The sequence below is a fragment of the Achromobacter sp. genome (assembly GCF_050285565.1).
Lineage (GTDB): Bacteria > Pseudomonadota > Gammaproteobacteria > Burkholderiales > Burkholderiaceae_B > Achromobacter.
This window is the reverse complement of record NZ_JBLZXG010000009.1, coordinates 112,012-169,253: the sequence shown is the minus strand read 5'-3', so window position 1 is coordinate 169,253 and position 57,242 is coordinate 112,012. Positions and strand designations below refer to the sequence as shown.

The following is a 57,242-nucleotide window of genomic DNA, read 5'->3' as shown; positions in this document are numbered from 1 at the left end:
CGGCGACGTCACCCTGACCGCCGACACCGCCAGCAGCGGCCGCAACCTGACCGTGGGCACCATCACGTCCACCGATGGCGCGGTCACCCTGTCGACCGCGCGCGGCAGCATCGTCGGCGCCAACAACAGCAACCTGGTCAGCGGCAAGAGTGTCAACCTGACGGCCAACTACGGCACCTCGGCCACGATCGGCGCGTCCGGCTCGGCCCGCCTGCACCTGAACACCGGCAAGCTGACGGTGGCCACGCCCGGCAGTATCTACGTCGACAACGTGGCCGATCTCTCCGACCTGACCCTCATCCGCAACAACGCGCAGGGCTCGAACTACGGCAGCGCGGGCGCGCTGATGATCAGCGCGCAGAACCTGACGTTCAACGGCACCGATAGCGGCAACGTCACCACGCTGAACACGGTGCGCGACACCACGGGCCTGAACTTCAATTACCAGGCCATCGGCGCCATCAACGTCAATGACGTCGATGTGACGCAGAACGGCTCGGTGTCGCTGTCGACCAATCCGTATTACTACACGGGCGGCTCGATCCAGGGCGTGAACGGTTCGTCCAAGATCGTCGCGGGCGACCTGACCCTGTCCACCGGCACGGGCGACACGCCCAACACCATCGGTTCGGCCGGCCTGGCGCTGAACACCCAGGTCAACAACATCGCCGCCACCGCCTCGGGCGGCATCTGGCTCAAGCAGAACGGCTCGATCAACCTGGGCAACCTGCGGGCCGGCGGCGACCTGTCGGTCACCACCACCACCGGCGACATCCTGGTCGGCACGGTCAGCTACGGCACCAACAATGCCCTGACCCTGAACGCCCAGACCGGCAGCATCCTGTACGGCGGCGGCACGCTGTCGGGCGCGGGCACCGGCGCCATCACGCTGACGGCCCAGAACGGCATCGGCACCCGCGACGCGGCCATCAAGATCGCCGCGCCCAACAGCCCGGTGTCGGCCACCGTTACCGGCAACGGCTCGCTCTACCTGGAAGGCAGCGGCAACCTGCTCGGCGGCCTGACCACCGCCGTCAACAACGGCGAAACGCGCGTCACCGGCAACGGCAACCTGGTGCTGACCAGCATGACCTCGGCCACTGACGCCACCGGCAACGACATCTCGGTCAAGACCACCGCCGGCAACGTCACCGTCAAGAACGTGCAAGCCGGCGCCGACCATGGCCAGATCACGATCAGCGCCGACAATGGTTCGATCCTGGCCGACAGCACCGGCGCCACCGTCAAGGCCTACGGCGTCGCCCTGAACGGCGCCAACGGCATCGGCGCCGCCAACGGCCGCATCAACGCCACCGGCCAGCGCGTCGAAGTCACCAGCAACGGCGCCATGTACCTGGCGGCGGACAACAACTCCGTCTACTCGTACCTGTCTGGCAACACCATCGACATCGCCGCCGCCGGCAACCTGCAGATCGCCAACGCGATCGCCGCCAACGGCACCATCAAGGTCACCGGCAACGGCAGCAACAGCCAGTTGGTGGCGGGCAACATCGACGCCGGCGCCGGCAGCGTCAACATCGACTTCAGCAAGGCCGGCAGCACCATCGTCGACGACCGCGAGGAGTCCACCCGCATCATCGGCGGCAACGTCACGCTCAAGGCCGGCGCCGGTATCGGCGGCGCCGCCGGCTCGCCCGACAATCTGCAGACCACCGCCGCCAACATCACGGCGGAAGTCACCGGCGCGGGCTCGATCTACCTGAACGACAACCGCGCGGCCGGCACCACGCTGACGTCGATCATCGCGCAGAACGGCGCCATCGGCATCACCACCGCCGGCCCGACGCTGGTCACCAGCGCGATCGGCAGGACCAACGCGGCCGGCAACGACATTGCGATCACCACCACCAGCGGCGACCTGTCCATCAACACCATCGACGCCACCCGCGGCGGCAACGTCAGCCTGACGGCGGCCGGTTCGATCAAGGGCGCGCTGGCCGGCAATCTGGTCTTCGGCAACACGCTGACGGCCAACGCCGGCGGCAGCATCGGCTCGGCCACCAACCTGAGCAATGGCACCGGCGGCATCGCCCTGCGCACCAACGTGGCGTCGCTGGGCTCGCTGTCGACCGCCGCCGACGGCGCGGTGATTGTCGTCAACAACGTTGGCACGCTGGCCCTGAGCGCCAATAGCGGCAACGTCAGCCAGAGCGGCGCGAACAGCTCCGTCTACCTGACCACCGCCGGCGACCTGGACGCCAGCGGCGGCATGTCGACCACGGCCGACAACCTGCTGCTGGCCTCGGGCGGCAAGCTGACGGTGGCCGCGGCCGGCGTCCAGGCCAATGACGCCGTCACCCTGCGCGGCACGCAGGATGTGGTTGCCGCCGGCGCCACGCCGCGCAGCATCGGCGTCAAGTCCGGCGCGCTGACCTTCAGCAGCGGCGCGGCGGGCGGCGACACCGCCCTGGTGACCGAAGTGGCCAGCGCCAACGCCAGCCTGACCGGCGTCTCGGTGCCGGCCAACCTGACGCTGACCAACACCGGCGACCTGGATGCCGCGCTGAGCAGCGCCAACGGCAACATCGCCGCGACCGCCAGCGGCGCCTTGAGCGCGTCGGCCACGGCCAGCGGCGCCAACCGCAGCATCGCCCTGACCTCGCAGCATGGCGACGTGACGGTCGGCAGCGTCAACGCCGGCGCCGCTAGCGGCACCATCGTCCTGAACGCCGCCGAAGGCTCGCTGCTGGGCCTGGACGGCATGACCGCCAACAGCCTGGATCTGACCAGCAAGAACGGCATCGGCGCGCAAGACGCGCACGTCACCACCTCGGCCCGCAACCTCAAGGCCAACGTCATCGGCGGCGGCGACATCTATGTGGACGCCACCGGCGCGCTGACGCTGGGCCGCGTGGCCACGGCCGACGGCAATATTGGCATCGTCGCCGCCGGCAACCTGGCCAGCACCGTCGGCCTGGCGGCGGGCAATAGCGGCGCCAACGGCAACGTCAGCCTGCAATCCGGCGCGGGCAACGTCACGGTGAGCCACGCCATCGCCAGCGGCGAGATCAACAATCTGAGCGTGAGCGGCGTGGCCATCGCCATGGCCGACACCGCCACCGCCGGCAGCCAGACCTACAACGGCAACGTAACGCTCAACGGCGACCTGACCGGCGCGGCCATCGGCCTCGGCGGCAACGCCACGCTGGCCGGCGGCAACCGCACGCTGACGGCCAATGGCGCCAACGGCGGCGTGAATCTGGCGGGTACGCTCAACGGCGGCGGCCAGCAGGCGACGATCGTCGCCGAGCACGGCAACGTCACGCTGAGCGGCAACGCCAGCAACCTGGCCGGCCTGACCATCACCGGCGAGGCCATCGACCTGCAACAGGTCGCGACCAGCGGCGCCCAGCAGTACAACGGCGCCACCACCCTGCGCGGCGCCTACACCACGGCCAACGGCGCGTTCGGCGTCGATGGCGCCACGACCCTGGCGGATGCCGTCAATGTGGCCGCCGGCAGCGGCGCGGTCACCTTCACCGGCGCCGTGTCCGGCGCCAAGGCGCTGACCGTCACCAGCAGCGGCACCACCACCTACGGCGGCGCCGTCGACATCGCCACCCTGAACCAGGCGGGCAGCGGCGCCACCGCCATCAACGGCGGCAGCGTCACCACCAGCGGCGCGCAGACCTACGCCGGCCATGTGACGCTGGGCGACGATGCGGTTCTGGCCGGCAGCACGGTCACCCTGGCCAACGGCGTCGATGGCGCCCACGCGCTGGAAATCGACGGCGTGGCCGCGCTGACCGGCGCCATCGGCGCCGTTACCAAGCTGGCCAGCCTGACCCTGGACGGCGCCGCCACGCTCAACGCGGGCAGCATCGCCACCCGCGGCAACCAGCACTACAAGGGCGCGGTGACGCTGGGCGGCGACCACTCGCTGTCCACCACCACCGGCGGCGTCACCTTCGACGGCGCGCTGGATGGCACGCATGACCTGCACGTGGTCTCGACCGCGGCGGGTGGCGTCAGCTTTGCTGGCGTGGGCGACGGCGCCCAGCGCTTTGGCAACCTGACGGTCGACACCGCCGGCACCACCGCTTTCAACGGCACGGTCTACGCCGCTTCGGTGCAAACCGACGACCCGGGCGCGGTCGCCATCAACGCTGACCGCATCGACACCACCGGCGTCATGCGGTTCGGCGAACTCGTCACGCTGGGCGCCAACGTCACGCTCAAGGGCGCCAGCGTCACTCTGGCCGGCGGCGCGAACGCGACCGACGAACGGCAGGGCCTGACCATCGAGGGCCCGGCCGTGATCAGCGGCCCGGTCGGCAACGGCACCAACGGCCGCCTGGCCTACCTGACGCTGGCGGGCGACGCGCAATTGTCCGGCGGCCCGATCAAGACCGTGGGTCAGCAGTCCTACCAGGGCACGGTGCAGTTGGCCGGCGCCACGCAGATCAGCACCGCCAACGGCGATGTGACCTTCAACCAGACCGTCACCAGCAGCAACGGCAGCGGCCTGACGGTCAGCAGCGGCAACGGCGGCGTGCACTTTGCCGACACGGTGGGCGATGCCGCCACGGGCCGCCTGGGCGCCCTGGTCGTCGACAGCAGCGGCGCCACCACCTTTGACAAGGCCGTGTACGCCGCCTCGGTGGCCACCAACGCCGGCGGCACCGTAGCGATCAATGGCGGCCTGGTGGACACCACCGGCACGCAGTCCTACGGCGAACGCGCCGTGTTCGGCACCGACACCGTGCTCAAGGGCAGCACCGTGAGCCTGCTGGGCGGCGGCGACGGCAGGCACGACCTGACCATCGACGGCGACGCCGTGCTCAAGGGCCCGTTCGGCGCCAATGACCCGCTGGCCAGCCTGACGGTCAAGGGCAACGCCACGCTGGGCGCGGGCAGCATCGACAGCGTCGGCGGGCAGTCGTACCAGGGCAATGTGACCGTGGGCGGCGACGTCTCGGTGACCAGCCGCCAGGGCGACATCGGTTTTGACCGCGCGGTCGACGGCGGCCACGGCCTGACGGTCGCCGCCAACCAGGGCGAAGTGACCTTCTCCGGCCCGGTCGGCCAGGGCTCGCGCCTGGGCGACCTGAAGGTCAGCGCGGCCGGCGATATCGTGCTGGACGGCCCGGTGCGCGCCGCCTCGGTGCAGACCGGCGGCAAGGGCGACGTGCTGATCAACGGCGGCTCGGTCGATACCACCGGGACACAGCAATATGGCCAACACGCGATCCTGAGCGGCGGGGACACCACGCTCAGCGGCAGCAACGTGCGGCTGATGGCCGGCGTGGACGGCACCGATCCGGGCAAGCAAGGCCTGATCATCGCCGGCAACGCCGACATCCGCGGCGACGTGGGCACCACCACGCCGCTGCGCGGCCTGGCCGTCAGCGGCGCCACCACCATGGGCCCCGGCAAGGTCGTGACCACGGGCGACCAGGTCTACACCGGCGCCGTGACTCTGACGGGCAACCGCGAGCTGACCAGCAACACCGGCTCGGTGATCCTGGGCAGCAAGCTGGACGGCGGCAACGGCAACAACCTGACCGTCAACGCCGGCAAGAACATCCAGGTCGCCGGCGATGCCACCGGCCTGGGCGAGCTGACCCTGCGCGCGGTCGACACCATCGTCTTCAACGGCGATGTCAGCGCCTACCGCGTGCAACAACTGGAAGCCAAAAACGCCCGCTACAACGGCGCGGTGCGCGCCTCCGGTCCGGACGGCATCGACATCGCCGGCGACAGCGTGGCGTTCGGCAAGGACGTCACCGCCGACAGCGGCGCGATCCGCATCGCCAACACCAGCCCGACCGGCACCACGACGTTCGGCGCCGGCAGCACGGTCAAGGCCGCCACCGGCTTCACCCAGACCGGCGGCGCCGGCCTGACCCTGCCGGCCCAGTTGCTGGTGACCCGCGGCCCCATCAACCTGGGCGTGCCGGCCAGATTGCAGGGTTCGAACGCGGTCATCCAGACCAATGGCGATATCACCGCCGTCGGCCTGACCGGACCGCAGACCTCGCTGACGCTGGCTTCCGGCGTGGGCGCCCTGCGCATCGGCCTGAACGACGCCGACCCGAGCCACAAGCTGGAGGTGGCCGCGCTCAACGTGCCGAATGCCGGCTCGGCCGACATGTGGGGCTCGATCGGCGGCAAGACGGGTTCCATGGCCGCGACCATGATCCGCAGCTCGCTGGTCGGCGCGCCGTACTATATGAACGGCGCCACCTGGGGCCCGACCGACGTGATCGACCGCCTGGCGGCCGCGACCGCGCCGCGCACGGTGATTCCGACCACGCCCAACGCCAACCCGCTGTTCCAGGGCACCGTCCCGTCCAAGGGCTTCGGCCCCGATGCGCTGGGCGCGTACGCGGATCCGCAGGTGCTGACGGTGGCCTCGGCCTTTTCCTGGCAGCTGCCGTCGGGCGACAATACGGTCTTGACCGTCCCGACCGGCAACAATCCGGTGCTGCACACGACCGGCGGCAACTCGCAGCGCCCCGCCGTCGAAGGCGTTCCGTCATCCGATGACGCGCGCCGCGACACCGATACCCAATCCCATACTCTCTGATCCGAACACCATGACTACGCAGACTTCGCTTCCCCTGTTCTACGAGCAACCGCGTCCGCTGGCCGCCGCCGTGCACGCCAACCTGTCGCTGGCCGGCAACACCGGTTTCGGCTATGCCGCCAAGACCAACGCCGTGCCGCTGGTGGCCACCGAGCTGCCGACCGCGTGCCGCCACTTCCCCATCGTCTTCGCCGATGGCGAGCAGCCCACGCCGGTCGCGGTGCTGGGCGTGCGCGGCCAGGAAAACCTGTTCGTCGACGCGCAGGGCCAATGGCGCGCCGGCACCTATATCCCGGCCTACGTGCGCCGCTATCCCTTCATCTTCATGGAGAACGAAGACCGCAGCCAATTCACGCTGTGCGTCGACGAGAAGGCGGCCGCGGTGGTCGAGGGCCGCGACAATCCGTTCTTCGACGAAGCCGGCGAACCGACCGCGCTGGCCCGCAGCGCGCTCGAGTTCTGCCGCGACTACCAGAACCAGCACGCCTATACGCTGGAATTCGCGCGCGCCCTGGCCGAGGCCGACCTGCTGATCGAGAACCGCGCCGACATCACCCTGGCCGACGGCCAGCGCCTGGCCATGTCCGGCTTCAAGGTGATCGACGAGGCCAAATTCAACCAGCTGCCGGAAGCGGAATTCCTGCGCTGGCGCGCCAATGGCTGGCTGCCGCTGGTCTATTGCCACCTGCTGTCGATCAACACCTGGCCCGCCCTGATCGACCAGGTGCAACCGGCGGTTGCGGCCGAGGAAACCGCCGAGGCGTGATTTGCCTGAAGGGGCGCCGGCCCGCCGGCGCCAGCACGGCCCCGCCGGTCTCGCCGGTCGGGGCCGCTTGCATTACTGACCCAGCCGTTATCGCCCCTGCCCGGCTGCGCGCGCCAGGAACTCCAGCACCGCGCGGTAAGACCCTTCATTGCCGGCCGCATTGGCCGCCGGCGTGCCGCCCGCGTCCAGCAGCAGACCCGACATGGCGTGCGGCTTGCTGATCAGCGTGGCCGGCAAATACGGGTAGTGCACGTGGTGCCCGGCGCCCTTGCACACGTAGTGCGATGTCGGCAGGCCGTGCGCCTGGCGCTGGCGCATGACGATCTCGGAATACGCGGTGCTGGGCCAGAAGCCGTCGTCCGACGCGCTGACCAGCATCACCGGCCCGCGATAGCGTTCCACCGGAATGCGCGCCCGCTCGAACGCGGCGGCGTCGCGGCTGGCGCTGAGGAAGGCGTGGGTCTGGCGGTACGGCGGATCCGAGGCATAGGCCGCCTCCCAATCGGCGCCGGCGTTGTCCTGCCACAGGTGCGGCAGGGGTTCGCCGCCCTTGCGCCAGACCTGGGCGTTGCGGCCCGTGCCCGGCTCGCCAGCGCTGACCACGCCGTGCGTCACCGGCGACGGCACGTAGGCCACCACCGCGCTGACCAGCTCGGGATAATGCGCGGCCACCAGCAATGAGGTCTCGCCGCCGCGGCTGATGCCGGACAGCGCCACGAAACCATCGCGCGGCTTGAGTTCCGCGCGGATCCAGCGCAGCGCTTGCTCGAAGTACTCCAGCGGCATGTCGTTCAGGTACTTGGGCCGGCCGTCGTAGTTGAAGATGGCCAGCGCCAGGCACTGGTAGCCGCGGGCGGCGAACAGCGCGGCCCGCGGCGCATTGACGCCGCCGGACGAGCCGTTCATGTAGATCACCAGCGGATGCGGGCCGGGGCCGGCGGGTGTATAGAGCTCGCCCGACAGCGTCATGCCGCCGACCTGCTCGCGCACGGCGCGGTGCGTGACGCCTGCGGCCACGAAAGTCTGCGTCAGCCGCGCGCGCGCCTCGTGCCGGCCGTCGCTGGCGTGCAGGTCGATCAGCAGCGGCTCGGCGCGGTCGGGCGGAAACACCACCCGATCCATGTCCTCGCAGGTCATCGACCACACCAGGCCCATGGCGGACGGCTCGGCGTAGCTGCCGGACACGGGGCAGTCGCGCGCCAGGTCGAGGCTGCCGTCATGGCCGGCCATGAACACCGCCTGCGAGCGCCACGGCACGCCGCACATGCGCATGCGGGCGGTAACGGTGATGAAAGCGTAGGCGGGAAAGCCGTCCAGGCGGATGTCGCGCGGCACATCGATCAACGCGGACTCGGGCGTGACGGTGATGCGGGCTTGCTCGATCATGGCGGGTCCTCAGCCTTTCAGGTCGGTCTTGGGCACGTTGTTGGCGCGGATCACCCCGGCCCACATGGCGGACTCTTCAGCGATCACCCGATCCAGGTCCGCCGACGAGGTGAACTCCACGGTCACGCCCTGCTCGGCGAACTGGCGCACCAGGCTCGGGTCGCGGGCGCCTTCGCGCACCGCGTTTTCCAGCTTGGCCGCCACCGGCGCCGGCATCGCCGCCGGGCCCGAGATCATCATGCGGGTATACAACTCGAAGCCGTCGACGCCGGCCTCCTTCATGGTCGGCACGTCGGGCAGGCTCGACAGGCGCTTGTCGGCCGTCACCGCCAGCACTTGCAGCTTGCCGGACTGGATGTTGGGCAGCGCCGAGGTCGGGAAATCGAAGGTGCTCTGCACCGTGCCCGCCATCAGATCCAGCAGCGCCGGACCGCTGCCCTTGTACGGCACGTCCTGGAACTGCGTGCCGGTCTTGGACTGGAAGTGCAGCAAGGCCAGGTGGTTGATGACGCCGCGCCCAGCATGGGCGCAGGTGATGTCGCCAGGCTTCTTTTTCGCCAGCGCGATGAATTCCTGCACGTTCTTCACGCCCAGCGCCGGATGCACGATCAGCAGCATCGGCGACTTGCCCATCGACCCCAACTGCTTGAAGTCCGACAGCCGGTACGGCAGGTTGTTGTAGAGCAAGGGATTCAGGATCATGCCATTGGTGCCGGCAAAGCCCAGCGTGTAGCCGTCGGGTTCGGCCCGCGCCACCGCCACGGTGGCGATGATGGCCTGCCCGCCCGGACGGTTCTCGACCACCACGCTGCCGTTGAGCACCTTGCCCATGCGCTCGGCCAGGGCGCGCGCGGCGATATCGGTCAGGCCGCCGGGCGCGAAGCCGACCAGCAGGCGCACGGGGCGGGCCGGGAAATTGGCCTGGGCCTGGGCATGGCCCAGGCGAGGCATCAACGGCAGCGCGGCAAGCGCGCCCAGGGCGTGGCGGCGGGTAAACGGCATAAAGCGCTCTCCAGACAGGCGCGCACGACGTCCGCGCGACGACCGGCCGCGCGTGCCATGCGATGAACAAGGGGGAAGGAAGCACAGGCCGCCCGCCGAACGGCGGGGGGTCTCAATGGCGGTATCTTGTATGCAATATGGCGTTCGGGCTATCTAGGGATATCCCGGATCGGCGGGCAGGTCCACCGCGCGCGCCTGCGCCAGCCGCCACAACTGTTCGGCCACCGCCGCCATCTCGCTGGGCTGACGCATCAGGCAGATCTCCAACGGCACGTCCCACTCCCGGCCCCCCGCGCGCACCAGCCTGCCCTGCGCCAGATCGTCGCGCACCAGCATGCCGGGCAGCCAGGCCACGCCGCGCCCTTGCAGCGCCATGGTGCGCAGCAAGGTGGCGTGCGGGCCGACGAAGGTGGCGCGGATGCGCTCCTCGCCAATGTCCTTTTTGCGCAATTGGCTCGCCACGATACGGCCCAGGCCCGAGGCCGGCCCATAAGCCAGGAAGTCCACCGCGCCGCCACCGGCCAGCCGGTGCGCCGGTGCGCCCGCGCCGTCCGGCGCGCTGACCGGCACCAGCGTATCCGTGCCCAGCCGCGCCATCGGATAGACGCTGTCGTCCAGGCGGCTGGCCACCCGCGGGTGCCGGTGGCATAGCAGGAACTGCACACGGCGCTGCGTCATCAGGTCTTCGCAGGCCTGGAAGCTGTCGGACATCATCTGGATCGCGCCGACCTCCATGTCGGTTTCCAGGCCGGCCAGCCATTTGGGAAAGAAGGTCAACGACAGCAGGTGGGTGGCCGCGAAACGCAGGCTGGCGGCATCCTGGGCGTGGGCGGCCACCGCCTTGATGCGCGCGGCCTCCAGGTCGGCCAGCACCTGCTTGAGCAGCGGCAGGAAGCGGCGGCCGGCGGCGGTCAGTTCGGTGGGGTGCGAGCTGCGGTCGCACAGGTCGGCGCCGACCCATTCTTCCAGCGCGCGGATGTGGCGGCTGAACGCCGGCTGGGCGATGGCGCGCGCTTCCGCGGCGCGCGAGAAACTGCCGCTTTCGGCCAGCGACAGAAAATCCTCCAGCCAGTTCATGTCCAGAGGTCGGTTTCCAGGTCCCATGATGGTTTGCAGCGCAGCATAGATAATTCTATGCAATTCGAGTATTGGACGGCCCCGAGGGGATGCCGCAATCATAGCGGCCATTCCCCCACTGACAGGACCTGGAAAACACCCATGCCTTCCATCTCGAACTACCGCGGCATCATCCCCGCCATCGCCTGCCCGTTCACCGCCGACCGCCGCATCGACGAGCCCGCGCTGCGCCGCCTGGCCAGTTGGCTGGCGGGCCACGACGGCGTGGTCGCCGTCATGACCAACGGCCATACCGGCGAGGTGTTTTCGCTGACGCCGGCCGAGCGCGCCGAGGTCACCCGCATCGTGGCCGACGAACTGCGCGGCAGGCTGCCGGTGATTTCGTCGATCGTGTGCGAAGGCATCGCCGAGGCCGCCGAGCATGCGCGCGCCGCGCGCGCCGCCGGCGCCGCCGCGCTGGACGTCATGCCGCCGCATCACTGGCTGCGCTTCGGCTTCACGTCGGGCCACGCGCTGGAATACTTCCAGGCCATCCACGAGGCCGCGCCCGATCTCGACCTGGTGTGCCACGTCTACCCCGCCTGGACCCGCGCCTCGTATTCGTCGGCCCTGCTGGCCGACCTGGCGCGGCTGCCCTACGTGCAGGCCTTCAAGGTCGGCCAGCGCGACATGAACAAGTATGCGCGCGACATCCAGGCGCTGCGCCAGGCCGATGCCTCCAAGGCCATCCTCACCTGCCACGACGAATACCTGCTGGCCTCGATGGTGCAGGACGTGGACGGCGCGCTGGTGGGCTTTGCCACCTTCATTCCGCAGCTCATCATCGACCTGTGGGACGCCGTCAAGGCCGGCGACCTCAAGCGGGCGCAGGCGGTGCAGGCGCGCATCACCCCGCTCAAGGACGCGGTCTATGGCGCCGGCGAGCCCACCGGCGAGGCGCACGCCCGCATGAAGGCCGGCATGTACCTGGCCGGCGTATTGGAAAACGCCACGGTGCGCCCGCCCACCGAGGCCCCGGGCGCGGCCGACATGCAGGCGCTGCGCGCCGCGCTGGCCAAGGCGGAACTGCTGGCGCGCTGAGGCGCCGACGCGCGGCGGGCCAGGGGCGCAACCGCCCCGCGCCGCGACGACATCAAAAAAAACGAGGAGACAAATCATGCGCAAGACCCTTCTATTGCACGCCGCGCTGGCGCTGTGCGCGGCGCTTGGCGGCGGCGCGGCGCAGGCCGAGGCGGCCTACCCCGCGCGCCAGGTGCGCTTCGTGATTCCCTTTCCGCCGGGCGGCACGCTCGACATGCTGGGCCGCGACGTGGCGCAAAAGCTCAGCGAGCAGACCGGCCAGAGCTTCGTGGTGGAGAACCGCTCGGGCGGCAACGGCATCATCGGCGCCGATGTCGTGGCGCGCGCGCCGGCCGACGGCTACACCCTGCTGTTCAACGCCTCGACCTTCACCACCGCGCCCATGACCATGAAGTCCGTGCCCTTCGACGTGGACAGGAACTTCGTGCCCGTCGCCATGGCCGGCAAGGCGCCGCTGTCGGTCTCGGTCAAGAAGGACCTGCCGGTGTCCGACCTGGCCGGCCTGCTGGCCTACGCCCGGCAGAACCCGGGCCGGCTGACCTTCGCCGTGGGTTCGATCGGATCGGCGGGCCACCTGGCCACCGAACTGCTCAAGCGCCAGGGCGGCCTGGACTACATGGTCATCCCGTATCGCGGCACCTCGCCGGCGCTGCAGGACCTGGTGGGTGGCCGCATCGACGGCTTCATCGATCCGGTGCTGGGCGCGCTGTCGTACTACAAGGGCGGCCTGCTCAAGATCCTTGCCGTCACGTCGGAAGCGCGCCTGCCCAACCTGCCCGACGTGCCCACGGTGGGCGAAGTGCTGCCCGGCTACCAGTTCTACAGCTGGTACGGCCTGTGGGCGCCGGCCGGCACGCCCGCGCCGATCATCCAGAAACTGAACGCCGCGGTCAACCAGGCCCTGTCCTCGGGCATGGCGGCCAAGTACGAGCCGTTGGGCGTGACGATCACGCCGATCACCACGGCCGAATTCGCGCGCTTCCAGCAGGACGACATGGCGCGCTCGCGCAAGATCATCGATGAGGGCCACATCCATGCCGACTGATCCCACGCCGGGCCACGCCGTGGTCACCGGCGCCACCGGCGGCATCGGCCAGGCGATCGTGCAACGGCTGCTGGACGGCGGCTGGCGCGTGACCGGGCTGGACCTCGGGCCGGCCGTGGCGCGGCATGCCGCCTACCGCCACGTCGCGGTCGACCTGTGCGATGACGCCGCCACCGGCCAGGCCGTGCAGGCCCTGGACGACGCCACGGCCCTGGTGCATGCGGCGGGACTGTTGCGGGTGGCGCCGCTGACGCAATCGGACCCCGCCGACGGCGAACGCATGTGGAAGCTGCATGTGGACGCCGCCGTGCGCCTGACCCGGGATCTGGCGCCGGCGATGGTGGCGCGCGGCGGCGGTCGCGTGGTGCTGATCGGCAGCCGCGTCGCGCAGGGCATGCCGGGGCGTGGCCAATATGCCGCGTCCAAGGCGGCGCTGGTGGCGCTGGCGCGCAGTTGGGGCGCGGAACTGGCGGGCCAGGGCGTCACGGTGAACGTGGTGTCCCCGGCCGCCACGCAGACGGGCATGCTGGACGATCCGGCGCGCGCCGCCAGCCCCGCCCGCCTGCCACCCCTCGGCCGGCTGATACAGCCGGGCGAGATCGCAGCCCTGGTGGCGTTCCTGCTGTCGGCCGAGGCGGCCGCCATCACCGGCCAGGACATCGCCATCTGCGGCGGGGCCTCGCTGCCGCGTTGATCACCGGCCGGCGCCGGCCGCGCCCGCCATCAGGCGGGTTTGCGCATCAACCGCTTCCAGCCTTCCAGGCCCAGCCGCTGCATCGTTTCGATGTTCTTCTCGTAGATCTCGGCGGCATCCGGAAACGACTCGACCGCGCGGTCGATGCTGTCTTCGCGCAGCAAGTGCAGGATGGGGTACGGCGAGCGGTTGGTGTAGTTCTCGATGTCGTCCGGCTGCGTGTCGGCGAACTGGAATCGTGGATGGAAGGTGGCCACCTGCAGCTCGCCCACCAGCCGCATGCGCTTGAGCAGGCGGTCGGACAGATCCTCGAAGTCGTTGAACTCCAGGAAATCGTCGAGCGCATCGGGGATGATCAGCAGGGTGGTGTCGATCTTTTCCGGATCGGCCTCGGCCAGCAGCGCCAGCTCGTCCTGCAGGTCGGTCAACACGCCTTCGGCGTCGGTCGCATCGCTGACGGCAAAGCGGATCTGGTCCTTGACCTGAACCGCCTTGGCGAACGGACAGAGGTTCAGGCCGATCACGGCCTGGGTGAGCCAATGGCGGGTTTCGGCAACCACGTTGGCGTAGGCGTCTGAAGTGGAAATCATGGCGGGTCATCCTGGCAAAACGCGAGTATAGGCGACCGCTTCGCGCTAAAATGACGCGCAAATGGGAATGGAGCTTCCCAAAACCGCCGATCCCTCGGCTGATGGCTCCTGCTGATCCGGGCAACATGCCCGCAGCGGGAGTCGTCCGGACAAAACCCGCCGCGGCGGGTTTCTTGTTTTCGGGCCGCGTCGCTTGCGTCGACCGGCCAGGGACAACACCCCGTGCAGTTGCTCTCCGTGATTGTTCTCTGGAGAGACATCTTGAATCTATTGCTGGTATTCGTCGGCGGCGGCCTGGGTTCGGCCGCCCGCTACGGCATGAGCGTGGCGGCGCTGCGCCTGGGCTGGGTCGCGTTTCCCTACGCGACGCTGGCCACCAACATCATCGGCTGCTTCGCCATGGGGCTGATCACCGAATTGCTGGCGCTCAAGTTCTCGGTCTCGCAACCGACGCGGTTGTTCCTGACCACCGGCATCGTCGGCGGCTTCACCACGTTTTCGACCTTCGCATTGGAAACCGCGCTGCATGTCGAGCAGGGCCGAATGGGCACGGCGGTGCTGTACGCGGCCCTGTCACTGGGATTGGGGCTGGCGGCGCTATTCGGCGCGATGGCGCTGGTGCGGGCGCTGTGATGGCGGCGGCCGGGGCGCCCTTGACGGTCGCGCTAGCCATCCACCTTCCGTCCGACATTGCCGGCGCCTGTGGCGCCGCGCGACCGGGCCGCGCTAACGTGGCGCCACGCCCCCAAAGAGAGGAAAGGATGGCCATCGCGCTCACCTATTTCGCCGACACCTGTCCGACGAAGCCCTGGCGGCGCTGCTGCGTTTCACGCCGCCCCCGCGCGGACGTGATCCTGCGCGTGACCTCCAACGCTGCGCTCCACGTGGTCTTCCACCGCTCGGCGCGCCGCGCCGCCGCGACGCCATGAAAAAAAGCCCGGCCAGGCCGGGCTTTTTTTCATCCGCCAACGCCGATCAGGCCGCCGGCATCGCCGCCATCGTCTGCGCCACCGCGGCGGTCAGCTTCTTGCCGTAGGGCACGTGCAGGAATTCGTTGGGGCCGTGGGCGTTGGACTTGGGGCCCAGCACGCCGCAGACCATGAACTGCGCCTGGGGGAAGCCCTTCTGCAGGATGCTCATCAGCGGAATGGTGCCGCCCTGCCCGATGTAGCCGCAGGGGGCGCCGTAGTATTGCTGCGAGGCGGCGTCCAGGGCCTGGGTCAGCCACGGCACCGAGGCCGGCGCGTTCCAGCCGGTGGCGGCGCCTTCGTTGGCCTTGAAGATGACCTTGGCGTTGTAGGGCGCGTCGGCTTCCAGCAGGGCCTTGATTTCCTCGGAGGCGGCGACGGCGTCGACCAGCGGCGGCAGGCGCAGCGACAGCTTGAACGCCGTGCGCGGCCGCAGCACGTTGCCGGCGCTGGACAGCGGCGGCAGGCCTTCGGCGCCGGTCACCGACAGGGTCGGACGCCAGGTGCGGTTCAGCAGGGCCTGTTCCGGCTCGGTGGTCATGGGCAGCACGAAGCCGCCCTCGGCGCCGCAGCTCCAGGGGAACCGGCGCCACACCTCGTCGCCCAGGATGCGGGCGGTGGCGTGCACCTGTTCGATGCGGTCGGCGGGGATTTCGCAGTGCAGGCTTTGCGGCAGCAGGCGGCCGGTGGCGCTGTCTTCCAGGCGGTCCAGCAGGTGGCGCAGGATGCGGAACGACGACGGCACCACGCCGCTGGAGTCGCCCGAGTGCACGCCTTCGTCCAGCACCTGCACTTCCAGCGTGCCCGAGACCATGCCGCGCAGCGAGGTGGTCATCCACAGTTGGTCGTAGTTGCCGGCGCCCGAATCCAGGCACACCACCAGGGCCACGTTGCCGAGGCGGTCGCGCAGCGCGTCGACATAGGGCAGCAGGTCGTAGCTGCCGGACTCTTCACAGGTCTCGACGATGCCGACGCAGCGCGGGCGCGGCACACCCTGCTTGTCCAGCGCCATGATGGCGGTCAGCGACGCATACACGGCATAGCCGTCGTCGGCGCCGCCGCGGCCGTAGAGCTTGCCGTCTTCGTACTTGGGGGTCCAGGGGCCCAGGCCGGCGCGCCAGCCCGAGAATTCCGGCTGCTTGTCCAGGTGGCCGTACAGCAGCACGGTATCGCCGTTGTCGCTGCGGGTGGCGGGCGCGTCGAAGAAGATCACCGGGGTGCGGCCGGGCAGGCGCACCACCTCCAGCTTCAGGCCCGAGACCTTCTGCGCTTCGACCCACTGCGCCGCGTCGCGCACCACGCGCTCGATGAACGCGTTCTTTTCCCAGTCGGCATCGAACGCCGGGCTCTTGGCCGGGATGGCGATGTAGTCGGTCAGCGCGGGGATGATCTCGTTGTCCCACTTGTCGTCCACAAAAGCCTGCAGAGCCTTCGGATCGAGGGTAGGAGGAAGTGCGTCGTCGGGGATGCGTGCGTTCATGGCGCGGGATCCTGTGGTCGGAAAGCGGAAGAATCCATCATTTTATGCCTACCGCGCCGCGTACGCCTCGATCCGCCCCCAGACCTGGCGCGCCAGCGGCTTGGCGTTGGTCACCGCCTGGTACAGCCGGATCTCCATATGGATATCGTTGCGCGCGCTATCGGCCCGCGCCAGGGCGCCGGCGCGCAGGTCCGCCTCGATCAGCGTGTACGGCAGCCAGGCCAGGCCGAAACCCTGGCGCGCCATCGCGTGCAGCGCGTCGGCCAGGTCCGACTCGTACAGGGTCTGCAACTGCGCGGTCACGCACAGGCCGCGCAGGCGGTCGCGCAGGATGCGGCCCAGCGACATGCTGTCGGCGTACGCCAGGAACGGCACCGCCGGATCCGAGGCCAGCTTGGGCACGGCGTGGCGCGGATGGCGGCTGCCCGGCGCCAGCGGCGCGCTGACCGCCACCAGCTTGTCGGCGCCGACCCGCCTACAGCGGTAGTCGGGATTGTCGATCTGCGCGTACAGCGGCTCGTGCGCGTGGCATAGCAGGAAGTCGACCTCGCCGTCGGCCAGCATGTCGATGCCGTAGTTGAGCGTGGTGGTCACCACCTTCAACTGGAACGGCGGCATGCCCTGTTGCACCTTGGCCATCAACCCCGGCAGCACCGAATGCGCCAGCGTCTTGCCCGAGGCGATGACGATGCGGCGGCTGCGTTCCAGTTCGGGCTTCTGCAGGCCCTGGCGCGTCTCGCGCAGGATGTCGAGCACGTCGATGGCGGCCGCCAGCATGCTGCGTCCGGCCGCGTTCAGCGTCGACACCTGATGGCCGCGCTCGACCAGCGGCACGCCGGCCCAGTCCTCCAGCGCCTTGATGCGGCGCCCGAAGGCCGGATGCGTGACGTTGCGCGCCTCGGCCGCCTGGAACAGGTTGCGCGACTTCGACAGCGCCACGAAGTCCTCCAGCCACTTGATGTCCATGCCGTCTCCCGTTCTTCTTGCGCGGCTGTGCCGTATCGGCACAAGTGCTGCGCATTTTGCACAAACCCCGCGCTTGTTACAACTAGTATTACAGCGTCCCCTGGAGATGCCGATGCCCGACGCCCCCGTCCTGCTGAAATCCCTGCGCAGCCACTTCCTGGGCGGCCGCGACGCCGTGGTCCACGGACTGCCGGTGCTGCGCAGGCAGGTGGTGGGCAACGGCGCCGCGCGCGCCGTCGACATGAACGGCAGCTACTGCGCCGGCCAGCTCTATGTGCAGGAGTACCGCCTGGCCGAACCGCGCCATCCGCATCCGGTGCTGCTATGGCACGGCGGCGGCATGAGCGGCGCGCAGTGGGAAAGCACGCCCGATGGACGCCAGGGCTGGCTCTGGCGGCTGCTGCAATCCGGCTACGACGTGTTCGTGGCCGACGCGCCCGAGCGCGGCCGCGCCTCGTGGGCGATGTACCCGCAGATCTACGACACGGCGCCAATCTTCCGTTCCAAGGAAGAGGCCTGGCACCTGTTCCGTATCGGCCCGGCCGGCGGCTACGCGCCCGCCGGCCAGCCGCGCCGGGTTCATCCCGCGCAGCAATTCCCGGCCGAGGCCTTCGACACCTTCGCCAAGCAGTTCGTGCCGCGCTGGCTGGCGCACGACGCCATGGCGCTGGACGCCTATCGCGAACTGCTGGACCTGGCCGGCCCCTGCATCGTCGTCGGTCACAGCCAGGGCGGCGGCTACGCCACGCAACTGGCGCGCGCGTGCCCCGGCCCGATCCGCGCGCTGGTGGCGGTGGAGCCCACCGGCACGCCCGAGCGGGTCGACGGCCCCCTGCCCCCGCACCTGCTGGTCTGGGGCGACCACTTCGACCACCACGACACCTGGCGGCGCTACCGCGCCCAGACCGACGCCTACTGGGACGCCCTGCGGCGCGCCGGCCGGCGCGCCGACGTGCTGGATCTGCCCGCCGCCGGCATCGCCGGCAATTCCCACTTCTGCATGCTGGACCGCAACAGCGACCGCATCGCCGAACTGATCGTCGACTGGCTCAACGGCCTCGACTAACCTTTGCCTGGAGACCCCATGAAACTGACCAAAACCGCAATCGCCGTGGCGTTGCTGAGCGGCGCCTCGCTGATGGCCGGCGCGGCCTCGGCGCAGCAGGCCGGCTATCCCAACAAGCCCGTGCGCCTGATCGTGCCGTTCGCCCCCGGCGGCACCGCCGACATCATCGGCCGCGTGTTCGCCGCGCAACTGGGCACCGAACTGGGCGCCACCGTGGTGGTCGAGAACAAGGCCGGCGCCGGCGGCTCGATCGGCACCCGCTTCGTCGCCGACGCGGCGCCGGACGGCTACGTGCTGCTGCTGGCCTCCTCCAGCACCCACGGCACCAACCCGGCGGTCTACAAGACGCTGACCTACGACGCGGTGCAGGACTTCACCGCCATCACCCAACTGGTGACCGTGCCGGGCGTGCTGAGCGTGACCAAGGACTTTCCCGCCACCGACCTGAACGGCCTGGTCGCCGCCGCCAAGGCCCATCCGGACAAGTACACCTACGCCTCCTCGGGCGCGGGTGGCCTGGGCAATCTGGCAATGGAACTGATGAAGTCGATGACCGGCGCCAAGCTCATGCACATCGCCTACCGTGGCGCGGGCCCGGCCTTCACCGACGTCATCAGCGGTCAGGTGTCGATGATCTGGGAACCGGTGCCGGCCTCGCTGCCGTACATCAAGGGCGGCCAGATCCGGCCCATCGCCATCGCCGCCGACGTCCGGTCGCCGGAGCTGCCGGACACGCCGACCTTCAAGGAAGCCGGCCTGCCGCGCTATGAGGCCAACGCCTGGAACGGCCTGCTGGCGCCCAAGGGCCTGCCGGCCGACGTGACCCAGACGCTGCACGACGCCTCGGTCAAGGCGCTCAACAACCCCGAGGTCAAGGCCAAGCTGGCCAGCCTGGGCGGCACGGTGGTGGCGGGCACGCCGGACGCGTTCAGGAACGTGATCGCCAGCGACGTGAAAAAGTGGAAGAACGTGGCGGCCGACGCCAGGATCCAGTTGGATCAGTAAGCGCCGCCCGCCGTAGGCGCCGCGCATCGTAAGCGCCGCCCGTCCAGCCCGCCACGCGGCTCGCCCGGACGGGCGCGCGCCTCAGGCGCCGAGCAGCGCCGGTTCGCCCGCGCGGCCCAGGGCCGGCGCATCGGCCTCGATCACGCGGCCGGTCTGCAGCTTGAACACCGCCACCGCCTCGCGCAGGCGTTGCGCCTGCGTTTCCAGCGAGGCCGCCGAAGCGGCCGCCTGCTCGACCAGCGCGGCGTTCTGCTGCGTCACGCTGTCCATCTGCGACACCGCCTGGTTGACCTGCTCGATGCCCTGCGATTGCTCGTCCGAGGCGCTGGAGATCTCGTTGATGATGTCCGCCACGCGGCGCACCGAGACCACGATTTCCTGCATGGTGGCGCCAGCGGCTTCCACCTGGTCGGAACCGATCGAGACCTTCTGCACCGAATCGTCGATCAGGCCCTTGATTTCCTTGGCAGCCTGGCCGCTGCGCTGCGCCAGCGCGCGCACTTCGCTGGCGACCACGGCGAACCCCTTGCCCTGCTCGCCAGCGCGGGCCGCTTCCACCGCCGCGTTCAGCGCCAGGATGTTGGTCTGGAAGGCGATGCCGTCGATCACGCCGACGATATCGGCGATGCGGTTGGAGCTGTCGGCGATGCCGCGCATGGTGCCCACCACATCGCCCACCGCCTGGCCGCCGCGCGTGGCCACGTCGGACGCCGCCGTGGCCAGTTGCGAGGCGCTGCGCGAGCTGTCGGCGTTGTTCTTCACGGTGGACGACAGTTCATCCATGCTGGCGGCGGTTTGCTCCAGCGAGGCGGCCTGCTGCTCGGTGCGCGAGGACAAGTCGATGTTGCCGGCCGCGATCTCGCGCGCGCCGTTGTGGATCTCTTCGACCCCCTGGCGCACGGCGGCCACGGTGCGGGCCAGACTGTCCTGCATGCGCTTGACGGCGGCGTACAACACGCCGATTTCATTGTTGCCGCGCTGCTCGATACGGTTGGTCAGGTCGCCGCCGGCGATGCGGTCGAACAGGCGGCCGGCCTCGTGCAGCGGCTGGAACACCGAGCGGGCGAACACCACGTACAGGCCCACCACCAGCGCCGCGACCACGCCCATCAGGCCGACCAGGAAGGCGATGGCGCCATTGATGCGGGTGTTGGCGTCGTGCGCGACGCGCTGACCGACCTCATCGGCGTAATCGACGTACTTCTGGATCGCCTGGGTGAAGGCAATTCCCAGCGGCGTGACCTTCTCCAGGTTCAGACGGCCGGCATCCTGGGCCTTGCCGGCCCGGATCGCGGCGATCATCGGCGTGATGGCATCGCGCTGGTAGACGTCATAGGCGGCCAGCGCCTCATCGAACAATGGCTTGCCGACCGGCGACTTCTCCGGATTCTGGCGCGCCGTCTGGATCAGGTCGGCGGCCCTCTTGGTGTAGCCGTCCAGCCGCTGCATGCTGGCCAGGTTGTCGATGCTCTTGCCTTCCAGCAAGGCGGTCTGCGCGGCCAGCAGCACCAGACGCGCGCGCAGCAGTTCGGCGCCGGCGGAATCCACGGCGCTGGCGCGCACCAGGTTGGTGTCCAGCATCACCTCGATGGAGCTGCGGTTGGAGGTCAATTGTTGGTACACGGCGATGCCGGTGACCAGGAAAAGGGCGAAGAAAATACAGAGCGCGGTCGTCAGAACGGCGCGGATACTCAGATTCTTGAACATGGAGAGGGGACCACTCGGGGTTTGCGGAGGGCAGCCGTCGACGGCTGTCGAGGTGTTTACGGCTTATTGCAACGAAAAGTTAAATATCTCATTGAGTTACATCACCCTTACCGCAAGCGACACGCACGCGCCCTTGAGACCTCCGCGAACAAAAAAACCCCGTCGGGCACCCGACGGGGTTTATCGCATCTTGCGGCGGGCGCCAGGCGCACCGCCGCAGGGCCTGCGGATCGCCTTTACTTCAGCCAGACGCGCGCATTGCGGAAGATGCGCATCCAGGGGCTGAACTGGCCGCCGCTGTCGGCGTTGCCCCACTTCTGGGGCGCCCACGACATCATGACGTTGCGGGTCACGCGTTCCGGGTGCGGCATCATCACGGTGAAGCGGCCGTCGGCGGTGGTGACGGACGTCAGGCCGCCCGGGCTGCCGTTGGGGTTGAACGGATAGGCCTCGGTGGGGTTGCCGCGGTTGTCGATGTAGCGCGCCGCCGCCAGCACGCGGCCGGCATCGCCCTGCTGCGAGAAGTCGGCATAGCCCTCGCCGTGCGCCACCGCGACCGGGATGCGCGCGCCTTCCATGCCGGCAAAGAAGATCGACGGCGACTTGGCCAGCTCGACCATCGACAGGCGCGCCTCGTACTTCTCGGACAGGTTGCGGGTGAAGCGCGGCCAATGCTCGGCGCCCGGGATCATCGGGGCCAGCGCGGCCATCATCTGGCAGCCGTTGCACACGCCCAGCGCGAAGGTGTCGGGACGGGCGAAGTACGCCGCGAACTGATCCGACAGCTTGCTGTTGAAGCGGATGGTGCGGGCCCAGCCCTCGCCGGCGCCCAGCACGTCGCCGTAGCTGAAGCCGCCCACGGCCACCAGGCCCTGCACCTGCGCCAGGTCCACACGGCCGGACAGCAGGTCGGTCATGTGCACGTCGACCGCGTCAAAGCCCGCGGTATCGAAGGCCCAGCCCATTTCCACCTGGCTGTTGCAGCCCTGCTCGCGCAGGATCGCCACGCGCGGGCGCTTGCCGCTGTTGATGAACGGCGCGGCCACGTCCTCCTGCGGATCGAAGGCCACGCTGGGGCTCATGCCCGGGTCCTGCGTGTCGTTCCAGACGTCCAGCTCGGCCTGGGCGCAGGCGGGGTTGTCGCGGCGCGCCATGATGCGGTAGGACACTTCGCTCCAGGCGCGGCCGAGGTCGGCGCGCGGCTGGCCCCAGACCTTCTTGCCGTCGCGGTAGAACTCGATCTCGTCGCCGCCGTTCAGGCCGCCGATGACGTGCGAGTGGGCCGACAGGCCGGCGCCGCGCAGCACCTGCATGACGGCGTCGCGCTGGGCCGCCGGCACCTGGATGACGGCGCCGGCTTCTTCCGCGAACAGCGCCTTGAGCGTCAGCTCGTCGCGCTGCACCGCCACCTGTTCGGGGCGGATCTTGTAGTCGCCCCAATCGGCCGATTGCGGATCGAAGGTCAGCATGTCCAGGTTGACCGAGATGCCGGTGCGGCCGGCGAAGGCCATTTCGACCAGCGTGGCGAACAGGCCGCCGTCGGAACGGTCGTGGTAGGCCAGGATGGTGCCGGCCTCGGCCAGGGTGCGGATGGTGACGAAGAAGGCGCGCAGGGCTTGCGGCGAATCGATGTCCGGCACGGTCTCGCCGACCTGGTTGTAGGTCTGCGCCAGGATCGAGCCGCCCATGCGGTGCAGGCCGCGGCCCAGATCGATCAGGATCAGCACGCTGTCGCCGGCGTCGGTGCGCAGTTGCGGCGTGAGGCTGGCACGCACGTCGCCGACCGGCGCGAAGGCCGTGACGATCAGCGACACCGGCGCCACCACCTGGCGCTGCTCGCCGTCCTGTTCCCAGGACGTCTTCATGGACAGCGAATCCTTGCCCACCGGGATCGACAGGCCGGCGGCCTGGCACAGCTCGCTGACGGCCGACACGGTGTCGTACAGCGCCGCGTCCTGGCCGTCGACGCCGCAGGCGGCCATCCAGTTGGCCGACAGCTTGATGTCCTCCAGGCGCGCCACGTCGGCCGCGGCCAGGTTGGTCAGGGCCTCGGCCACGGCCATGCGGCCGGAGGCCGGCGCATTCAGCATGGCGATGGGGGTGCGTTCGCCCATGGCCATGGCTTCGCCCCGGAAGCCTTCGTAGTCGGCCAGGGTGACGGCGCAGTCGGCCACCGGCACCTGCCACGGGCCGACCATCTGGTCGCGGCTGGAGAGGCCGCCGACGGTGCGGTCGCCGATGGTGATCAGGAACGACTTGTTGGCCACGGTGGGGTGGCGCAGCACGCGGTAGGCGGCTTCGGTCAGGTCGATGCCGGCCAGGTCGAGCGGCTCGGACACGCCCGGCAGGCGGCGCACGTCGCGCGTCATGCGCGGCGGCTTGCCCAGGATGACGTCGATCGGCACGTCGACGGGACGCACTTCGGCCTCGCCCTGCGGGCGGATCGTGTCCAGGCCGGGCAGGCCCTCGCCGTCGACCACGCGCAACTGGCGCTCTTCGGTGGCCACGCCCACCACCGCGTAGGGGCAGCGTTCGCGGCGGGCGATGGCGTCGAAACGCTCCAGATCCTTGGGCAGGATCGACAGAACATAGCGTTCCTGCGATTCATTGCTCCAGATCTCGGCGGGCGACAGGCCGGATTCTTCCAGCGGCACGCGCTTCAGATCGAAGATGGCGCCACGGCCGGCGTCGTTGACCAGTTCCGGGAAGGCGTTGGACAGGCCGCCCGCGCCGACATCGTGGATGGCGATGATGGGGTTGTTCTCGGCCTGCTGCCAGCAGCGGTCGATCACTTCCTGGGCGCGGCGCTCCAGTTCGGGGTTGCCGCGCTGGACCGAGTCGAAATCGAGTTCGGCCGAGTTGCTGCCCATGCTGATGCTGGAGGCGGCGCCGCCGCCCATGCCGATGCGGAACCCCGGGCCGCCCAACTGGATCAGCAGCGCGCCGGGGGGAATCACGTCCTTGTGGGTCAGGCCGGCGTCGATGCTGCCCAGGCCGCCCGCGATCATGATGGGCTTGTGGTAGCCCCAGCGCGTGCCGCCGGCGGTCTGCTCGAACGAACGGAAATAGCCCAGCAGGTTGGGACGGCCGAATTCGTTGTTGAAGGCGGCGCCGCCGATGGGGCCGTCGATCATGATGGACAGCGGCGAGGCGATGCGGTCCGGCAGGCCGTGGTGGTCGGCTTCCCAGGGCTGCGTGGCGTCGTCAAAGCGCAGGTGCGAGACGGTGAAGCCGGTCAGGCCGGCCTTGGGCTTGGAGCCGCGGCCGGTGGCGCCCTCGTCGCGGATTTCGCCGCCCGCGCCGGTCGAGGCGCCGGGGAACGGCGCGATCGCGGTCGGGTGGTTGTGCGTCTCGACCTTCATCAGGGTGTGCACGGTGGTGTCGCGGCGGATGTACCTGGCGCCGTCGACCCCTTCGCCCGTGACACCCGGCACGCCGGCCTGGAAGCGTTGCGCCGGGCCGCCGGCCATGATGGCGGCGTTGTCCGAATAGGCGACCACGGTGCCTTCCGGCTGCGCCTTGTGGGTGGCGCGGATCATGCCGAACAACGTGTTGGGCTGCTCCTGGCCGTCGATCACCCACTGGGCGTTGAAGATCTTGTGGCGGCAGTGCTCGCTGTTGGCCTGCGCGAACATCATCAGTTCGACGTCGGTGGGATCGCGGCCCAGGTCGCTGAACGACTTGGCCAGGTATTCGATCTCGTCATCGGACAGGGCCAGGCCCAGCGTGCTGTTGGCCTCGACCAGCGCGGCGGCGCCGCGCGCCTGCACATCGACGGTGCGCATCGGCTTGCCGGCCAGCGGCTGGAACAGCGCCTGGCCGTCGAAGCTGGCGTCGACCACGGTTTCGGTCATGCGGTCGTGCAGGCAGTCGGCCGCGCGCGCCAGCATGTCGGCGTCGAACGACTTGGCGCCCAGCAGGCCGCGTTCCGGGGTGATGACGTAGCGCACGCCACGTTCGATGCGGTGCACGGCCGACAGACCACAGTTGTGGGCGATGTCGGTGGCCTTGCTGGCCCACGGCGAAATCGTGCCCAGGCGCGGGATCACCAGCAGCGCCAGGCTCTTGGCCGGCGCCTCGCCGCTGGCGGGGGTGCCGTAGTCCAGCAGTTGGGTCAGTTGCTGCTGCTGCTCGGCCGTCAGGGCGGCGTCGGTGCTGACGAAGTGCTCGTAGCGGGCGGAAATGTCGGCCACCGGCAGGCCGGCTTCCTTCAGTTGCGCCAACAGGCGGTCACGACGAAAGGAAGACAGAACGGAGGAACCAGGCAGATGCTGAACAAGGGACACGATGCGGGCGCCGTATAAGGAGGGAAGCAAAACCGGGATTTTACCCCGCTTGGCGGGTTTTCCCGGACGGAAGTACCCCCACCTCCCGATCCGGCCCGAATTCGTCCGGCTTGGGTTGTTGTTACAAAAGAATTCCGCGCCTGGGCGACCCGCCTGCCGCACTGCAATATGACGCGCGCCCGCCCGCCGCCCTGGCGGATCGCGGCCCGTTAAAACCGCCGTCGGGCGGCCGGCCTATTGCGATGCACCATGTTGCGGCCATACCGCAGCGCGGGAAAACACGAACACCCCTGCCCTCGCCCCGACGGTAGGATGCAGCGACCCGATACCAAGAAAGCGCCCCGCCGCGCTGGCCGTTGCCTCACATGTCACGCCCCGAAGCCCCCGCCGAGCCCGTCGAACCGATCATCCCCGCCGAAGCAGACCCCGCCGTGAAAGTGCCGCTGGCCATCGAGGACTGGCTGGCCGTGATCCTGCTGGCGGCGCTGGCCATCATCACCTTCCTGAACGTGCTGGTGCGCTACTTCACCGACCAGTCGTTCGCCTGGACCGAGGAAATCTCGGTGTTCCTGCTGATCGTGCTGACCATGGCCGGCGGCTCCGTGGCCTTCGTGCGCAACCACCACATCCGCATCGAGATCCTGGCCGACAACGGCTCGCCGCGGCGCCAGCGCATCATGGCGCTGATCGCCAACTTCTGCGTGCTGGCGTTCTTCGTGCTGCTGACGGTGCTGTCGGTCAAGCTGGTGGCCGACGAGTTCATCTACGAAGAAACCTCGCCCGCCATCGGCGTGCCGACCTGGTGGTATTCGATCTGGCTGCCGGTGATGGCCGCCGCCATCTCGCTGCGCACGCTGGGCATCCTGCGGCGCTTGTGGCAGGCGCCGGCGGCCAAGGCCGACGGGGGCCAGGCATGATCGCCGGCATCCTGTTCGCGGTCTTCATCGCGTTGATGCTGATCGGCGTGCCGGTCGGCGTGGCGCTGGGCATCGGCGGCACCGTGGCCATCGTACTGTCCAACCTGGACACGCCCTGGTATGGCCTGCTGACCGTGCCGCAGAACTTCTACGCCGGGCTGGCCAAGTACCCGCTGCTGGCGATCCCCATGTTCGTGCTGGTCGGCTCCATCTTCGACCGCTCCGGCGTGGCCAAGCGGCTGGTGGACTTCGCCATCGCCATCGTCGGGCGCGGCCCGGGCATGCTGCCGCTGGTGTCGATCGCGGTGGCCATGTTCCTGGGCGGCATCTCGGGCTCCGGCCCGGCCTGCGCGGCGGCGGTCGGCGCGGTGATGATCGCGGCCATGTCGCGCGCCGGCTACCCGGGCTCGTTCTCGGCCTCGGTGGTGGCGGCCGGCGCGGCCACCGACATCCTGATCCCGCCGTCGGTGGCCTTCATCATCTATTCGGTGCTGGTGCCCGAGGCCTCGGTGCCGGCGCTGTTCGCCGCCGGCATGGTGCCCGGCATCCTGGCCGGCCTGGCGCTGATCGTGCCGGCGGTGTGGCTGTCGCGCAAGCACAAGATGGGCATGCTGGAAGCGCACCTGCCGCGCCCGCCGTTCTGGAAGAGCCTGCGCGAGGCCTCGTGGGGCCTGGCCGCGCCGGTACTGATCCTGGGCGGCATGCGCATGGGCTGGTTCACGCCCACCGAGGCGGCGGTGGTGGCGGTGTTCTACGGCCTGTTCGTGGGCATGTGCATCCACCGCACCATCAAGCCGCGCGACCTCTACACCATTTTGCGCGAGGCCGCCGAGCTGTCGGCCGTGATCATGCTGGTGGTGACGCTGGCCGGCATCTTCGCCTGGGCCCTGTCCACCCTCAGCGTGATCGACCCGATCACCCACGCCATCGTCAATTCGGGGCTGGGCGAATGGGGCGTGCTGGCGCTCTTGATTCTGCTGCTGATGACGGTCGGCATGTTCCTGGACGGCATTTCCATCTTCCTGATCTTCGTGCCGCTGCTGATGCCGATCGCCAAGGCCTACGGCTGGGACCCGGTGTGGTTCGGCGTGATCCTGACGCTCAAGGTGGCGCTGGGCCAGTTCACCCCGCCGCTGGCGGTCAACCTGATGGTGTCGTGCCGCATCGCGCGCGTGCCGATGGAATCGACCGTGCGCTGGGTGGTGTGGCTGCTGGGCGCGATGTTCCTGGTGCTGGTGGCGGTGCTGGTGTTCCCGCAGCTGGCGCTGTGGCTGCCGCACAAGCTGGGCTATTGAGGGAACCGGACGAGGCAACGGAACGCAACCCGCCGGCATGCATTCATGACAACAACAGACAGACCCGCAAAGAGAGGAGACGCAACATGAATTTCCGCAAGCTGATCGGCGCCGCGCTGTGCGCCGCCACCGTCGCCGCCATTCCCGCGGCGGCGCAGGCGCAGAACTACAAGTCCGAATACAAGCTCTCGATTGTCGTGGGCACCACCTTCCCGTGGGGCCAGGGCGCCGAGATCTGGTCGAACCTGGTGCGCGAGCGCACCCAGGGCCGCATCAACATCAAGGTCTATCCCGGCACCTCGCTGGTGCAGGGCGACCAGACCCGCGAATTCACCGCCATCCGCCAGGGCGTGATCGACATGGCGGTGGGCTCGACCATCAACTGGTCGCCGCAGGTCAAGCAGTTGAACCTGTTCTCGCTGCCCTTCCTGATGCCCGACTACGCCGCCATCGACGCCCTGGTACAGGGCGAGGTGGGCAAGGAAATGTTCAAGCTGATCGAAAAGGCCGGCGTGGTGCCGCTGGCCTGGGGCGAGAACGGCTACCGCCAGCTCAGCAACTCCAAGCGCGAGATCAAGCGGCCCGAGGACATGAAGGGCATGAAACTGCGCGTGGTCGGCTCGCCGCTGTACATCGACACCTTCACCGCGCTGGGCGCCAACCCGACCCAGATGAGCTGGGCCGACGCCCAGCCGGCGCTGGCCAGCGGCGCGGTCGACGGCCAGGAGAATCCGCTGTCGATCTACACCGGTTCCAAGCTCTACACCGTGGGCCAGAAGTACCTGACGCTGTGGAACTACGTGGCCGATCCGCTGATCTTCGTGGTCAACCGCGAGGTCTGGAATTCGTGGTCGGAAAAGGACCGCGACATCGTGCGCCAGGCCGCGCTGGACGCCGGCAAGCAGCAGATCGTGATCGCGCGCAAGGGCGTCACGCCGCAAGACCCGTCGCTGCTCAAGGAGATCGAGGGCCACGGCGTCACCGTGACCTCGCTGAGCCCGGCCGAGCATGACGCCTTCGCCAAGGTCACCCAGCCGGTCTACGACAAGTGGAAAAAACAGATCGGCGAAGATCTGGTCAACCTGGCCGAGAAGTCCATCGCCGCCCGCAAGAAATAAGCCGACCAGGAGGCGACACCGAACAAGCAGCAAGCCCCAGGGGAACGGCGGCGCAAGCCGCCAACCGAGGCAGGGACGTCAGATCCCGCCCACCAAAAGACGGGCGCCGGTCACAAGCCGGCGCCCGTCGCCTTTTGAGCATGCCGCTTTTGCGCGCGCCCTTCCCGGGCGCCCCTATTCGGGGTAGCGCACTTCCAGGATATCCAGTTCCTCGATGCCGCCCGGCGTGCGCAGCACCACCGTGTCGCCCTCGCGCGCCTTGATCAGCGCCCGCGCCACCGGCGAGATCCAACTGATCTTGCCGGCCAGCGGCTCGGCCTCGTCCACGCCGACGATGGTGACCGTGTGCTCCTGGCCGGCCTTGTCCGAATACAGCACCGTGGCGCCGAAGAAGACCTGATCGCGGTTGGGCTGGGCGGCCGGGTCGACCACCTCGGCGATGTCCAGGCGCTTGGTCAGGAAACGCATGCGGCGGTCGATCTCGCGCAGGCGCTTCTTGCCGTAGAGATAGTCGCCGTTCTCGGAGCGGTCGCCATTGGAGGCGGCCCACGACACCACCTGCACCACCGACGGCCGCTCCACGTTCATCAGGTGCGTCAGCTCGCCGCGCAGGCGCTCGTAGCCCTGCGGCGTCATGTAGTTCTTGGTGCCGGCCGGCAGGGCCTGGGCCTGCGGCAGGTCGTCGTCGTCCTCGTTGTCGGATTCTTTGACAAATGCTTTGTTCATGGCGGCAGCGCGCTCGGCGCGTAATCAGTCAGTTCAAAGGGCGGCACGGTCGCGCCGTGCCGGGAGCCGGACGGCGGCCTGGCGCCGCCCGCGCTAGAACCAGTCGTGCCAGACCGGCTTCAGGTCGGCCGGCAGCGGCGGCAGCCGGCCGAGATCCATGCGGCTTTCCTTGGCGCTGTGGAAGTCCGAGCCGCGCGAGGCCAGGAAACCATAGCGGCGCGCCACCTCGGCATATTGGCGCGCCTCCTCGACGGTGTGGCTGCCGGTGGTGACTTCGATACCCACGCCGCCCAGTTGCAGGAATTCGTCGAACAGCGCGGCGAACTGCAGCGGCGTGTACTTGTAGCGCCCCGGATGCGCGATGACGGCGATGCCGCCCGCGCCGCGGATCCAGCCCACCGCCTCGGCCAGCGTGGCCCATTGCATGGGCACGTGACCCGGGCGGTCATCACCCAGATGCTTGGTGAAAACGGTCTGCACGTCGGGGCAGTAACCGGCTTCGACCAGATAGCGCGCGAAGTGCGTGCGGCTGATCAGCTCGGGGTTGCCGGCGAACGGCAGCGCGCCTTCGTAGGCGCCCGGCATGCCCATTTCGGCCAGGCGCTCGCCGATGCGGCGGGCGCGCTCGGCTCGGCCCGAGCGCGTCTTGCGCAGGCCTTCGAGCAGCGCGGTATTGGACGGATCGAAACGCAGGCCGACGATGTGCACCGTCAGGCCGGCCCAGGTCACCGAGATCTCGACGCCCGTGGCAAAGCGCATGCCGAGTTCGCCGGCCATGGCCGCGGCCTCGGCCAGGCCGCCGACTTCGTCGTGGTCGGTCAGGGCCCAGACATCGACGCCGTTGGCGTGCGCGCGCTGCGCCACGTCGCGCGGCGCCAGGGCGCCATCGGACACGGTGGAATGGCAATGCAGATCGATGTTGGGCACGGGCGTAGTCATGCAACCTATTGTAGAGAAGCCCCGCCCCCCTGGGTAGCGGCGCCGGGCGGCGGCGTCCCCAATATGGCGCTGGCGGCCGTCAGGCCAGCAGGAAGTCAGCCACCGCCGTCACCTGATCGTCCGCCATCAACGTCGGCGCGTGGCCGACGCCACGCACCTCGTAGACCTGGGCGCGCGGATTGCGCTGGCGCATTTCCTCGACGGTGGCGCGGGTCAGCAGATCGGACTGCTCGCCGCGCACGATCAGGATCGGGCAATCGACCGCGTCATAGGAGCGCCACAGGATCTGCTCGCCGGCCGCCAGTTCGTCGCCGGTCTGCTGCGCCATCGGCTGCGCCAGCGCCAGGTCGTAGTGCTTGACCCATTGCCCGTCCTGCTCGGGATAGACGAAGCGCGCCAGCGCGTCCCATTGCGCGTCGGTATGCGGGCCGAAGGTCTCGGAATTGGCGCGCATGGCCGCCACCGCCTCGGGGAACGAGGCGAAGGCGCCCGGCTCGCCCACATACTGCCCGATGCGCGCCAGGGCGCCGGTCTCCAGCCTCGGGCCGACGTCATTGAGCACCAGCCGCGACAGGCGGATGCCGTCTTGCGGCGGCAGCATCCCGGCGTGCGGACGCAGCGGCAGCATGGCGCGCGCGAGCGCGGCGGCGCCGGCCAGCCCCAGGCCGATCAGCCCCCCCATCGAGGTGCCGACCCAGGCCAGCGTGGCCGGCCGCAGCCGCGCCAGCAGCGTCACCATGTCGGACACGTATTGCGGCACGGTGTAGAAGGCCGGATTGGCCAGCCAGTCGGAACGGCCGCGGCCGACCACGTCCGGGCACACCACCCGGTACTGGCCGGCCAGGCGCCGCGCCAGCGTGTCGAAGTCGCGCCCGCTGCGCGTCAGGCCGTGGACGCAGACCAGCACCCGGTCATTGGCCGGATCGCCCCATTCCCAATACGCCATGCGGTGCAGCCCCGCGGGACTGGCACAGGTGACGAATTCCAGACGGGGTTCCAGGCTTGCATCCAGCATCGTTGTGCTCCCAATGACCGGCGCGCCGCGATCGCGGCGCCGCGCATGGGCGGTATCTTATCGGAAGCGCAGCGCGGCCAGCACTTGCTCGGTCAGATCCTCGATGTGGGCGCGCGTATCCAGCGTCAGCACCGGGCAATGCAACTGGCGGATCCACTCCCGGTGCTGCGCCAGGGTGCGGGCGCCTTCGGCGCCGGTGTCGTAGCCGGCCGCCCACTCCAGGAACAGCCGGCTTTTCTCCCGCACCGCGGGATCGGTGTCCAGCCGCGCGCCGTAGCGCTCGGCCTCGCGCCGCCGCAGCCGCGCCATGCGCTCGGCGGCGGGCAGACGCAGGAACACCGCCAGCGTGAATTCGGGAATCAGGCCCTCACCCCAGTGGTAGACCGAGCCGCCGCTGAGCACCCAATCGTCGTGCCCTTGCAGCCGCTCGCGGATGCGGCGCCAGCGTTCTTCCTTGGGAACCTTCTGGGTGAAGGGCGGATCGGTCGGCAACCAGTAATAGTCGTCGGCCTCCAGGTGCGGCACGCCGAGGCGCTCGCCCAGCGCGGCGCCCAGCGTGGTGGCGCCACAGCCGGACGCGCCGAAAAGATGAATGCGCGCAGCCATGGGACTCCCCTTGAAACGGATGCGACACGGCGGGTGGCGCACCCGCCGGCGACAGGCGCAGGCCTGGCGAACCAGTGTAGCGTCGATCCCGCGGCGCCGACGCCGCCGGAATCATTTCGTCATGCCCGCGCGCATCGAGGCGCGGCCGCACTAGAATGGCGCCTGGCCTGGCGGCCCCTGCCGCCAGGCCAGCGCCTTCGACCCTCATCTGCATCCCGGAATCCCACACGTCATGCCCGGTGGTTACATGCTCAACGGCGGCTACGTGGCCGCTGCCCTGCTCCTGATCGCGGCCCTGTTCGGCGTGCTGGTGGCCGGCCTGGTGGCCGGCTGGCGCGCCGGCCGTGGCAGCCGGCCGCAACTGGTGCTGGCCTGGCTGCTGGCGCTGGTGCTGCTGCCGCCGTGGCTGCTGGCACTGGCCGCCGACGGCGACATGTTCGGCGTGGTCCTGATTTCCCGCTACGCCCTGGCCCTGCCGGCGCTCGCCGCGCTATGGTGGCTGCTGCGCTGCATCCGCGTTTTCACCGCGCAGCGGCCGGGGCTGGCGCCGCTGCCGCGCCTGCCCTGGCTGCTGGTGCTGGGCGCGGCGTTGCTGTTCGGTTTGCTGGGCCACTGGTCGCGCCATCGGTACGACTATCCGTTCGACCTCGACGACACCATTACGTCCATGGTCTTTATCCTGGCCTGGAGCCTGTTGGTGGCAGGATGCGTGTGGGCCTTGCGCAGCAGCATACGTTGGTTAAGATTGGCGGGTCCCGGTTCGGCCGCCGAGGTGTCACGGCGCTGACACCCCGCTGAAATTATGATTTTCTATCGAGCCGATTCAATCATTGAATTGGATCGTCCCCGCCGATCCGGGCGAGAGTTATGCGCTTCGAGCATTGCCAGATCAGTCAGTCCAGAATTGATATGGAGCCACTATGCACCAAAGCAGTCCGACGACTCAGCTGAGTCCCTCCCACCCCGAGGCCGCCCCGCCGCCCGAACCGCCCAAGATCCTGCAGGAGCTGCTGAGCCGCGCCGACGTCCGGATCAACGGTTCGCGCCCCTGGGACATCCAGGTTCATGACAAGCACATGTACGAGCGCGTCTTCGCCAGTTGGTCGCTGGGGCTGGGCGAATCCTACATGGACGGCGAATGGGACTGCGAGCAGCTCGACGAACTGTTCACCCGGCTGCTGCGCGCCGACATGGGCTCGGCCGCGCTGGGCCTGTCGCGCGTCAAGCTGATCGCCGAACACCTGCGCCACAAGCTGTTCAACCTGCAATCCAGGAGCCGCGCCTTCGAGGTCGGCGAACAGCACTACGACGCCGGCAACGACGTGTTCGAGGCCATGCTGGACAGCCGCATGATCTATTCCTGCGCCTTCTGGGAACAGGCCGACACGCTCGAAGCCGCGCAGCAAGCCAAGCTCGACATGATCTGCCGCAAGCTGCAGCTCAAGCCCGGCGAGACGCTGCTGGACATCGGCTGCGGCTGGGGCGGGTTGGCCAAGTTCGCGGCCGAGCGCTACGGCGTCAAGGTCACCGGCGTCACCGTCTCCAAGGAGCAGCTGGCGCTGGCGCAGGAACGCGTGCGCGGCCTGCCGGTGGAGCTGCTGCTGCAGGACTACCGCGACCTGCAAGGCAGCTTCGACAAGGTGGTGTCGGTCGGCATGTTCGAGCACGTCGGCCCCAAGAACTACGACACCTACTTCACCAACGTGCAGCGCCTGATGGCGCCCGACGGCATCTTCCTGCTGCACACCATCGGCATCGCCTCGACCAGCCAGAGCACCGATCCCTGGATCGACCGCTACGTCTTCCCCAACGGCAAGCTGCCTTCGGCCCGCGAGATCAGCACCGCGGTCGAAGGCCGTTTCATCATCGAGGACTGGCACAACTTCGGCGCCGACTACGACCGCACGCTGATGGCCTGGTGGGACAACTTCCAGCGCGCCTGGCCGCGGCTGCAGGAACGCTACGGCACGCGCTTCTACCGCATGTGGCAGTACTACCTGATGTGCTGCGCCGGCTTCTTCCGCTCGCGCGAAGGGCAGCTATGGCAGGTGATCCTGACACATCCGCAGCGCCAGGAGATGTATCGCTCGCTGCGCTGAGGCAGCGCCCGGAGCGGCGCTCGCGGGCTGTCGGCGCCAGCCGCCCGCCCGCCGCGCCCGGCGCCTGTTCCGGTCACGCCACCAACGCGGCGGGCGCCACCGCGGCGCCGGCGCCCGCCGCGTCCTCCAGGATCATCTGCGCCGCCCGCTCCGCGATCATGATGGTCGGTGAATTGGTGTTGCCCGACGTGATCGTCGGCATGATCGACGCATCGGCCACGCGCAGCCCTTGCAGGCCATGCACGCGCAGCCGCGCATCGACCACCGCGCCGTCGTCGGCGCGGCGGCCCATGGCGCAGGTGCCGACCGGATGGAAGATGGTGGTGCCGATCTTGCCGGCCGCCGCGCGCAACTCGGCCTCCGTCTGGAAAGCCGGGCCCGGCAGCCACTCCTCGGGCTGGTAGCGCTGCAAGGCCGGCGCCGCGCTGATGCGCCGCACCAGCCGGATAGCGTCGGCCGCCACCTTCAGGTCCTGCTCTTCCTTCAGATAATTCGGCGTGATCACCGGCGCCAACGCAGCGTCCGCGCCCTGCGCATGCACGCTGCCGCGCGACGCCGGCCGCAGGTTGCAGACGCTGGCCGTGAACGCGTCGAAGCCATGCAGCGGCTCGCCGAACGCGCCCAGCGACAAGGGCTGCACGTGGAATTCCAGGTTGGCGCGCGCCTGCCCCGGATCGGACTTGGCGAACGCGCCCAACTGCGACGGCGCCATGCTCATCGGACCGCTGCGGTTCAGCAGGTACTCCAGGCCGATGCCCGCCTTGCCCCACCAGGTCGAGGCGATGCGGTTCAGGGTTTTCACGCCGCGCACTTTCAGGATGACGCGCAATTGCAGGTGATCCTGCAGGTTCTCGCCCACGCCCGGCAGCGCGTGGCGCAGCGCGATGCCGCTCTCGCGCAGGCGCGCCGGCTCGCCGATTCCGGACAGTTCCAGCAATTGCGGCGTATTGACGGCGCCCGCCGCCAGCACCACCTCGCGCGCCGCGCGGACGCCGACGGACTGCCCGGCCCGCAACACCTGCACGCCGACGCAGCGGGTGCCCTCGAACAGCAGGCGCTGCGCATGCGCGCCCGTCATCACATGCAGGTTGGCCCGTTGGCGCACCGGCCGCAGAAACGCCTTGGCGGTGTTCCAGCGCCAGCCGCGGCGCTGGTTCACATCGAAATAGCCGACCCCGAAGTTGTCGCCCCGGTTGAAGTCCGCCACGCGCGGAATGCCTTCCTGTTCCGCCGCGCTGGCGAAGGCATCGAGAATGTCCCAGCGCAGCCGCTGCGCCTCGACCCGCCATTCGCCGCCGGCGCCATGGAACGCATCGGCGCCGCGATAATGGTCTTCGCTGCGCTTGAACACCGGCAGCACCTGATCCCAGCGCCAGGACGGATCGCCGGCGATCCCGGCCCATTCGTCATAATCCTCGCGCTGCCCGCGCATGTAGATCATGCCGTTGATCGACGAGCAGCCGCCCAGCACCCGGCCACGCGGATAGATCAGCGACCGCCCGCCCAGCCCCGGCTCGGCGCCGGTGCGGTACATCCAATCGGTGCGCGGGTTGCCGATGCAATACAGGTAGCCGACCGGAATGTGGATCCAGTGGTAGTTATCGCGGCCGCCCGCCTCCAGCAGCAACACGCGCACCGCCGGATCGCGGCTCAGGCGGTTGGCCAGCACGCAGCCGGCCGAGCCCGCGCCCACGATGATGTAGTCGTATGTCTCCATTCGCGCTTCTTCTTCTGAGTCTCAAGGGGCGGTGCCACTGTCGCGCAGCCGGCCGCCCCTGTCCAATGAATTGTTGAAAAGCGCTTTATAAGCCTCTTTAATAATGGGCATCGCCCTGACGGGACCGGAGCCATGGATCTCAAGCACATCCGCACCTTTGCCGCCGTGGCGCGCGTCGGCAACCTGACGCGCGCGGCCGAACACCTGCACCTGACCCAGCCCGCGCTCAGCCTGCAGCTCAAGAGCTTCCAGGAAGCGCTGGATCTGCCGCTGTTCACCCGCACCGCCCAGGGCCTGGCGCCCAACGCCGACGGCCGCGCCCTGCTGCCCTCGGCGCAACGCGTGCTGGATGCGCTGGAGGATTTCGAACGCGCCATCGGGGCGCTGCGCACCACCGTGCAGGGCGAACTGCGCCTGGGCACCATCCTCGACCCCGAATTTCTGCGGCTGGGCGCCACGCTGCAATACCTGGTGCAGCACTACCCCAAGATCCGCCCCACCCTGCGCCACGGCATGTCCGGCTCGGTCGGCCGCCAGGTGCGTAACGGCGAACTGGACGTGGGCTTCTTCCTTGGCCCGCAAGACGCCGCCCGGGGCCAGCCGGCGCTGCACGCGCTGCCGCTGGCGGGCTTCTCCTATTACGTGGTGGCGCCCAAGGGCTGGGCGCCGCAACTGGCGGGGCGCGACTGGCGCGACATCGCCGCCCTGCCCTGGATCTGGACCCCGCCGGATTCGGTTCATCACCGCCTGCTGGCCGCCAGGTTCGCCGAACTGGCGGTCACGCCCAACATCGTTGCCGAGGTCGACCAGGAAGCCTCGATGCTGGACCTGGTGCGCTCCGGCGTCGGCCTGACGCTGGCGCGCGACTCGATCGCGCTGCGCGAGTCGCAGGCCCACGGCCTGGCGTTGGCGCCGGGTCTGTCGATCCAGGCCGAACTGGCGTTCATCACGCTGGCGGCGCGGCGCCAGGAGCCGCTGGTGCTGGCGGCGTTCGACGCGGTGCGGGCCGCGTTCGCCTAGGATTGGCGGATGCGCGCCGGCCGGGCCTCACGCGCTTGCCGGCGCTGACTACCTTGCGCGCGCGGATTCAGGCCAGTGCCCGTCCTAGGGAAATCCCGGGGCTGGCACGCGTTATGCCCTTGCCATAGAATCTGCCCTGCCTTCACTCGATGAAGGCCGGCCCGGCAAGTTCCAAAGGCGCAACAGCCAGCAAGGCCGCTCGGTTTTTCCCCCGTCGACAACGGCGTCGACATCCAGCCGGTTTCTCGGCAATCCCAAACACCTACACACGTCTACGCGACTTTCGGCGTCGGCCTCTGCACGTCCCCGCGCTTTGCGCCGGACGCCAGAGCGCGCGCGCCGCGGGCGCTCAAGGGGCCATCAACATGAGCATGAACCGCCGTCAGTTCCTCTCGTCCACCGCTGCCACCGCCGCCTCGGCCACCCTGATGGGGCTGGCCGGCACGCGCGCCTTCGCGGCCGGCGAGGAAAAAATCAACGTTGCCGCCATCTACGATCTGTCGGGCGGCCTGGACATCTACGGCAAGCCCGTGATGGACGCGCTGCGGTTCGCGGCCGAGGAAATCAACGCCAAGGGCGGCCTGCTGGGCAAGCCGCTCAACTTCATCGCCTATGACGCGCAGTCGAACATGCAGCTCTACGCGCAGTTTTCCCAGCAGGCCGCGCTGCGCGACAAGGCCGCCGTGGTCCATGCCGGCATCACCTCGGCCTCGCGCGAGGTCGTGCGCCCGGTGCTCAACCGCTATCGCACCCTGTACTTCTACGACAACCAGTATGAAGGCGGTGTCTGCGACCGCAACTATTTCGCCGCCGGCGTGACGCCCGCGCAGACCGTGCAGAAGCTCGCGCCCTACGCCGTGAAGCAATGGGGCAAGAAGGTCTACATCCTGGCGGCCGACTACAACTACGGCCAGATCGTGTCGAACTGGGTGCGCAAGTACGCGGCCGATGTGGGCGGCAAGACCGTGGCCACCGAGTTCTTCCCGCTGGACGTGACCGACTTCGGTGCCGCCATCTCCAAGATCCAGGCGGCCTCGCCGGACTTCATCTGGTCGGCGCTGGTGGGCGGCGCGCACATGTCCTTCTATCGCCAGTGGAAGGCCACCGGCATGACGGGCAAGATCCCGCTCGCCTCGACCACCTTTGCCGGCGGCAATGAGCACATCGTGCTCTCGCCCGAGGAATGCAACGGCTTCCTGGTCTGCCAGAACTATCTGCAGGAACTGCCCGGCGCCGTCAACGCCGACTTCGTCAAGCGCTTCCACGCCCGCTACGGCGCCAACTATCCCTACATCACCGAACTGGCCATGGGTGCCTACCAGGGCTTCATGCTGTGGGCCGAGGGGGTGCGCAAGGCAGGCTCGGTCGACCGCATGAAGGTCATCGAGGCGCTGGAATCCGGCATCGCCATCGATGCGCCCAGCGGCCGCGTGACGCTGGATCCGGCCACCCACCATTGCACGCTGGACGTCCACATCGCCGAGGTGCGGGACCGCAAGCTCAATCTGGTCGAGAGCTTCCCGCAGCAGCAGCCCGGCGACACGGCCGCCGTCTGCAACCTGATCAAGAACCCGGCGGACAACCGTCAATACGCCATTAAGTTCTGAGCGTTCCATGGATCTCGTTGCCATCTATGCCATCGATATCCTGGGTGCGATCGCCATCCTGGCGCTGTTGAGCGTCGGGCTGGCGGTGGTATTCGGGATGATGAAGATCATCAACCTCGCCCACGGCGAGTTCATGATGCTGGGCGGCTATGTCGCCATTCTCGCCACCAACCAATGGGGCGTGCCGATCTGGCTCTCCATGCTGGTGCTGGCGCCGCTGGCCGTCGGTGTCTTCGGCGTGCTGATCGAGCACCTGCTGGTGCGCCATCTCTATGGCCGCATGATCGACACCATGCTGGCCACCTGGGGCCTGTCGCTGGCCGTCATCGGCCTGGCCACCATGGTCTTTGGCAACACCACCGTCGGCATCTCCTCGCCTCTGGGCGGCATCACGATCGGCGCGCGCCAGGCCAGCGGCTACACGCTCTTTCTGATTGCGCTGGCGGCCGGCGTGATGCTGGCGCTGTGGTGCCTGCTGCGCCTCACCGATTTCGGCTTGCGGGCCCGCGCCTGCATGCAGAACGCCGCCATGGCCAACGCGCTCGGCATGAACCCCAATGGCGTCTACAAGCTGACCTTCGGCCTGGGCGCCGCGCTCTCCGGCCTGGCCGGCGCGGTGCTCGCGCCCCTGACCGGCGTGATCCCGACCATCGGTGCGGCCTACATCGCCAAGGCCTTCATCACCGTCATCAGCGGCGGCAGCGCCGTCATCGCCGGCACGGTCAGCGCCTCGGGCTTGTTCGGCGCCATCAGCCAGGGCGTGACCTTCCTGGCCACGCCGGTCTACGGGCAGGTGGCGCTGCTGCTGGCCGCCATCGTGCTAATCCGTCTGCTGCCGCAGGGCATCACCGGGCGATTCTTCAAGCGAGCAATCTGATGCGTGTACCTGTGATTTCCCTGACGCTGGGTGCCGTAGCCATCGCGGCCGCGGTGCTCCTGCCCACCGTCTTCGATATGTTCAGCCTCCTGTCCATGACGGTCTATCTGGTCATGGCCCTGCTGGCGCTGAGCCTGGCCTTCGTCTGGGGCCATGGCGGCATCCTGTGCTTCGGCCAGGCCGCCTTTTTCGGGCTGGGCGCCTATGCCTGGGCGGTGGGCGCCTTCAATTTCGGCCCCGGCCTGGCTTCGTTGGCGCTGGCCGTCGCCGTGCCGGCGGCCTTTGCCGCCCTGCTCGGCTACTTCATGTTCTACGGCAAGATCAGCGACGTCTATCTGGGCGTCATCACGCTGGCCGTGACGCTGATCCTGTTCAACCTGATGAACTCCACCTCGGGCGACAGCTATCGCATCGGCGAGGCGCTGCTGGGCGGCTTCAACGGCATCCCGTCCATCCCGCCCCTGACCCTGCCCGGCGCCAGCGAACCCTTGTCGCCGGAAGGCACGTTCACGTTGGCCGCCCTGGTGCTGATCGCCGCCTACTTCGGCCTGCGCGCCGTCATGGCGTCGCGCGCCGGCCGCGTGGTTGCCGCCGTGCGCGAAAACGAACAGCGCGCCTTGCTGCTGGGCTACAACGCCAGTCTTTACAAACTGGCCACCTTCACCCTGGGCGGCGCACTGGCCGGGCTGGCCGGCATGCTCTACGCCAACTGGGGGGCTTTCGTCAGCCCCGGCGTGTTCGGGTTGTCGCAATCGGCGCAGATCATCATCTGGGTCATCGTCGGCGGACGCGGCACCCTGATCGGCCCCATCATCGCCTGCGTCGCGCTGCAAGCCATGGTCACCCAACTGGGCGCGCAACACACGCTGGATACCGGTCTGGTGCTGGGCGTCATCCTCATTCTGTTCGTGCTCTTGATCCCGCGCGGCCTGGCGCCGACGGTGGCCGATGCCGCACGTCGTCTGTGCCGTTCGTCCAAGGAGCCGGCATGAGCACCCTCTTGTTGGAAACCCAGGGTCTGGGCGTGAGTTTCGGCGGCGTGCACGCCGTGCGCGACGTCGATTTCCGGCTGCAACGCGGTGAAGTGCGCTGCCTGATCGGGCCCAACGGCGCCGGCAAAAGCACTTTCTTCAAGATGCTGTCGGGCCAGTTGCGCCCCACGCGTGGCGAGATCCGCTTCAAAGGCCAGCCCTTGCGTGGCCTGACCACGCACGAAGTGGCGCGCCTGGGCATCGGCATCAAAACCCAGGTGCCCAGCGTCTTTGAAGGCCTGAGCGTGCGCGAAAACCTGTTGCTGGCCGCCGCGCGCCGCGCGCACGGCGTGCCGGCCGAGATCGCCACCCGGGTGCTGGCTGAAATCGACCTGGAAAGCGCTGCCGCCACGCCCGTCAATGCGCTGGCGCATGGCCAACGCCAATGGGTGGAGCTGGGCATGATTCTGGCCTCGCGTCCCGAGCTGGTCTTGCTGGATGAACCGGCCGCCGGCATGACGCATCAGGAGGTGCGCAAGACCGCCGACCTGATTGCGGCCATCAACCGTCACAGCACCGTCGTCGTGGTCGAGCATGACATGGCCTTCATCCGCCTGATCGCCGGCCGCATCACCGTCTTCAACCAGGGCGAGGTGCTGGCCGAAGGCAGCTTCGACGACATCATGGCGCACGCCGCGGTGCGCGCCGCCTATCTGGGCAAGCAAGGAGAGACACATGCTCCAGGCGCATGAACTGAAAGCCGGCTACGGCCGCATCCCTGTGCTGCATGGCGTCAGCTTCAGCATGGCCGCCGGCGAATTCACCGGCATTCTGGGCCGCAATGGCATGGGCAAGACCACCTTGCTGCGCGCGCTGATGGGTGAACTGCCGCTGACCGGCGGCGCGCTGACGCTGGCCGGGCGCAAGATAGGCGCGCTGGCGCCGCATGCGCGCGCGCGCCAGGGGCTGGGCTTTGTGCCGCAGGGCCGGCAGATCTTCCCGGCGCTGACCGTGGCCGAAAACCTGCGCATGGGCTGCGTGAAGAATCTGCGCGAGGCCGACGCCAGGATCGCCTCGGTACTGGCGGTATTCCCGCGCCTGCAGCGTCTGCTGGAGCGCCCCGGCGGCAGCCTGTCGGGCGGCGAGCAGCAACTGCTGGCCCTGGCCCGCTGCCTCTGCGGCGATCCCAAGTTGATGCTGCTGGACGAACCGACCGAAGGCATTCAACCCTCGATCTGCGACGAAATCGTCGAGGCCTTGCAGACGCTGCGTGCTTCCCACGGCATTGCGATTCTGCTGGTCGAACAGGACATCGATTTTCTGTGCGCGCTGTCCGACCGCATTCTGGTGCTGGAAAAAGGCGAGCTGATCGCCGACGTCCCCACCGCCACCACGACTCCCCAAGAGATCGCCCGGCGTTACGGCGGTCTGCAATCCTGAAAACGGAATCCAAGATGTCTCTTCCCCGTCCCACTCTGGAAGCGCTGGATCAGGCCGCGCGCCGCATCGGCCTGAATCTGGATGACGCCACTCTGCGCGCCTACGACAGCATTCTGCAGGCCACCTTTGCCGATTACGACCAGGTCGATGCGCTGATCGATCAGCCGCCGGTGGTGCGCTATCCGCGCACGCCGGGCGTGCAGCCCGAAGACAACCCGCTCAACGCCTGGTATGTGCGCACTGAGATCGACGGCCGCCCGGGCGGTCCGCTGGCCGGCAAGCGCGTGGTACTGAAAGACAACGTCTGCCTGGCCGGCGTGCCCATGATGAATGGCGCGGCTACGTTGCGCGGCTATGTTCCCGACCAGGACGCCACGGTCGCCACCCGCATCCTGGATGGCGGCGGCCGCATTGTCGGCAAAGCGCATTGCGAATATTTCTGCGTGTCGGGCAGCAGCCATACCAATGCCACCGGCCCGGTGCGCAACCCGCGCAACCCCGACCATTCGGCCGGCGGCTCGTCCTCGGGCGCGGCAGCCCTGGTCGGCGCTGGCCAAGCCGATATGGCCATCGGCACGGATCAGGGGGGATCGGTGCGCATCCCGGCCGCCTACTGCGGCATTTATGGCATGAAGCCCACGCACGGCCTCATTCCCTATACCGGCATCATGCCGATTGAAATGACGCTGGACCACGCCGGCATCATGACGGCCAATGTGGCCGACAACGCCCTGCTGCTCGACGCCATCGCCGGCGCCGACGGCCTGGATCCGCGCCAGCAGAACCTGCCGGCCGAGCGCCCCTCTTATTGCGACGCGCTGGGCCTGCCGCTCAAGGGCCTGCGCGTCGGTGTGGTGACCGAAGGCTTCGGCTGGCACAACAGCGAAACCGAGGTCGACGATGCGGTGCGCCTGGCCGCCGCCAGACTGGCCGCGTTGGGCGCCGAGGTCATGGAGCTATCGGTGCCGCTGCACCGCAAGGGGCACGCCATCTGGACCCCGATTGCGGTCGAAGGCACAACCCAGCAGATGAAAGGCTTCAACTACGGCACAAACTGGAAAGGCCTGTACGTCACCGGCCTGATGCAGGCGCAGCGCCATTGGCGCGACCACGCCGACGAGTTCCCGCATGACGTCAAGACCTGCCTGCTGGCCGGCGAATACTTCTATGCGCGCTATGGCGGCCAGTACTACGGCAAGGCGCAAAACCTCGCGCGCCGGCTGCGCCAGGCCTATGATCAGGCTTTGGCCGGCGTTGACATGCTGCTGATGCCCACGGTGCCCATGCGCGCGCCACGCCTTATCGATGCCGCCGCCGCGCCCGACCTCTTTGTGACCCGCGCCCTCGAAATGAACGCCAACACCGCCCCCTTCGATGTCACCGGCCACCCGGCCATGTCCCTGCCCTGCGCCTTGCGCGACGGCCTTCCGGTCGGCATGATGCTGGTGGGTCGTCATTTCGACGAATCGACGCTGTATCGCGCCGCCCATGCCTTCGAGCGCTCGCTCGACTGGACGACGCTGTGACCACCGCCACCGGCCATCGGGTTGGCCTGCTGTTCTCGAAAGAAAGCCTGACAGCGGCCACCGAGATCACCCAGGAAAACGCCACGCTGCTGGCGATCGACGAGGTCAATGCCGCCGGCGGCATTGCCGGCGAGCCGCTGGTTCCGATCAGCGCGCGCGTCGGCTCCCTGCCGTCCGACTACCGCCAGGCCGCCGAATGGCTCTGCGACCGCCAGCGCGTGCCGCTGATTTTCGGCACCCATATGTCCAGCACCCGCAAGGCCGTCCTGCCGGTGGTCGAAAGCCGACGGGCGCTGCTGTTCTACGCCACGCTGTACGAGGGCTTCGAGTATTCGCCCTATTGCTTCTACAGCGGCTCCGTGCCCAATCAGAATTCGGTGCAACTGGCCAGCTATGTGATCCGCCACTTCGGCAACCGCGTGCTCTTCATCGGCGGCCAGTATGTCTACCCGCGCGAATCCAACCGCATCATGCGCGAGCTCTATGAGCAGGCGGGCGGCGAGGTGGTCGGCGAGGTCTATCTGCCACTGAACGCGCCGCAGGCGGATCTGGCCGGGGTGCTCGAGCGCGCCGTGTCCCTGCGCCCGGACGCCATCTACTCGACCATGGTCGGGCGCGACATCGTCAAGCTGTATCGCGCCTACCGCGAACTGGGCCTGGACCCGGCGCGCATGCCCATCGTCAGCCTTGCCACCAACGAAACCGACGTGGCCGCCCTGACCGCCGAACAGGCCGAAGGCCATATCACGGCGGCGCCCTACTTCGCCACGCTGGACACCGAACCCAGCCGCCGCTTTGTCCACGCCTACCATGCGCGCTTCGGCGAAGACAGCCCGATCACGGCGGGCGCCGAGGCCGCCTACTTCCAGGTGCATCTGGTGGCGAACGCCGCGCGCCGCGCCGGCAGCCTGGCCGTGCCGGAGCTGGTGCGGGCCCTGGACGGCGCCCGGTTCGAAGCGCCGCAAGGCCTGGTCACCATCGACGGCGATACGCAACACACCTCACTCTGGCCGCGCATCGCCCGCATCAATGCCCAACGCAAGTTCGAGATCATCTACGCCGCGCGTGCCGCGGTGCGGCCGGTGCCGTATCTCGTCGACCATGCGTTGGATCCCGAGGCCTTGGCGCTACCGTGACTGCCCACTTGACCCGGCCCGGCCGCAGCACCACGGCGCTGCGCGAACTCAATGGCCTGCGCGTGCTGGTGCTGCACCCACAGGATGCCGAGTCGCGCCTCCTGATGTCGCACCTCAAGCGCATCGGCTGCGTGGCGACCCAGCAATGGCCGCTGCCCGAGAAGCTCTGTACCGACGCCGACGTGGTCGTTCTGCCGATCGAGGAAGACCATCGCGACGCGATTCAAGCGCTGGCCGACAGCCTGAACGAGCTAAGCCCGCCGCTGCTCGGCATCGTCGAGTATGAAAACCCCGCCACGCTGCAACTGGTGCTGCAAAGCGGCTGCACCGGCGTCATCGAGCGACCCATCCGGCCCTTCGGTCTGTTGACGCAGCTGCTGCTCGCGCGCACCGCCTGGCGCCAGCAGGCGGCCACGCTGGCCCACATGCGCAAGCTGGAGGGCCGTTATGCCGCCGTCAGCAAACTGGCCACCGCCAAAACCCTGCTGATCGCCCGCGAGGGCATTACCGAAAACGAAGCGCATCGCCGCATCCAGGGCCGCGCCATGGCCACGCGTTCCTCGCTGGAAGACGTGGCGCAAGCCATCATCAACGAACTCTCCTGATCCCATGTCCGCCTTCTCATTCCAGACTGTTCCCCACATTCTCGTCGAACCGGGCCTTGCCCGCCGCCTGGGCGCCCTGCTGCGCGAACGCCATGGCGGCGAGCGCGCCGTGTTGATCACCGACGCCTTTCTGCACCGCAGCGGCGCGCTACAGCCCGCGCTGGACAGCTTGGCCGCCAGCGGCTGGCAAACCCTGGTGATCGATGACGTGGTTGCCGACCCGCCCGAAGCGGTGGTCCAGGCGGCAGCCGGGCGCGCGCGCGCGTTCGACGCCGATATGGTGATCGGCTTTGGCGGCGGCTCTTCCATGGACGTGGCCAAGCTCGTGGCAGTGCTGTGCAAGAGCGATCAGCCCCTGTCGGCGATGTATGGCATCAACCAGGTGAGCGGCGAGCGTTTGCCGCTGATCCAGGTGCCGACCACGGCCGGCACCGGCTCGGAAGTCACGCCGATCTCGATCGTGACCACCGGCGCCACCACCAAAAGCGGCGTGGTCGCGCCGCAGCTCTATGCCGACGCGGCCTTTCTGGATGCCGAACTGACGGTGGGCCTGCCCCCGGCCGCCACGGCGGCCACCGGCGTGGACGCCATGGTGCATGCCATCGAGGCCTACACCAGCAAACGCCTGAAGAATCCGCTGTCCGATCAGCTCGCCATCCTGGCGTTGAAGCTGCTGGCCGCCAACCTGCTCACCGTTTGCCGCGACGGCGCCAATCTGCAGGCGCGCTCCGACATGCTGCTGGGCGCCATGCTGGCCGGCCAGGCTTTCGCCAATGCGCCCGTGGGCGGCGTTCATGCGCTGGCCTATCCGGTGGGCGGCATCTTCCATGTGCCGCACGGGCTGTCGAACGCGCTGGTGCTGCCCGCCGTGCTGCGCTTTAATGCGCAGGTTGCCGCACCGCTCTACGCCGAACTGGGCCAGGCCGTGGGCCTGCCGCCGGTCGCCGATGACGCCCGCGGCGCCGCCGCCTTCATCGCCTTCCTGGAAGACCGAATCCGCCGGGCAGAATTGCCCCAAGGCCTGCGCGCCGTAGGCATCAGCGAGGCGGACTTGCCCACGCTGGCCAGCGCCGCGATGGCCCAACAGCGTCTCTTGATGAATAACCCCCGTCCCATCGACGAGGCACAGGCGCTGGAAATCTACCGCGCGGCCTACTGAATGAGCCTACCGGGCGAAGGGGCGCCCGCCACGCCGGCCGCGCCGCGACCGCGCGCCAAGCCCGGCCCGAGCGCCTTGCGGCCCCCGCCCGTCAGCGCCCGTGCCAATAACGCCGCTGGCGCTCGCGCTGGGCCCAGACCCGCAGCCCGCCGGCACGCGACTCCGCCATCACCGCCCCGTCGCGGTCGCTGCGCCAGAACGCGGCGCCGGCACGCAGCCAGCGCCGCTGCACCGCCGGCGCCGGATGGCCAAAACGGCTCAGATAGCCGCATTGCGCGATCGCGTGACCGGCCCGCGACGCCATCACCAGCTCGCGGCCGGAGGATCCGCCCGAGCCGTGATGCGGCGCCAGCACGATATCGGTCGGCGGCAGGCCCAGCGCGGCCAGCTCGCGCTCCTGCGCCACGCCGATGTCGCCAGTCAGCAGCAGCGAATGGCCGGCCCCCTCCACCCGCAGCACGCAACTGCTGGCATTGCGGTCGCCGCCTTGATCCCGGGTGCCCGCGGCCGGATGCAGGAACGTGAAACTCACGCCATCGACCCGCCAGCCATCCCCGCGTTCGCAGCGCAGCATCCGCGCCGGCGGCGCATCGCCGATGGCGGCCGGCCACACGCGCGCATCGCGTTGCAGCCACGCCGCCAGGTCGAACGACGCATAGCTGCGCGCCGCCGGCACCGTCGCCAGCACCGAACGGGTGCCACCCACGTGATCCAGGTCCGCGTGCGACAGCACCAGCACGTCCAGCCGGCCAATGCCGCGCGCCAGCAACTGCGGCGCGATCACGCGCTCGCCCGCGTCGCCGCCGCCGAAGTGTCGCGGCCCCGCATCGAACAACAGCGACTGGCTGGCGGTTTCCACCAGGATCGCGCTGCCCTGGCCGATATCCATGGCGCTCATGCGCCAATAGCCGGGCTCCGGCCGCGCCGGCCGCCAACACAGCAAGGGCAGCATGCACAGCCAGCCCACCCGCCGTAACGGCCAGCCCGGCGCCTGCAAGGCCCACACCATGCCCGCCAACGCCCACAGCAACCACGGCCACGGCGCCGCCGCCACCGTGAAGCTGGCCCACTCGGCATTGGCCACCCGCGCCACCACCGCCATGGCCGCGCCGAACCCGGCCGCCCCAGCGTGGCCGGCGAAGGCGGCCAGCGCCGCCATGCCGGGAGTCACCGACAACAGCGCGCAGACCAGGGCCAGGGGCGTGACCAGGAACGTCACCGCCGGGATCGCCACCGCATTGGCCAACGGCGCCCCCAGCGACACCTGATGCACCAGGAACGCCAGCAGTGGCGTCAAGCCCAGCGTCACGGTCAGTTGCAGGCGCGTGGCCTGCGCCAGGGCCGCGGCCGCGCGCCGGCGCCAGCCCGCGTGGGCATCGCGCGGCGCCTGCGCCACGCGCAACAGGATCGCCACGGCGCCGAATGACAGCCAGAAACCCGCCGCCAGCGGCGCCCAGGGATCCAGCAGCACCACCGCCGCCGCCGCGAACGCCAGCACCCGCCCCGCCGATACCCGCAAGCGCGACCACACGGCCGCCAGCACCAACAGCAACATGAAGAAGGTGCGCCGCGATGGCACGCCCCAGCCCGCCAGCAGGCAATACGCCAGCCCGGCCACCGCCGCGGCGGCACCGCCCGCGATGCGCGCCGGCACGACCTCGGCCAGGCCCAGGCCGCGCCAGCGCGCGCGCCGCCACCCGGCCGCCAGCAGCCAGGCCGCCAGCCCGGCGATCGAGGTGACGTGCATGCCGCTGATGGACACCAGGTGGGTGATGCCGGCGCGGTTGAAGACGCGCCAGTCTTCGCGCGCCACCCCTGCCTGGTCGCCGATCGCCAGCGCCACCAGCACCGGCGCGTAGCGGTGGCCGTCCAGCGCGCGCCGCATGCCCTCGCGCACCCGGTGGCGCGTGCGTTCGATGGCCACGCCGGCCGAGGCCCAGGGCCGGTCGTCCAGCAGACGCGGCTGCCCGCGCACCGTGCCGGTGGCGCGCACGCCGCGCGCGAACAGACGCGCTTCGCCGTCCGGCGCGTCAGGGTTGAGCGGCGCATGCGGCCGGCGCAGTACCAGCGCCATGCGCCATATCTGCCCGGGTATCACCTGCGGCAAGCGCGGCGGCCCCTGGCCCGGCGCGCGCGGCTGCCCGCCCTGCCGCCCGTCTGCCACGGCGCCTTGCGGCGCCAGCCACGACACCAGGATGCGCCTGGGAATGCCGGCTTGCGCCGGCCCCACCTGCTCGGCGGTGAAGCGCACCCCGCGCGCATCGTCGTCAGGCAGTTCGGCCACGCGCAGCACCAGCCGCGCCACCGCGTCCTGGTGGACGTCGGCCAGCGCATCATCCAGCCGCCGCTGCGCCTGCCAGGCGGCATCGAGCGCGCCGAGCAGCAGGCCCAGGATCAACGGCGCCACCACCCCGGCCATGCGCCCCGGCCAGCGGCGCGCGGCCAGCGGCACCAGCGCGCAGGCCACGCCCGCCGCGATGTAGAACCCGCCGCCCGGCAAGGCCGCCAAGCCCTGCACCGCCCCCGCGCCCGCCACCACGGCCAGGCAGAATATGCGCCCTTTGATGTCCGCCTCCTGCAATACGGATCAGCATAGGGCCCGGGCGCGCGCGCCGGATCAATCAGTGAACGGGTTTGTCCACCTCGGCCGGCCGCAAGCGCGCACGGTGCCGCGCCGCCACCGCGCGCGGGCCGTCAGCGCCGCGATTCAACGCGCCGTCCGCGCCGCGCCGGCCAGCAGCCGGACTTCCGCCAGTGCCGCGGCCACCCCGCCGGCCGCCAGGGTCTCGACCAGCCGCGTGCCCACGGCAACCAGATCCGCGTGGCGGCCCACGGCGCGCGCCTGCGCCGCGGTGCGCACGCCGAAGCCCGCCGCGATAGGCAGGCGGGTGCGGGCCCTGACCCGCGCCAGCACGCCCGCGATCATGTCTTCGGCAGGCAGCGCGGCACCCGTCGTGCCGGCCAGCATGACGTGGTACACGAACCCGCTGGCGCCGGCCAGCACCTGCTCCAGGCGTTGATCCGGCGTGGTCGGCGCGGTCATCTTGATGATGGCGATGCCGTGCCGCCGCGCCAGCCGTTCAATGCCGGCGGCGTGCTCGGGCGACAGATCCACCACGATCAGGCCATCGACGCCGGCCCAGGCCGCGTCGGCCATGAAGCTGGCCGCTTCGTAACGCATCAATGGGTTCAGATAGCCCATCAGCACCACCGGCGTGTGCGCGTCGTCCTCGCGGAAGGCGGCGACCAGGTCGAGCGTGCGCCGCAGCGTCTGCCCCGCCTTCAGCGCGCGCGCGTTGGCCCGTTGCAGCACCGGGCCGTCGGCGATCGGGTCGCTGAACGGCATGCCCAGTTCGATCACATCCGCGCCCGCCGCGGGCAGGCCTTTCAGCAGGGCCAGGCAGTCTTCATAGCAGGGATCGCCCGCCGTGAAGTAGGCCGCCAGGCCCGCGCGGCCGGCGGCGCGCAGGCCGGCCAGGGTTCGTTCAAGCCGGCTCATCGCGCGACCTCCGTGAATTGCAGCACCGAATCCATGTCCTTGTCGCCGCGTCCGCTCAGGCAGACCACCAGCGCCTGGTCGGGCCCCATGCGCGGCGCCAGCTTCCTGGCATAAGCCAGCGCATGCGCGCTTTCCAGCGCGGGAATGATGCCCTGCCGCCGCGTCAGCCAGACGAACGCGTCGACCGCCTCGGCATCGGTGACCGACTCGTAGACGACGCGCCCCGTGTCGTGCAACAACGCATGCTCCGGCCCGACGCCCGGGTAATCGAGGCCGGCCGAAATCGAATGCGCATTCTGGATCTGGCCATCCGCGTCCTGCAGGAAATAGCTGCGGCAGCCATGCAGCACGCCGGGCGCGCCCTCGCCGATGCTGGCCGCGTGCTCGGCGGTGTGGGTGCCGCGCCCGCCCGCCTCGACCCCGAACAGCCGCACGCCCGCGTCATTCAGGAACGGATAGAAAAAGCCGATGGCGTTGGAACCGCCGCCGACGCACGCCACCATCGCATCCGGCAGCCGGCCCGTCTTCGCGACGATCTGCGCCCGGGTTTCCTCGCCGATCACCTTCTGCAATTCGCGCACCAGCCAGGGATAGGGATGCGGCCCGGCGCCGGTTCCCAGCAGGTAATAGGTGTCGTCCGGCCGCGCGATCCAGTCGCGGATGGCGGCGTTCATCGCATCCTTCAAAGTGGCGCTGCCGTCGCGCACCGGCCGCACCTGGGCGCCCAGCATCTGCATGCGTGCCACATTGGAAGACTGGCGCGCAACATCGACGGCGCCCATGTACACCACGCATTCCAGGCCGTACAACGCGCACACCGTGGCCGTGGCGACGCCGTGCTGCCCCGCGCCGGTCTCGGCGATGATGCGCCGCTTGCCCATGCGCCGCGCCAACAGCACCTGGCCCAGGCAATTGTTGATCTTGTGGGCGCCGGTGTGATTCAGGTCTTCGCGCTTCAGAAACACCCGCGCCCCGCCCAACTCGTCGCTGATCGCCGCGGCATGCAGCAATGGGCTGGGACGCCCCACATAGTCGGCCAGCATGGCGCGGTATTCGGCCCAGAAGCCGGGTTCGTCCCGCACGGCGCGATAGGTGCGTTCCAGGGCGTCCAGCGCCGGCACCAGCGTTTCGGGCATGTAACGGCCGCCGTAGCCGCCGAACTGCCCCGCCGCATCGGGAAACTCAGGATGGGAGATAAAAGACATAATTTCAGGCCTTGGAGAACATGGACACCATGGTATCCAGCGAAATCCCCGGAATAAATCATAGATTTCTTGCGCCTCGATATGAGATTTTCTAATATCAAGCCATGCGAAGCCTCCCCCCGATGAACTCGTTGCGCTTCTTCGACAGCGCCGCCCGCCACCTCAACCTGTCGCTGGCCGCGCAAGAGCTTGGCGTCTCGCACAGCGCGGTCAGCCAGCAGATCCGCCTGCTCGAGACCTGGCTGGGCGACAAGCTGTTCGAACGCCATTCGGAAGGCGTGCGGCTCACCGCCGCCGGTCAGGATCTGCAACGCGTGTGCCAGCCGGCGTTCGACATGCTCGAACAGCGCCTCGCGCAATTGCGCGGCCGCTCGGCGTCGCCGCAGGTGGTGGTCGGCGCGCCCGCCAGCCTGCTGTCCAACTGGATCATTCCCCGGCTGGAACATTTCGAGCGCGACCACCCCGGCCTCCAGGTGCGGCTGCAAACCGCCACCGACATCGCCCTGCTGGAGCGGCGCGTCATCGATGTGCTGATCGTGGCCGACGAGCACCGCTCGCCCGGCATCCAGGCGCTACCCCTGTTCCGCGAAACCGTGGGGCCGGTCTGCACGCCCGGACTGGCCCGGCGTATCCACGCGCCCGCCGACGTCCTGGGCGCGCCGTTGCTGCATACCGCCTCGCGTCCCGCCGCCTGGGAACACTGGGCGCGGGCATGCGGCGTGACACTGGACACGCGCCCGCCCGGGCGCGAATTCGACCAACTCGGCCACATGCTCGAAGCCGCGGCGGTGGGTCTGGGCATCGGCATCGCGCCCCGGGAGCTGGTGCTGGCCGACCTGCGCGCGGGCCGGCTGGCCGCGCCGCTCGGCTTCCAGGAAACCGGCGGCCGCTTCACCCTCTATGCGCGCGCCGATGCCCCGGACCGCGTGAACGATCTGCTGCGCGGGCTGAAAGCGCAGGCGCCGTCCGACTGAAAGCGCCGCCGTGGTCATGTCGGACGCCACGCGCCTCGGATCGATCCGGGATTCGGGCGTGAATCGAGACGGCCAGCCCACCAACGGCTAGCATTTCCCGTCTCGAATTGGATAAACCCATGCCCTCGATCAGAACCCAGACCCTGTCATTGCGGGCACGAAACCACCTGGCCAGATCGGAATCGGCGCAGGGCGTGGCCGTGGAACGCCTATCCTCGGGGCTGCGCATCAACCACGCGGCCGACGATGCCGCCGGCAACGCCGTCGCCAACCACTTCACCGCCCACATACGCGGACAGCACCAGGCGGCGCGCAACGCCAATGACGGCATCTCGCTGGCGCAGACCATCGAGGGCGCGCTGGGCGAAATGGGCCATAGCCTGCAACGCGTCCGCGAACTCACGGTACAGGCGCAGAACGGCAGCAACTCCCTTACAGACCTGCAGGCCATCCAGGCCGAGATCGACCAGCAACTGGGCGAGATCGAGCGCATTTCCCACCAGACCCGCTTCAACCACCTGGAAGCCCTGTCCCAGGACGCCGACCTGACGATCCAGACGGGCGTGCATGACGGCGATACCCTCGACATCAAGACCCGCCGCATCGACACCCAGACCCTGAACCTGGAGCGGCTCGACGTGGTGCACGATCCACGGCTGGGCGCCAGCACCGACAAGACGGTCGTCAGCGGCCAGGCCGAGCCCGCGCCGCCGGTCGCCGCGCCGCCGCCCGTGACGGCGCCACCCGCGACCACCACCACTGCCACCCTGCACATCCGGATCGGCCCCACCGTCCTGACCCGCCTCCACGCGCACGTGTTCCGCTACGATTTCAATGGCGCACCGCGCTACATCGTGCAGGAACATGGCGCCATCGCGCCCCTGAGCGTCAGCAACTACCGTCTGGATCCGCTGCCCCTTCCCGCCGGCGGCATGCTCGATATCGACCTCGCCACGTTGCCCACGGTCGATTTCGCAACAATGAGCCCGGCCGAACAGGCGGCGCTGGCCACCGCGACGGCCCATTTTGCCGGCTCGGCCATCACGGTTCCCGCGGCGCCGGCGGCTACGCCCGCGCCCGCGCCGGCGCCGCCGCCTGCCGCCCTTGCGCCCGCGGCCGATGTCGTTCAGAAAGACACGCCCATCAGGCTGTTGGATTTCCTGCGCAGCCTCGCGCCCGTCCCCACCACCGAAGACGGCCGCCCCCTGTTCGACGCCGACACCAAGGTCCACTACCTGGTGAACGCCAGCGGGCAGGCGAATGGCGAATATGTCATCAGCGGCAGCGACGGCAACTTCTACGACATCAGCATTGCGCCCAGCGGCGAGGTGTCCTTCAAGCCCAAGGACGCGCCCCCGACCGTCAACCTCAAGGTCGCCCCCATGAAGCGCGTGGCCGACGCGATGGAACAGGTGGACAGCCTGCGCGGCGAGCTGGGCGCGATGCAGCATCGACTGGGTTCGGTCGTCACCAACCTCACCCACACCGCCGACATCCTCAACCAGGCCCGCAGCCGCATCGAAGACGCCGACTACGCCATCGAAACCTCCAACCTGGCACGGCAACAGATCCTGCGGCAGGCCAGCACGGTGGCGCTGACGCAGGCCAACCAACTGGCGCAGAACGTATTGGCGTTGCTGCAGGAGGGATAAGGGGTCAATGGCGATGCAGCCAAGGGCTCGCCCACTCAGTCCGTCACCAGATAGGCCTCGCCACCCGCCTTCAGATACGGCCGCAGGGCCTTGAACGGCACGCTGCCGTGGGTACCGAGGCAGGCGCCCGAGGCGTGCCCCACGCCGGACACCGACAGGCTCAACGCGCCCGGCGTCAAGGTCCCCATCGCCAGGTATTGCGGCCAGAGATCGGCGCAGTCCTCCAGGTTGGGATGCCGCTCGCCCTGGTTCTCGGGCGGACCGGCCTTGACCACCTGGTCCACCAGGCCAAGCAGGGCCGCGCTGGGCTCGCGGCCGATGCCGCGCTTGCCCGGCGCGTAGGCGTCGAACACGCGGTTCCAGTCCAGGTATTCACCGCGCAGCAGATCGAAGGTGTACGGCTCGAAATGATTGAAGGGATGCGCGCCGCCGCAATCCAGGCTGCCCGCTTCGGTCACGGTCATCAGGGCGCGCGACAGCCAGGCGACGTTGATGTTTTCATCATCGAACCCGCCCAGCGTGCCGCCGGCCGGATTCTGGCTGGTATAGGCGAATGCCATGCATTCCAATGCGCCCAGGCTCTTGCGCCAGTGGCGTTGTTCCAGCAGGTAATTGACGCGCCGCATGACCTGCGGATCGGGGTGGCGGCTGAGCCGCGGATAGGAAAACCTGGTGCGAGGGTCTTGCCACATGCGGTAGGCCACCGCGCCCGCGCCGACCTCCTGGCCCACGGGCTTGGCATGGCCGGCCAGCTTCAGGGTTTCATAGGGCGCGCGCGTGGCGTCGATGCCGGCCTGGAGATCGATGTCGCCCAGATCGGCCTGCGCGGCGCGCGCCTTGGCGCGGTCGCGTTCGAGTTGCCCGGTGTCGTAGCCCGCCACCCGCCGCAGGTCGAAGCGGCGCTGCTTGCCGGTGCGCGTGTCGGTCCATTGCCCGCGATAACCCTGGGCGTCGCGCGTGCCTTGCCAACTGGCGGCGCGGTCGGCCGGGTCGATGTCAGCCTTGTCCGTGGCGGGCGGACGCGCCGGGTGGGGCCTGGGCTCGTACAGAATGTCGCCGGCGCCGCGCAAGGGGATGTCGACGCCACGTTTGGGGTAGAAATAACGTCCGCTCACCACCGCGTCCGCGGCGGCCGCATCGTCCAGTTCCAGCACCACCTCGCCAACCCCTTGCAACGTGCCCTTGTAGACGGTGCGCTGGGCGGCTTCGGCGTGCGCGGCCATCAGCGACAGGACGGCGAGCGCCACGGCGCCCAGGCAATGAACGGGGGGTCGAACAAGGGACGACGGCATGGGGATGGCGCACTCGCGAATTGAGGTGGGGCCAATATAGCCGAGTCCCTTCTCTGGCCGTCACCCGCAGGCGGGTTCGCCTGCCGGGACCGCGCAAGCGCCGCGAAGCCAGGGCGGCGCGGTCACCCGCGCGGCTCTCACGCGCGGACGATGCATCACGATAGTGGCGTAAAAGCGGATGCCGGCCGCGATCTTGAGGATCGCCACCCGAAGCGATAAATTTGCTCCAGCGAAATCGTTACCGTGGCCTGCCCCGCGGGCCCCTCGTTGGAGTCGCACGCATGGATATCATCGAGACGATCGCCGCGCACGCCACCGCGCTGCAACGCCCGCTCTACGCCGTGACGGCCAGCGCCATCCGCAAGGCCGACACGCCCCTCATCCTCACCCTGCACTGGCACGGCTTTCACCGCGGCTGCCAAGCCGGCGGCGCGCCGCGTCCGGTTGCCGGCTCGGCGGTCCAGCTCAACCTGCGCTGGCATGACTTCGCCGTGCTCGACCGCGCCATCGTCGACGCCGGCTGGGCGCTCGGCGCGTGGGACGTGGAGCGGATCGCGCGCCCCCCCTGGTGGCGCCTGAACGCGCCGGCGGCCGAGGCGCTGGCCGGTCATCGCGCCTTCGCCGATTATTCCGGTCCGCATTCCGAAGCGGATGCGGTCGTGGTGGAAGCGCCCGATCAACAGACCCTGGTCGAGCTGGCCGCGCGCAAGGGCTATGTGCGCTGGCTGTTCCGCCCGCGCAAGGGCGGGTTGTGGCGCCTGGTGGATGGCGACGATTGCACGCTGCAAGCCGATGGCGGACGCGTCCCGCCCTGCCCCGTGCCCTTGCAGGCCGAGGGCCCGGAGCTGCGCCGCAACGTGATCTACCGGCTCGGCCGTGGCCACGGCCTATGGACGCCGTGAAGTTACATTCTGAATCAATCAGGCCTCTTGAAGCGCCTTGGCGGCGCCCATAAATTTTCTGCGCATCCCCATGGCGGGAAGCACGGTGCGTTGCCGCCCTGCGGCGGCGGCGCGTCGGCATTCACTTTTTGATGATCAAGACTTCAGGAGATTGAGTCATGAAGATCCGTCCCCTCTATGACCGGATTGTCGTCAAGCGAATCGAACAACAGCGCAAAACCGCGTCCGGCATCGTCATTCCCGACTCGGCCGCCGAAAAGCCCGAGCAAGGCGAAGTCCTCGCGGTAGGCCAAGGCAAGCGCAACACCGACGGCTCCCTGCGCGAGCCCGAACTCAAGGTGGGCGACCACGTCCTTTTCGGCAAGTACGCGGGCCAGACCGTGAAGGTCGATGGCGAGGAGCTGCTGGTCATGCGCGAAGACGATGTCTTCGCCGTGCTCACGCCGCAGGACAAGCAATTGAAGAAGGCCGCCTGAGGCCCGGCCATTGCGAATTGAGGAGCAGAAAATGAGTGCCAAAGACGTCAAATTCCACGATAACGCCCGCACCCGCGTGGTCAAGGGCGTCAACATCCTGGCCGACGCCGTCAAGGTGACGCTCGGCCCCAAGGGCCGCAACGTGCTGCTCGAACGCAGCTTCGGCGCCCCCGTCATCACCAAGGATGGGGTCTCGGTCGCCAAGGAAATCGAACTGAAGGACAAGTTCGAGAACATGGGCGCGCAGATCGTCAAGCAGGTCGCCTCCAAGACCGCCGACGTGGCCGGTGACGGCACCACCACCGCCACCGTGCTGGCGCAGGCCATCGTGCAGGAAGGCATGAAATACGTGGCCTCGGGCATGAACCCGATGGACCTCAAGCGCGGCATCGACCAGGCCGTCGCCGGCGTGGTCGACGCGCTGCGCAAGCTGTCCAAGCCGATCTCCACCAGCAAGGAAACGGCGCAGGTGGCGGCGCTGTCGGCCAACGCCGACGAAGCCATCGGCAAGATCATCGCCGACGCCATGGACAAGGTCGGGCGTGAAGGCGTCATTACGGTCGAGGACGGCAAGTCGCTCGACAACGAGCTGGACATCGTCGAAGGCATGCAGTTCGACCGCGGCTACCTGAGCCCCTACTTCATCACCGACCCCGACAAGCAGGTGGCCCAGCTCGATGATCCGCTGGTGCTGCTGTACGACAAGAAGATTTCCAATGTGCGCGAACTGCTGCCGGTGCTGGAAAGCGCCGCCAAGGCCGGCAAGCCGCTGCTGATCGTGGCCGAGGATGTCGAGGGCGA

General features: G+C 69.0%; 46 protein-coding genes and 1 riboswitch (2 of these 47 only partly in view). Of the genes, 29 read left to right on the top strand and 17 right to left on the bottom strand.

The genetic code is table 11. The annotated features are described in order from the left end of the window. Positions 1–6,550 carry the final stretch of a filamentous hemagglutinin N-terminal domain-containing protein gene (locus ACN6O8_RS19830; protein WP_427992702.1) on the top strand. The gene continues 8,120 nt to the left of window position 1, outside the view, so the window shows 6,550 of its 14,670 coding nt (coding positions 8,121–14,670); its start codon lies off the left edge, out of view; it ends in the stop codon at positions 6,548–6,550. A 10-nt stretch (positions 6,551–6,560) separates the two neighbouring features. Further along, positions 6,561–7,316, top strand: coding sequence for a SapC family protein (locus ACN6O8_RS19825; protein ID WP_427992701.1), 756 nt, complete (start codon positions 6,561–6,563; stop codon positions 7,314–7,316). 87 nt (positions 7,317–7,403) lie between these two features. Here ACN6O8_RS19825 and ACN6O8_RS19820 read toward each other — a convergent pair whose 3' ends face one another. From ACN6O8_RS19820 to ACN6O8_RS19810, 3 genes are all read right to left on the bottom strand, one after another. Continuing rightward, on the bottom strand, positions 7,404–8,702 hold the full coding sequence (locus ACN6O8_RS19820; RefSeq protein WP_427992700.1) for an alpha/beta fold hydrolase: 1,299 nt from the start codon (positions 8,700–8,702) through the stop codon (positions 7,404–7,406). 9 nt (positions 8,703–8,711) lie between these two features. Continuing rightward, the gene (locus ACN6O8_RS19815) at positions 8,712–9,704 is read right to left on the bottom strand and encodes a Bug family tripartite tricarboxylate transporter substrate binding protein (RefSeq protein WP_427992699.1); all 993 of its coding nucleotides are present in this window, start codon (positions 9,702–9,704) and stop codon (positions 8,712–8,714) included. A gap of 153 nt (positions 9,705–9,857) precedes the next feature. Continuing rightward, a complete protein-coding gene (locus ACN6O8_RS19810) occupies positions 9,858–10,781 on the bottom strand; it encodes a LysR substrate-binding domain-containing protein (RefSeq protein ID WP_427992698.1) in 924 nt (307 codons plus the stop codon). Between the two features lie 141 nt (positions 10,782–10,922). On the opposite strand from ACN6O8_RS19810, the gene ACN6O8_RS19805 reads away from it, so the two are divergent. The 3 genes from ACN6O8_RS19805 (at position 10,923) to ACN6O8_RS19795 (ending at position 13,600) form a co-directional block, all read left to right on the top strand. Beyond that, a complete protein-coding gene (locus tag ACN6O8_RS19805) occupies positions 10,923–11,861 on the top strand; it encodes a dihydrodipicolinate synthase family protein (protein WP_427992697.1) in 939 nt (312 codons plus the stop codon). Positions 11,862–11,937: 76 nt separating this feature from the next. Then, positions 11,938–12,906 (top strand): Bug family tripartite tricarboxylate transporter substrate binding protein, encoded by a 969-nt coding sequence (locus ACN6O8_RS19800; protein WP_427992696.1) that lies wholly within the window; start codon positions 11,938–11,940, stop codon positions 12,904–12,906. Continuing rightward, positions 12,896–13,600: an SDR family NAD(P)-dependent oxidoreductase gene (locus tag ACN6O8_RS19795; protein WP_427992695.1), complete on the top strand. Its 705-nt coding sequence runs from the start codon at positions 12,896–12,898 to the stop codon at positions 13,598–13,600. The genes ACN6O8_RS19800 and ACN6O8_RS19795 overlap by 11 nt, the downstream gene beginning before the upstream one ends. A gap of 29 nt (positions 13,601–13,629) precedes the next feature. Here the strand turns inward: ACN6O8_RS19795 and ACN6O8_RS19790 are convergent, their stop codons facing one another. Next, positions 13,630–14,190 carry a DUF1415 domain-containing protein gene (locus ACN6O8_RS19790; protein ID WP_427992694.1) on the bottom strand — a complete coding sequence of 187 codons (561 nt, stop codon included), beginning with the start codon at positions 14,188–14,190 and terminating at the stop codon, positions 13,630–13,632. Between the two features lie 54 nt (positions 14,191–14,244). After that, a riboswitch (Fluoride riboswitch) is annotated at positions 14,245–14,308 on the top strand. A 143-nt stretch (positions 14,309–14,451) separates the two neighbouring features. Between ACN6O8_RS19790 and crcB the strand changes: the two genes are divergently transcribed. Both crcB and ACN6O8_RS19780 read left to right on the top strand, forming a co-directional pair. Then, on the top strand, positions 14,452–14,823 hold the full coding sequence (gene crcB, locus ACN6O8_RS19785; protein WP_427992693.1) for a fluoride efflux transporter CrcB: 372 nt from the start codon (positions 14,452–14,454) through the stop codon (positions 14,821–14,823). A gap of 128 nt (positions 14,824–14,951) precedes the next feature. Next, positions 14,952–15,119, top strand: coding sequence for a hypothetical protein (locus ACN6O8_RS19780; RefSeq protein WP_427992692.1), 168 nt, complete (start codon positions 14,952–14,954; stop codon positions 15,117–15,119). A 46-nt stretch (positions 15,120–15,165) separates the two neighbouring features. On the opposite strand, the gene ACN6O8_RS19775 is transcribed toward ACN6O8_RS19780, so the two are convergent. After that, positions 15,166–16,638, bottom strand: coding sequence for a M20 family metallopeptidase (locus ACN6O8_RS19775; protein WP_175131485.1), 1,473 nt, complete (start codon positions 16,636–16,638; stop codon positions 15,166–15,168). A 48-nt stretch (positions 16,639–16,686) separates the two neighbouring features. Further along, on the bottom strand, positions 16,687–17,604 hold the full coding sequence (locus ACN6O8_RS19770) for a LysR family transcriptional regulator (RefSeq protein WP_427992691.1): 918 nt from the start codon (positions 17,602–17,604) through the stop codon (positions 16,687–16,689). 112 nt (positions 17,605–17,716) lie between these two features. Here ACN6O8_RS19770 and ACN6O8_RS19765 point away from each other — a divergent pair, with 112 nt between their 5' ends. Together ACN6O8_RS19765 and ACN6O8_RS19760 are read left to right on the top strand one after the other, a co-directional pair. Further along, positions 17,717–18,670, top strand: coding sequence for an alpha/beta fold hydrolase (locus ACN6O8_RS19765; RefSeq protein WP_427992690.1), 954 nt, complete (start codon positions 17,717–17,719; stop codon positions 18,668–18,670). Positions 18,671–18,688: 18 nt separating this feature from the next. Continuing rightward, a complete protein-coding gene (locus ACN6O8_RS19760; protein WP_427992689.1) occupies positions 18,689–19,675 on the top strand; it encodes a Bug family tripartite tricarboxylate transporter substrate binding protein in 987 nt (328 codons plus the stop codon). A gap of 81 nt (positions 19,676–19,756) precedes the next feature. On the opposite strand, the gene ACN6O8_RS19755 is transcribed toward ACN6O8_RS19760, so the two are convergent. Then, positions 19,757–21,382 (bottom strand): methyl-accepting chemotaxis protein, encoded by a 1,626-nt coding sequence (locus tag ACN6O8_RS19755; RefSeq protein WP_427992688.1) that lies wholly within the window; start codon positions 21,380–21,382, stop codon positions 19,757–19,759. Positions 21,383–21,618: 236 nt separating this feature from the next. Beyond that, positions 21,619–25,668 carry a phosphoribosylformylglycinamidine synthase gene (gene purL / locus ACN6O8_RS19750; protein ID WP_427992687.1) on the bottom strand — a complete coding sequence of 1,350 codons (4,050 nt, stop codon included), beginning with the start codon at positions 25,666–25,668 and terminating at the stop codon, positions 21,619–21,621. 365 nt (positions 25,669–26,033) lie between these two features. On the opposite strand from purL, the gene ACN6O8_RS19745 reads away from it, so the two are divergent. The 3 genes from ACN6O8_RS19745 to ACN6O8_RS19735 all read left to right on the top strand — a co-directional run bounded on the left by ACN6O8_RS19745 (position 26,034) and on the right by ACN6O8_RS19735 (position 28,998). Beyond that, positions 26,034–26,585 (top strand): TRAP transporter small permease, encoded by a 552-nt coding sequence (locus ACN6O8_RS19745; RefSeq protein WP_427992686.1) that lies wholly within the window; start codon positions 26,034–26,036, stop codon positions 26,583–26,585. After that, the gene (locus ACN6O8_RS19740; protein ID WP_427992685.1) at positions 26,582–27,880 is read left to right on the top strand and encodes a TRAP transporter large permease; all 1,299 of its coding nucleotides are present in this window, start codon (positions 26,582–26,584) and stop codon (positions 27,878–27,880) included. Before ACN6O8_RS19745 ends, ACN6O8_RS19740 begins: the two co-directional genes overlap by 4 nt. Before the next feature lie 86 nt (positions 27,881–27,966). After that, on the top strand, positions 27,967–28,998 hold the full coding sequence (locus ACN6O8_RS19735; RefSeq protein WP_427992684.1) for a DctP family TRAP transporter solute-binding subunit: 1,032 nt from the start codon (positions 27,967–27,969) through the stop codon (positions 28,996–28,998). A gap of 174 nt (positions 28,999–29,172) precedes the next feature. Here ACN6O8_RS19735 and greB read toward each other — a convergent pair whose 3' ends face one another. The 4 genes from greB to ACN6O8_RS19715 form a co-directional block, all read right to left on the bottom strand. Next, positions 29,173–29,724, bottom strand: a complete 552-nt coding sequence (gene greB / locus ACN6O8_RS19730) for a transcription elongation factor GreB (protein WP_427992683.1) — start codon at positions 29,722–29,724, stop codon at positions 29,173–29,175. A 93-nt stretch (positions 29,725–29,817) separates the two neighbouring features. Beyond that, a complete protein-coding gene (locus tag ACN6O8_RS19725) occupies positions 29,818–30,663 on the bottom strand; it encodes a 3',5'-nucleoside bisphosphate phosphatase (protein ID WP_427992682.1) in 846 nt (281 codons plus the stop codon). Positions 30,664–30,742: 79 nt separating this feature from the next. Next, positions 30,743–31,678: an alpha/beta fold hydrolase gene (locus ACN6O8_RS19720; RefSeq protein ID WP_427992681.1), complete on the bottom strand. Its 936-nt coding sequence runs from the start codon at positions 31,676–31,678 to the stop codon at positions 30,743–30,745. Positions 31,679–31,735: 57 nt separating this feature from the next. Further along, positions 31,736–32,284 (bottom strand): AAA family ATPase, encoded by a 549-nt coding sequence (locus tag ACN6O8_RS19715; protein ID WP_427992680.1) that lies wholly within the window; start codon positions 32,282–32,284, stop codon positions 31,736–31,738. 232 nt (positions 32,285–32,516) lie between these two features. On the opposite strand from ACN6O8_RS19715, the gene ACN6O8_RS19710 reads away from it, so the two are divergent. Beyond that, a complete protein-coding gene (locus ACN6O8_RS19710; RefSeq protein WP_427992679.1) occupies positions 32,517–33,071 on the top strand; it encodes a hypothetical protein in 555 nt (184 codons plus the stop codon). Between the two features lie 133 nt (positions 33,072–33,204). Then, positions 33,205–34,383 (top strand): cyclopropane fatty acyl phospholipid synthase, encoded by a 1,179-nt coding sequence (cfa, locus tag ACN6O8_RS19705; protein WP_427992678.1) that lies wholly within the window; start codon positions 33,205–33,207, stop codon positions 34,381–34,383. A 73-nt stretch (positions 34,384–34,456) separates the two neighbouring features. Here the strand turns inward: cfa and ACN6O8_RS19700 are convergent, their stop codons facing one another. Further along, a complete protein-coding gene (locus ACN6O8_RS19700; RefSeq protein WP_427992677.1) occupies positions 34,457–36,100 on the bottom strand; it encodes a GMC family oxidoreductase in 1,644 nt (547 codons plus the stop codon). Between the two features lie 132 nt (positions 36,101–36,232). Here ACN6O8_RS19700 and ACN6O8_RS19695 point away from each other — a divergent pair, with 132 nt between their 5' ends. From ACN6O8_RS19695 to ACN6O8_RS19650, 10 genes are all read left to right on the top strand, one after another. Beyond that, positions 36,233–37,120 (top strand): LysR family transcriptional regulator, encoded by an 888-nt coding sequence (locus ACN6O8_RS19695; protein ID WP_427992676.1) that lies wholly within the window; start codon positions 36,233–36,235, stop codon positions 37,118–37,120. Between the two features lie 365 nt (positions 37,121–37,485). Next, positions 37,486–38,727: an urea ABC transporter substrate-binding protein gene (locus ACN6O8_RS19690; RefSeq protein ID WP_427992675.1), complete on the top strand. Its 1,242-nt coding sequence runs from the start codon at positions 37,486–37,488 to the stop codon at positions 38,725–38,727. 7 nt (positions 38,728–38,734) lie between these two features. Further along, on the top strand, positions 38,735–39,604 hold the full coding sequence (locus tag ACN6O8_RS19685) for a branched-chain amino acid ABC transporter permease (protein ID WP_427992674.1): 870 nt from the start codon (positions 38,735–38,737) through the stop codon (positions 39,602–39,604). After that, positions 39,604–40,596, top strand: coding sequence for an ABC transporter permease subunit (locus ACN6O8_RS19680; RefSeq protein ID WP_427992673.1), 993 nt, complete (start codon positions 39,604–39,606; stop codon positions 40,594–40,596). The genes ACN6O8_RS19685 and ACN6O8_RS19680 overlap by 1 nt, the downstream gene beginning before the upstream one ends. After that, entirely contained in the window at positions 40,593–41,327 is a 735-nt protein-coding gene (locus ACN6O8_RS19675) for an ATP-binding cassette domain-containing protein (protein ID WP_427992672.1), read from the top strand. Before ACN6O8_RS19680 ends, ACN6O8_RS19675 begins: the two co-directional genes overlap by 4 nt. Further along, entirely contained in the window at positions 41,311–42,015 is a 705-nt protein-coding gene (locus ACN6O8_RS19670) for an ABC transporter ATP-binding protein (RefSeq protein ID WP_427992671.1), read from the top strand. Before ACN6O8_RS19675 ends, ACN6O8_RS19670 begins: the two co-directional genes overlap by 17 nt. 14 nt (positions 42,016–42,029) lie before the next feature. Further along, the gene (locus ACN6O8_RS19665; RefSeq protein WP_427992670.1) at positions 42,030–43,541 is read left to right on the top strand and encodes an amidase; all 1,512 of its coding nucleotides are present in this window, start codon (positions 42,030–42,032) and stop codon (positions 43,539–43,541) included. Then, positions 43,538–44,677, top strand: coding sequence for a transporter substrate-binding domain-containing protein (locus ACN6O8_RS19660; RefSeq protein ID WP_427992669.1), 1,140 nt, complete (start codon positions 43,538–43,540; stop codon positions 44,675–44,677). Before ACN6O8_RS19665 ends, ACN6O8_RS19660 begins: the two co-directional genes overlap by 4 nt. Continuing rightward, complete coding sequence (locus tag ACN6O8_RS19655) at positions 44,674–45,282, top strand: ANTAR domain-containing response regulator (protein WP_427992668.1); 609 nt, start codon at positions 44,674–44,676, stop codon at positions 45,280–45,282. Before ACN6O8_RS19660 ends, ACN6O8_RS19655 begins: the two co-directional genes overlap by 4 nt. 4 nt (positions 45,283–45,286) lie before the next feature. Further along, a complete protein-coding gene (locus ACN6O8_RS19650; protein ID WP_427992667.1) occupies positions 45,287–46,441 on the top strand; it encodes an iron-containing alcohol dehydrogenase in 1,155 nt (384 codons plus the stop codon). 91 nt (positions 46,442–46,532) lie between these two features. On the opposite strand, the gene ACN6O8_RS19645 is transcribed toward ACN6O8_RS19650, so the two are convergent. The 3 genes from ACN6O8_RS19645 to trpB form a co-directional block, all read right to left on the bottom strand. Then, positions 46,533–48,950 carry a DNA internalization-related competence protein ComEC/Rec2 gene (locus ACN6O8_RS19645; RefSeq protein ID WP_427992822.1) on the bottom strand — a complete coding sequence of 806 codons (2,418 nt, stop codon included), beginning with the start codon at positions 48,948–48,950 and terminating at the stop codon, positions 46,533–46,535. A gap of 198 nt (positions 48,951–49,148) precedes the next feature. Beyond that, positions 49,149–49,940, bottom strand: coding sequence for a tryptophan synthase subunit alpha (gene trpA / locus ACN6O8_RS19640; RefSeq protein WP_427992666.1), 792 nt, complete (start codon positions 49,938–49,940; stop codon positions 49,149–49,151). Continuing rightward, complete coding sequence (gene trpB / locus ACN6O8_RS19635) at positions 49,937–51,145, bottom strand: tryptophan synthase subunit beta (protein ID WP_427992665.1); 1,209 nt, start codon at positions 51,143–51,145, stop codon at positions 49,937–49,939. The genes trpA and trpB overlap by 4 nt, the downstream gene beginning before the upstream one ends. A gap of 104 nt (positions 51,146–51,249) precedes the next feature. On the opposite strand from trpB, the gene ACN6O8_RS19630 reads away from it, so the two are divergent. Together ACN6O8_RS19630 and ACN6O8_RS19625 are read left to right on the top strand one after the other, a co-directional pair. Then, entirely contained in the window at positions 51,250–52,119 is an 870-nt protein-coding gene (locus ACN6O8_RS19630) for a LysR substrate-binding domain-containing protein (protein ID WP_427992664.1), read from the top strand. Positions 52,120–52,238: 119 nt separating this feature from the next. Next, positions 52,239–53,771 (top strand): flagellin, encoded by a 1,533-nt coding sequence (locus ACN6O8_RS19625; protein ID WP_427992663.1) that lies wholly within the window; start codon positions 52,239–52,241, stop codon positions 53,769–53,771. 35 nt (positions 53,772–53,806) lie between these two features. On the opposite strand, the gene ACN6O8_RS19620 is transcribed toward ACN6O8_RS19625, so the two are convergent. Further along, positions 53,807–55,063: a hypothetical protein gene (locus ACN6O8_RS19620; protein ID WP_427992662.1), complete on the bottom strand. Its 1,257-nt coding sequence runs from the start codon at positions 55,061–55,063 to the stop codon at positions 53,807–53,809. Positions 55,064–55,344: 281 nt separating this feature from the next. On the opposite strand from ACN6O8_RS19620, the gene ACN6O8_RS19615 reads away from it, so the two are divergent. The 3 genes from ACN6O8_RS19615 to groL all read left to right on the top strand — a co-directional run. Next, positions 55,345–55,965, top strand: coding sequence for a diguanylate cyclase (locus ACN6O8_RS19615; protein ID WP_427992661.1), 621 nt, complete (start codon positions 55,345–55,347; stop codon positions 55,963–55,965). Positions 55,966–56,123: 158 nt separating this feature from the next. Next, on the top strand, positions 56,124–56,441 hold the full coding sequence (locus ACN6O8_RS19610) for a co-chaperone GroES (protein ID WP_427992660.1): 318 nt from the start codon (positions 56,124–56,126) through the stop codon (positions 56,439–56,441). Between the two features lie 31 nt (positions 56,442–56,472). Further along, positions 56,473–57,242, top strand: partial view of a chaperonin GroEL gene (gene groL / locus ACN6O8_RS19605; protein WP_427992659.1) — the 5' end (the start) only. Its footprint extends 853 nt past the window's final position; 770 of the gene's 1,623 nt are visible here — the first part of the coding sequence; it begins with the start codon at positions 56,473–56,475; its stop codon lies beyond the right edge, outside the window.

What these genes read in the sequence shown, in the direction of transcription:
- ACN6O8_RS19650 (WP_427992667.1), top strand. Translation starts at nt 45,287, where the DNA reads ATGTCCGCCTTCTCATTCCAGACTGTTCCCCACATTCTCGTCGAACCG.
- cfa (WP_427992678.1), top strand. Translation starts at nt 33,205, where the DNA reads ATGCACCAAAGCAGTCCGACGACTCAGCTGAGTCCCTCCCACCCCGAG.
- ACN6O8_RS19710 (WP_427992679.1), top strand. Translation starts at nt 32,517, where the DNA reads ATGCCCGGTGGTTACATGCTCAACGGCGGCTACGTGGCCGCTGCCCTG.
- greB (WP_427992683.1), bottom strand. Translation starts at nt 29,724, where the DNA reads ATGAACAAAGCATTTGTCAAAGAATCCGACAACGAGGACGACGACGAC.
- ACN6O8_RS19795 (WP_427992695.1), top strand. Translation starts at nt 12,896, where the DNA reads ATGCCGACTGATCCCACGCCGGGCCACGCCGTGGTCACCGGCGCCACC.
- ACN6O8_RS19625 (WP_427992663.1), top strand. Translation starts at nt 52,239, where the DNA reads ATGCCCTCGATCAGAACCCAGACCCTGTCATTGCGGGCACGAAACCAC.
- ACN6O8_RS19800 (WP_427992696.1), top strand. Translation starts at nt 11,938, where the DNA reads ATGCGCAAGACCCTTCTATTGCACGCCGCGCTGGCGCTGTGCGCGGCG.
- ACN6O8_RS19790 (WP_427992694.1), bottom strand. Translation starts at nt 14,190, where the DNA reads ATGATTTCCACTTCAGACGCCTACGCCAACGTGGTTGCCGAAACCCGC.
- ACN6O8_RS19630 (WP_427992664.1), top strand. Translation starts at nt 51,250, where the DNA reads ATGCGAAGCCTCCCCCCGATGAACTCGTTGCGCTTCTTCGACAGCGCC.
- ACN6O8_RS19760 (WP_427992689.1), top strand. Translation starts at nt 18,689, where the DNA reads ATGAAACTGACCAAAACCGCAATCGCCGTGGCGTTGCTGAGCGGCGCC.
- ACN6O8_RS19675 (WP_427992672.1), top strand. Translation starts at nt 40,593, where the DNA reads ATGAGCACCCTCTTGTTGGAAACCCAGGGTCTGGGCGTGAGTTTCGGC.
- ACN6O8_RS19805 (WP_427992697.1), top strand. Translation starts at nt 10,923, where the DNA reads ATGCCTTCCATCTCGAACTACCGCGGCATCATCCCCGCCATCGCCTGC.
- ACN6O8_RS19620 (WP_427992662.1), bottom strand. Translation starts at nt 55,063, where the DNA reads ATGCCGTCGTCCCTTGTTCGACCCCCCGTTCATTGCCTGGGCGCCGTG.
- ACN6O8_RS19720 (WP_427992681.1), bottom strand. Translation starts at nt 31,678, where the DNA reads ATGCTGGATGCAAGCCTGGAACCCCGTCTGGAATTCGTCACCTGTGCC.
- ACN6O8_RS19725 (WP_427992682.1), bottom strand. Translation starts at nt 30,663, where the DNA reads ATGACTACGCCCGTGCCCAACATCGATCTGCATTGCCATTCCACCGTG.
- ACN6O8_RS19810 (WP_427992698.1), bottom strand. Translation starts at nt 10,781, where the DNA reads ATGAACTGGCTGGAGGATTTTCTGTCGCTGGCCGAAAGCGGCAGTTTC.
- ACN6O8_RS19690 (WP_427992675.1), top strand. Translation starts at nt 37,486, where the DNA reads ATGAGCATGAACCGCCGTCAGTTCCTCTCGTCCACCGCTGCCACCGCC.
- ACN6O8_RS19615 (WP_427992661.1), top strand. Translation starts at nt 55,345, where the DNA reads ATGGATATCATCGAGACGATCGCCGCGCACGCCACCGCGCTGCAACGC.
- trpA (WP_427992666.1), bottom strand. Translation starts at nt 49,940, where the DNA reads ATGAGCCGGCTTGAACGAACCCTGGCCGGCCTGCGCGCCGCCGGCCGC.
- ACN6O8_RS19745 (WP_427992686.1), top strand. Translation starts at nt 26,034, where the DNA reads ATGTCACGCCCCGAAGCCCCCGCCGAGCCCGTCGAACCGATCATCCCC.
- ACN6O8_RS19755 (WP_427992688.1), bottom strand. Translation starts at nt 21,382, where the DNA reads ATGTTCAAGAATCTGAGTATCCGCGCCGTTCTGACGACCGCGCTCTGT.
- ACN6O8_RS19695 (WP_427992676.1), top strand. Translation starts at nt 36,233, where the DNA reads ATGGATCTCAAGCACATCCGCACCTTTGCCGCCGTGGCGCGCGTCGGC.
- ACN6O8_RS19610 (WP_427992660.1), top strand. Translation starts at nt 56,124, where the DNA reads ATGAAGATCCGTCCCCTCTATGACCGGATTGTCGTCAAGCGAATCGAA.
- ACN6O8_RS19825 (WP_427992701.1), top strand. Translation starts at nt 6,561, where the DNA reads ATGACTACGCAGACTTCGCTTCCCCTGTTCTACGAGCAACCGCGTCCG.
- ACN6O8_RS19740 (WP_427992685.1), top strand. Translation starts at nt 26,582, where the DNA reads ATGATCGCCGGCATCCTGTTCGCGGTCTTCATCGCGTTGATGCTGATC.
- ACN6O8_RS19715 (WP_427992680.1), bottom strand. Translation starts at nt 32,284, where the DNA reads ATGGCTGCGCGCATTCATCTTTTCGGCGCGTCCGGCTGTGGCGCCACC.
- ACN6O8_RS19815 (WP_427992699.1), bottom strand. Translation starts at nt 9,704, where the DNA reads ATGCCGTTTACCCGCCGCCACGCCCTGGGCGCGCTTGCCGCGCTGCCG.
- ACN6O8_RS19685 (WP_427992674.1), top strand. Translation starts at nt 38,735, where the DNA reads ATGGATCTCGTTGCCATCTATGCCATCGATATCCTGGGTGCGATCGCC.
- ACN6O8_RS19665 (WP_427992670.1), top strand. Translation starts at nt 42,030, where the DNA reads ATGTCTCTTCCCCGTCCCACTCTGGAAGCGCTGGATCAGGCCGCGCGC.
- ACN6O8_RS19765 (WP_427992690.1), top strand. Translation starts at nt 17,717, where the DNA reads ATGCCCGACGCCCCCGTCCTGCTGAAATCCCTGCGCAGCCACTTCCTG.
- ACN6O8_RS19770 (WP_427992691.1), bottom strand. Translation starts at nt 17,604, where the DNA reads ATGGACATCAAGTGGCTGGAGGACTTCGTGGCGCTGTCGAAGTCGCGC.
- trpB (WP_427992665.1), bottom strand. Translation starts at nt 51,145, where the DNA reads ATGTCTTTTATCTCCCATCCTGAGTTTCCCGATGCGGCGGGGCAGTTC.
- ACN6O8_RS19670 (WP_427992671.1), top strand. Translation starts at nt 41,311, where the DNA reads ATGCTCCAGGCGCATGAACTGAAAGCCGGCTACGGCCGCATCCCTGTG.
- ACN6O8_RS19775 (WP_175131485.1), bottom strand. Translation starts at nt 16,638, where the DNA reads ATGAACGCACGCATCCCCGACGACGCACTTCCTCCTACCCTCGATCCG.
- ACN6O8_RS19700 (WP_427992677.1), bottom strand. Translation starts at nt 36,100, where the DNA reads ATGGAGACATACGACTACATCATCGTGGGCGCGGGCTCGGCCGGCTGC.
- ACN6O8_RS19680 (WP_427992673.1), top strand. Translation starts at nt 39,604, where the DNA reads ATGCGTGTACCTGTGATTTCCCTGACGCTGGGTGCCGTAGCCATCGCG.
- ACN6O8_RS19780 (WP_427992692.1), top strand. Translation starts at nt 14,952, where the DNA reads ATGGCCATCGCGCTCACCTATTTCGCCGACACCTGTCCGACGAAGCCC.
- ACN6O8_RS19820 (WP_427992700.1), bottom strand. Translation starts at nt 8,702, where the DNA reads ATGATCGAGCAAGCCCGCATCACCGTCACGCCCGAGTCCGCGTTGATC.
- ACN6O8_RS19735 (WP_427992684.1), top strand. Translation starts at nt 27,967, where the DNA reads ATGAATTTCCGCAAGCTGATCGGCGCCGCGCTGTGCGCCGCCACCGTC.